Source organism: Campylobacter concisus (assembly GCF_015229955.1).
Lineage (GTDB): Bacteria > Campylobacterota > Campylobacteria > Campylobacterales > Campylobacteraceae > Campylobacter_A > Campylobacter_A concisus_AT.
In genome coordinates this window covers 1-56,888 of record NZ_JAAKYZ010000005.1, presented here as the reverse complement: position 1 = coordinate 56,888, position 56,888 = coordinate 1, and the positions used below count along the sequence as shown (strand labels likewise).

The window sequence follows — 56,888 nt, the reverse complement described above, 5'->3', positions numbered from 1 at the left end:
ATTATCACTTACTTTTATGCCGTCAAAAAGCTTTCTCATATAAAGCTCAACTGCGATACCTTCTTGCGCTGCTTTTACAGCTTTGATGTACTCTACATCTTTTTCGATACCGCTTGACTTAGCATCTTTTAAAAGAAGTTTTCTATTTATTAGATCGTCGATTATACGTTTTTTCTCATTTGGTTGAAGCTTACTAGCGTCAAATCCTGGCATAGCTGCTGATAAAAGGCTTGAAATATCGCTATCGCTTATAGCATCACCATCAACTGTTGCAACTACTGCTGCATTTAGAGTAACAGCCGCTGCTAAACTTAAAACTGCTGGAAACAAAAATTTTTTCATATAAATCCTTTAAAAAATTGATTTTATGGGCAAGATTATATCAAATAAAGCGATAACTTTTCATTTAACTTAAGAAAATAAGGTAAAATACGAAAATGAGAACAAAAAAAGATATTTTAGAGATAAAAAGAAGACTTCTAGAAGAGTTTAAAGACGCTAAAAGCGAGCTTAAATTTAGAAATTTGTATGAGCTACTTGTCTGTGTCATGCTCTCAGCCCAGTGCACTGATAAAAGAGTAAATTTAATAACTCCGGCTTTATTTGAAGCGTATAAAGATGTCTATGAGCTAGCTAGTGCAAATTTAGCCAGCTTAAAACTTATGATAAACTCATGCAGCTTTTTTAACAACAAAGCAGTAAATTTGATCAAAATGGCAAACAGCGTGGTTGAGCTCTATAACGGAGAAATTCCACTTGATGAAGAGAAGCTAAAAGCCCTTGCTGGAGTTGGGCAAAAGACCGCTCACGTAGTGCTTTTAGAGGCTACAAATGCAAATGTAATGGCCGTTGATACGCACGTTTTTAGAGTGGCGCACAGACTTGATCTTAGCCATGCAAAAACGCCAGAAGCTACTGAAGCTGATCTTAGCCATGCCTTTAAAACAGATCTTGGCAAGCTTCATCAAGCCATGGTGCTCTTTGGACGTTACACCTGTAAAGCCAAAAAGCCGCTTTGCCATGAGTGTATCTTAAATGATCTTTGTAACAGCAAGGACAAGATTATTTAATTTTTTCAAGCTTTGCTAGAAAATTTTTAGCATCTATAAAACCGATAGTTCTAAGAAATTTTAGCTCATCGCCACCATTAAATAACAAAAGCGCAGGCGGATCAATAAGCCCAAAATTTCTTAGCATCTCATCATTTTGTGATCCACCATTTGTTACATCGATACGAATAAGTGCAAAATTTGCCAAAGCATCTATAACATCACTATCTTTAAAAGTGATCTTTTCTATCTCTTTGCAGCTTGCACACCAATCAGCATAAAAATCTACTAGAACGGGTTTGGTTGAGTTTTTTATTATCTCATTTAGTTCATCTAAATTTTTAACGGAATTAAATTTTAACGCACTATCACTTTTTGCCAAATTTAGTCCAGAAAGCGGAGAAAAAGCCTCCTTTGAGCCCAAAAATGAACCAACTATTAGCATAACTGAATATATAAAAACTAGGATAAAAAACGCTTTTTTAAACTTAGTCCAGCTTTGCTCTGCTACTTCAAATGCCCCAAAATAAACTGCCATAAAAACGCCTATAATGCCATATCCTAATAGCTCAAAAAATTCTCCGAGCACACGCGCAAGGATCCAAACTGCCATGATGAGCATCAAAAAACCAAAGAATTTTTTCACTTCATCCATCCAACTACCAGGTTTTGGCAAGAGCTTTCCAGAGCTTAGCCCGATAATAAGTAGTGGCACGCCCATGCCAAGCCCCATGGCAAAAAGCATAATGCCACCATAAAAGACATTTCCACTTTGGGCAATATAAAGAAGTGCGCCCGCTAATGGTGCTGCTACGCAAGGTGATATGATGAGAGCTGAGGCAAAACCCATAATAAAAATTCCAACATAGCCTGAACTATTTTGCGATTTTTTACTTATCAAATTTTCAAATTTTGCTGGCAATTTTATATCATAAAATCCAAACATGCTAAAGCTTAGAATGACAAAAATGGCTGCAAAAGCGCCAAGCACATAGATATTTTGCAAAGCTCCTGCGATGCCAAAGCCAAGCAGGCTAGCTGCAACTCCAGCTAGTGCATAAGCTAGGCTCATCGCGACAACATAGATAAATGATAGTAAAAAGCCTTTTTTTGCATTTAAATTAGCACCTTTTGAGACGATTATGCTTGAAAGTATCGGTATCATCGGAAAGACGCAAGGTGTTAGTGAAAGCAAGAGACCATAACCAAAAAAAGTAAGAAGTGAGATAAAGAAATTTTTATCTCCAAGCCCATTTGCAATATCTTGCTCGCTAGAAAATTCTTCAGCAAAGCTGTCGGCATCGTTTTTTTGCTCTTTTTTAAAAGTGGCGATGCTAAATTTTCCAGCTTGGTCAGTTATCTCATAAATTTTACTTTGCGGACGGTAGCAAATGCCGTTTTTAGCACAGCCTTGATAGTTAATGTCAAGTATTGCTTTGCCATTTGAAAGATTTTCTTTTACCAAATTTAATGGGATAAAAATCGAAAAATCTTTTGGATAAATTTCATATTCTCCCGTATTTTCACTACTTGGCAAATTTAATAGCTCATTTATCTTTTTGCCAGCTAGTTTAATCTCGAAACTCTCTTTATAAAGATAGATATTTTCACCAAAGTTAAACTTCACTTCAACATTTTGACTATCAACGCTTGGAGTTAAAACAAAGGCTTTGCTAACATCTAAAACCTCAGCAAAAAGTGAGCCCACAAATAAAATAAGCGAAAAAAGAAATTTTAAAAACATACTAATCCTTGCTAAATTAAAAAAGATGATTTTAGTCTAAATTCTTAAATTTATTCTATTTTATTGTAAAATTGTGAAAATATGTGAAATTTTAAAGGAGCAAAGATGTCAAAAGACAAAAAACACCAAAAAAGTGAGAAACTTGGCTACGAGGAAGAGCTTAGACTACTTCAAATTGAACTTTTAAAATTTCAAAATTACGTAAAAGAAAAAGGCCTTAGAGTACTCATGCTAATGGAAGGGCGCGACGCAGCCGGCAAAGGCGGAACGATAAAACGCCTAACTGAGCATCTAAATCCAAGAGGTTGCCGTATAGTAGCGCTTGCTAAGCCAAGTGATGTCGAAAAAACGCAGTGGTATTTTCAAAGATATGTGACTCATCTGCCAAGTGCTGGAGAGATCGTGATCTTTGATAGAAGCTGGTACAATAGAGCTGGCGTTGAGCCGGTAATGGGCTTTTGCACGCAAGAAGAGCATAAGGAATTTTTACGTGAAGTGCCAAAATTTGAAGAGATGATCATAAACTCTGGCATAATTTTCTTTAAAATTTATCTATCAATCACAAAAGATGAGCAGAAAAAACGCTTCAAAGAGAGGCAAAATGATCCATTAAAGCAGTTTAAAATTTCACCCGTTGATCAAAAAGCACAAGAGCTTTGGGATCAATACTCTATCGCTAAATATTCGATGCTTCTTGCTTCTCACAATAGCATTTCACCATGGGTCATTGTCTCAAGTGATAACAAAAAAGAAGCTAGGCTAAATGTCTTTAAATTTATCCTAAGTCACGTTGAATATCCAAAAAAGATAAATGACTACTTGGAATTTGACAAAAACGTCGTAAGAGATGGAAGTGAAGAGATAAAGCGCATAGAAGAAGGGCTAAATAAAGATAAGTTAAAGAGTATCGATTAGAACACTTTTAACTTCTAGCTGGCGATTTGCTTAGATTTGCTAGCTAAATTTTTAAGCCCACCACATTACTTTTGCTAAAATGACCATTATCAGGCAAAGCACTAGAGCTATTAAATGTGAAAATTTACCAAATGGATCAGGCTTTTTTAAAATAACGACATTAAAAACAGAGATAAAAGTTACAAGGCACATTACGAGTAAAACAAAAATTTTTACAAGCAGTAGCTTTTGAAAGTTGCTTTGCCACCAGCCAAGCTCACCTCCAAAATAGTCTTTTGCCATATAAGCGCCACTTATTAAAAGCAATAAAAATGCTGTGCCAAATACCTTTGCGCTGCCTTTTGTGTAGGCTTTTTTAACTATTTCAAGGGTTTTAGCATCAACCGTTTTTTTAGCAAACGGATATATGCAAACATCGAAAAATACATATCCTATAAATACAATGGCACAAATTAAATGAGTAATCAAAAAAAATAAGTACATTTTTTAGCCTTTTTGTTTGGCATTATATAAATTTTAACTATTTAAACTGCTTATTTTAAATCAATTTTAAGAATTTATGAAGATAAATTTATAAAAGAGCAAGGCAAGCGCCCTGCTCTAGGAGTTTTACTCGACTTCAGCGTCTATAACGTCGTCGTCTTTTTTATTATTTCCGCCGTTTGCTCCAGCGTTTTCATCTTTTTTATACATAGCTTCTGCTAATTTGTGGCTGGCCTTGCTTAGAGCTTCTACTTTAGCATCAATTTGCTCTTTTGAAGAATTTTCATCTTTTAAGACCTCTTTTAGATCGTTTAGTGCAGCTTCGATGTTGCTTCTATCCTCAGCTGGGACTTTCTCGCCAAGCTCGCTCATGCTCTTTTCAGTTTGATGAACTAGTGCGTCAGCTTGATTTCTAGCCTCAACTGCGTCTTTGCGTTTTTTGTCCTCTTCTTTATGAAGCTCAGCATCTTTTACCATATTGTTTATCTCTTCTTCGCTTAAGCCGCTTGATCCAGAGATAGTGATGTTTTGAGCTTTGCCAGTTGCTTTATCTTTTGCTGAAACAGTTAAAATTCCGTTTGCGTCAATGTCAAACTCAACTTCGATTTGAGGAACACCTCTTGGAGCTGCTGGGATGCCTTCGAGGTTAAAATTTCCAAGTGATTTATTATCCCTTGCAAACTCACGCTCGCCTTGTAAAACCATGATAGTAACGGCACTTTGGTTATCTTCAGCAGTTGAGAAAACTTGGCTTTTTTTAGTTGGTATGGTTGTACCTTTTTCGATGATCTTAGTCATTACGCCACCAAGTGTCTCGATACCAAGGCTAAGTGGAGTTACGTCAAGAAGTAGCACATCTTTAACGTCGCCTTTTATAACAGCGCCTTGGATAGCAGCACCGATAGCTACGACCTCATCTGGATTTACGCTCTTATTTAGCTCTTTGCCAAATGCCTTTTTAACCTCTTCTTGAACGAGTGGCACACGAGTTGAACCACCGACCATTACGACCTCTTTGATGTCACTCTTGCTTAGACCTGCATCTTTGATGACTTCATTTATCTTAGTGATAGTCTCGCCTACAAGTGAGTCGATCATACCTTCAAATTTAGCACGAGTTAGCTTTTTGACAAGGTGTTTTGGACCAGTCGCATCAGCTGTGATAAATGGTAAATTTATCTCAGTCTCTTGAGCTGAGCTTAGCTCTTTTTTAGCATTTTCAGCAGCTTCTTTTAAGCGTTGAAGCGCCATGATATCGCCTTTTAGATCGATACCATTTTCGTTTTTAAACTCGCTTACTAGCCAGTCAATTATCTTGTTATCAAAGTCATCGCCGCCCAAGAATGCGTTACCGCCAGTTGCCAAAACTTCAACGATATTATCACCAGTCTCTAGCACTGTAACGTCAAATGTACCACCACCTAGGTCGTAAACTAAAATTTTCTCAGCCTCTTTTTTATCAAGACCATAAGCAAGTGCTGCAGCTGTTGGCTCGTTGATGATACGAAGTACGTTTAGCCCTGCGATCGTTCCAGCCTCTTTTGTAGCTTTTCTTTGGCTATCGTTAAAGTATGCTGGCACTGTAATAACCGCATCTGTTACCTTTTCACCAAGGTATGCTTCAGCATCTTCTTTTAGTTTGATAAGAATTTTTGCTGAAATTTCTTGTGGAGTATAAACCTTGCCAGCGATCTCAACTGCGCATGCGCCATTTCTATCTACGACGTGATATGGCAAGCGGCTTTTTGCCTCTTCAGCATTTTTTTCATTGCTCATCAAGCCCATGATACGTTTGATAGAATATATCGTTTTTTCAGGGTTTGTAACTGCTTGACGTTTTGCAACGTCACCTACTAGAATTTCACCCTTGTCTGTGAAAGCAACAACTGATGGAGTTGTGTTTTTGCCCTCTTTGTTTGGGATAACCTTGCTCTCGCCACGCTCAAAAACGCTCACACAAGAGTTTGTTGTACCTAAGTCTATACCTATAACTTTTGACATATTTTTCCTTTTTATTAGATTTTATTTTTATAAATTTAGTTTGCTACACTGACCATAGCTGGGCGCAAAACCCTACCATTTATCATATAGCCTTTTTGCAAAGCTTGCACGATTTGACCACTCTGCTTCTCTTCGCTATCGACCCTTAAAACAGCATTATGCACGCTCGGATCAAACTCAGTGTCAGTTGGTATCTCGCTTACGCCATGCTTTTCAAAGCATTTTTTAAACTGATTTATAGTTATCAAAATACCCTCTTTGATCTTTTTGGCAAATTCATCATCCTCTGGATCAAAATTTGCAGCGATCTCAAGAGCATCTATGACTGGTAGCAAGTCCCTAGCAAATTTCTCATTTGCATAGTTTGCAACGTCCGTCTTTTCTTTTTCATAACGCTTTTTGATATTTTCAAACTCAGCATTTGCTCTATAATATTTATCAGTTATCTCCCCGAGCTCTTTTTCAAGTTTCTCAACCTTTGAAATATCGCCAAGTGCGTCCAAATTTACACTATCATTAGCTAGTTCTTGCACAGGCTCAACCTCAGGTAGGTTTTGCTCTTTTATCTCTTCGCTCACGCAGCCTCCTTTATTAGATTTATAAATTTCACATAGTCAGTATAAATACTGCCAGCACAGATCATCTCTGCTTCGTTGCCAAGATAGTTTGTACTAAATTTGAGCCCCATAAAATTTTCATCAAACATAGGAGAAAATGTAAGTTTCTCATCCATTTGTAAGCTAAAACTCGGGTCAAAAACCATCTTAAAACGTCTATCCTTAAACATATCAAAGGCTAAAATTTCATTTTCTTGGAAGTAAATTTTAGTCCTTTTAAGCTCTCTTATTTTACTTTTTAGTTCGCTTAAGCCAACTTGAGAGCAGATAAGCTCAAGCTTGTTTAAACTAACTCCAGCAAGATTACTTAAAAATTTATACATCCTAGCATCAAATTTAATAACGATCTCATCTTCGCCAAAATTTAAGATCATATACCTATTATTTAAATTTAAAATTTCTAGCAATTCATTATCGATTGTGCCAAAAATCATACAGTAAAGCTCAAATTCATAACATAACTTTTTCAGTTCTTCGGCATCATTTATCTCTAAATTTATATCACTTATAGCAAAAATTTCACTCCAATATCTTCTCATCGCAGCAATTGTTGGGATCCTACCACCACTAATGTGAAGCTTTGTGATCTCACCCTCATCTGAAAGCTTTTTGAAATAAACGCGTATCGTAGAAGCCGGAATAGCCGCGCTCATACGAGAACCAAGCTCATTTGAGCCAATAGGCATATTGTCTTGCAAATAAGCCTCGATGATAGAATTTAGTATCAAATCACGTTTATTTGTTTTACTCACTCTTAGCACTCTTTCTTTTTAATTGCTAAGCGGATTATACAACTTTAGTTTGTCAATGTCAAGTATTTAAGTTAAAATAATTTATTTATGTATTTTTAGTCTATATAACTAAGCTTTTCTAATATTAATTGCATAAGCCTTTCCGAAAATAAAATTACAAAAAAATAATTAAACAAACTTAAAAGTCTTTTATATTATCTCTACATTCTAATATTTTTATACGTTTTTACGTACTAATATAATGTTTTATAGTATAATATATAATATATTTTAATTTATTTATACGTATTACTATTATTTATATATTATTTTATGTATATTTAATAAAATAATCCGTATAATACTTTAATGATTGAAACAAGTGATATATTTAATTTGCTTCACAATGCAGTTGAGGCAAAAAATATCGGTAAGAAAATTTCACAAGCAAAAATGGCAGAAGAGCTTGGTGTACCAATGAGAACATATCAAGATTGGAGGCTTGGCAACTCAAAGCCACAAGCTGCTGCTGCAGTTTGCAAACTTCTTTGTGAGCTTGACGACGATGAAATATTATTTGTTATCAATAAGATGAGAAAGTTATTAGGAAAATAGATGGAAAATTTGACACAAAAAGAGAGAATAGACCTTGAAAGCGTGTTTGCAGCTATCTGCACTAAGAAAGAGCCTAAATTTTTAGGTTTCTATAAAGACTTTTACTCGAGTGCAATTTTAAAATTTTACGTAGTTAAAGACAGAATTAAAAAAATAAAAATCAAGAAAAATTAGTTTTATATTATTTGAGTAGAAAAATATTTTTTGCTGCATTTAAAGATTAATAATTTAGATAAATTCTCCTTAAATATTGACTTTATTTAAAGAGAATTTGCCAACTTATTTCTTACCAAATTTAGCTAGCGCTCTTTGGTAGTCCTCTTCGCTATCGATACCGATACTTTGGCTCTCAACCTCTAGCATCGCTATCTTTTTACCATTTTCTAAAGCACGAAGCTGCTCGAGCTTTTCGGTATTTTCAAGGCTTGAAGGCATAAGAGCACAAAACTCTTTTAGGCTCTTTACGCTGTATCCGTAAATGCCAAGGTGAGCCTTATAACTTTTACACTCGCTTCTGTTAAATGGTATCCTAGATCTTGAAAAATAAAGTGCATATCCCTCAAAATCAGTCACCACTTTAACTAAATTTTTATCATCCGCAAACTCATCGTCCATCTTTTTATAGCAAGAAAACATAAAGGCTTTTTCTTTATTCTGCTCGCAAAAAGCCCTAAATTTAGCGATATTTTCAGGCTCGATAAATGGCTCATCAGCCTGAACATTTATGATAATCTCACTCTCGCTTAACCCCAAAATTTGTGCTGCTTCGTTTATCCTATCAGTCCCACTTTGATGATCTTTGCAAGTTAGCACCGCTTTTATACCGTGAGCTTTGGCAATATCCAGCACACTTTGCTCATCCACAGCAACTACCACATCATCCACGCCACTTACTCTAAGAGCCGTTGCCACAAACATTGGCACGCCATTTATCTCTTTTAAAATTTTATTACTAAACCTTGTTGAAGCAAGGCGAGCTGGTATAATTATCATCGCTCGATCCATTCTAGGACGCACTTTTCGATTTCGTCCTCTTTTATGATATTTTTATGCAAAATTTTCGCACTAAATAGCGAGTTTATCGAGCTTGGCACGATGTCATTTAAGATTTTAGCAGTCTTTGCCAAAGCATCTTTTTCATCTTTTGTATCTTTGATCTGGCACGCTTTGATCATGCTTGGCGTAAATTTCACCCAGTGCGCGGTCGATGTGATGACGTTTATGCGGCCAGCATCCACCATTTTAAAGCAAGTAGCCGTATGTGGATCGATCGCGTAGCCGTCCTTTGCGAGCTTTGCGATGTATGCCTCGCATTCTTTATCGTCGCACCAGCTAGCCTCAAAGTCCTCTTTTAGCGCTTCAAGCTCTTGCTTGCTAATCTTATAAAATTTATTTTTGGCTAAGCTTTGCATGAGTTCATTTGCTCTAACGCTGCCAAATTTATCAAATAGCAAGCGCTCGACGTTTGAGCTTATTAAAATGTCCATGGCTGGGCTTATCGTCTTAACCAGCTTTTTGTCTCTTAGGTCGTAAATGCCGGTGGTAAAAAACTGCGTCAAGATGTTGTTTGCGTTTGAGGCGATCTTGATCTTGCCGATCTTTGCGCCCATTTTTTTAGCGTAATACGCCCCAAGAGCGTTGCCGAAATTTCCGCTTGGCACGATGATATCAAAGCTTTCGTTTGCCTTAAGCGCCTTTTGTTTTAGCAAATTTGCGTAAGCGTAAGCGTGGTAGATGATCTGAAAGAGAATTCTGCCAAAATTTACCGAGTTTGCCGCGCTTAGTTTAAGGCGTTTTTTCTTAAGCTCGGCCTTAAATTTATCATTTGCAAGCAGCGTTTTTAGCGCTCTTTGAGCGTCATCAAAGTCGCCTTTTATGCCAAAAACCTTTAAATTTTCACCCTGCATGGTCTGCATCTGAAGCTTTTGCACCTCGCTCGTGCCGCCATCTGGATAGAGGCAGACGACCTTGATATTTTCGTCATTAGCAAAGGTTTGAAGTGTCGCAGGGCCAGTGTCGCCGCTAGTTGCACACATGATAAGGTATTTTTCGCCTCTTCCTTTTGCTAGCTGGCTAAGCAGCGAGCCAAAAGGCTGAAGCGCCATATCCTTAAATGCCCTTGTTGGGCCGTGATATAGCTCATTTACGTATAAATTTTTATCTATTTTCTTAAAAATGACTGGGTGCTTTGGATCGTCAAAACTCGCGTATCTCTTAACCGCCTTTTTGAAAAACGCCTCTGGCACATCAAATTTAAATAGTGATATGATATAAAGTGCGAGTTTCTCGTAGCTTAATTGTGAGAGCTCTTGCCACTTTGATTTTGTTATCTTTGGAAGCTTTTTTGGCGCATAAAGTCCGCCATGAGCGGAGCTTGGGCTAAGCATGGCTGTGCTTAAATTTACATTTTTTATCTTTTCATCTTTTGCACTTCTTGTCGGTGTTAGTCTCATTTTTTACCTTTTTTGGTTGATTTTTTTATCCATTTTTCATATTTTTTAAAGACCTCTTTTGGCTTAAGTGCCAAAATTTCTGGGGTTTCGTAGCTGTGGTGCTTTCTTATAAATTTAGCTACTTTTTTAAATTTCACGTCCGTTTTTATGAGTAAAATTTGCTCTTTTTCACCAAAAAGCTTCTCTCGCCAAAGATAAATGCTTTTTGCGCTAAAGCTACTCACACAAGCTGCAAGGCTCTTTTTTACGAGCTTTTTACTTAGTTTTTTTGCCTCTTTTTTCTTTGCGACTGAGGTGATTAAAATTCTCATTTTGATCCAAATTTTCCTTTTAAAAAGTGGCTCATTATAACAAAATGGGCTTAAATTTGTCGCCCTAAAACCTTTTTAAAATCCTCGCTTAGCGTAACTTCAAGCGTTATAAGCGATACTGGTAAACCAAAATCTTTTGCCTTTACATAGTCCTTTTGCGTCATCAAAAGCGAGGTCGCACCGTAACTTTGCAAAATTTCACTCAGCTCTTCTTTTGAAAAATCGTAGTGATCAGGGAAAAAGACGCGAGCTATGCACTCATCAAAAAATGGCTTGAGGCGCTCTGGGTTTGCTATGGCCGTTACTAGAACCATTTTTTCGCTTTTATTTAAAATTTCACTCTTTCTAAAATGAGTTTGTCCTTCACTAGCGATAAAATCAGCAAATTTATAAAAGCTAAATGGATATCTATAAGCCCCGCTTGGTAAGCAAAATTTTAGTCTTGGCTCTGGATTTGGGCGCACCAAGATATCAAATTTAGCTATGTCAAATTTAGAAAATCCATCATCTAGCAAAATATACTTTGCGCCATGGGTTTTGGCATACTCTATGGCTACTTTTCTATCTTCGCTTACTATCACATTTGCGTTTTTAAGACTTGTGGCATATATCATCGCCTCATCGCCACTTGCTGCTACGTCAAGTAAAATTTCGCCATTTCGAGCGACAACTTGCATGCCCTTGCTTTTTCTTTTATAGCCTCTAAGAACGATAAAAGCACCCTCGTAATTTTTAGCAATTGCCACGCAAAGTGGAGTCTTTCCACTTCCTCCAAGGGTCAAATTTCCAACGCTTATTATCTTTATGCCAAAGTCTATTTTTCTAGCAGTAAATTTCTTAAGAACAACAATAAGAAAATAGATAAAACTTAGTGGCAAAAGTAAAAATGCTAGTAAAATTTGAAAGAAATTTGGGCGAAAGAAGTAGTCATTCGCCCAAGTATGCAAGAAAATATTTAATTTCTTAAACACGAGTTTTAGAAATTTCTTTTACTTTGTTGCAGACGTATTGCACCTCTTCATCGCTTAGACTATGATAAATAGGCAGTGACAATACTTGCTGATAATTTTTTAAAGCATTTGGAAAATCATTTACTTTAAGTGAGTATTTGTTTTTGTAATAACTTAGTAAATGTATCGGTATGTAGTGCAATGATGTGTGAATGCCGTGCTCCAAAAGTTCTCTAGCAAAGCCATCACGATTTTTATTTATCTTAATAATATACTGAGTATAAATGTGCTCGCGTTTTTTGACAGGGATTGTTATATTGTGGCACTCACCAAGCTCTTTATCATAAATTTTTGCGATCTCTTGCCTTCTTTGTATGAGTTTGTCTGTTCTTTCTAGCTGCGCAATAGAAAATGCTGCATTTATCGAGTTTATATCATACTTTAAGCCAATATCTACGACATCATAAATATAACTCAAGCTACCGAATTTATCAATGCCATTTACAAGGGCATAGTTGCGAAGTAGTTTTGCTCTTTTATAAATTTCCTCATCATTTGTCGTAAAAAATCCAACCGTTGATATAGGATTTTGTACACGCGAATGTGTTTGAAAGCACGATAAAAAGGAGTCTGAGCCAACTTTTTTGCCATTGTATGTTAGTCCCATACCGCGATTTGCATCATCTAAAATTTTTACACCGTATTTCTCACAAACCGCCGTTATCTCGTCCATCCTGGCACTTTGACCTGCGATATGAGAGATAAAAGCACATTTTAATTTTTTATGATTTTGCTCTTTTAGCACTTTCTCAAGGGCGTCTGGGCAGATGTTAAAATCTTCTTCATCAACATCCACAAAAATAGGTTCAGCATCAAAATGTCTAACAGCTTGTGCAATGCTAGGAAAAGCATTTATGGAGCAAATGACCTTGTCTCCGCGTTTAGTATCAAGCGCGCTTAGTGCTAAGTGGTGTGCGGATGCGATATTATTTGTGGTAACTACAAATTTTGCACCAAAATACTCTTTTAACTTCTCTTCAAATCTAGCAACGATATTAGTAGTATTTTCAGAGTGCAAAGCCTCCTCAATAAGCTCACTTTCACGCTCAGTGATAGTTGGTCTATAAAACGGAATCTCTCTCATCTTTAATCCTTTAAATTTTCACTATCAACGGCATTTGTCGTTTAAACCTGTTTGAAACAACTCTATTTTCTATATCCGATACTGCTTTTAATCCGAACTTTTTGATGACTTGCTCCTTGTTATTTTCTAAATTTTCTAAAATCTCATCAATAACAGCATAACTGTAACCTATGTCGCCTTCGTCACTTTGTCCATCCCACAAATCAGCCGAAGGTGCTTTGTTGATAAAATTTTTATCAACCCCAAGATGTTTTGCAAATTCAAAAATTTCACTTTTGTAAAGCTCTCCGATAGGATTTATCGCACATGCTAAATCCCCAAATATCGTACCGTATCCAAGCATAAGCTCACTTTTGTTGCTTGTTCCGATAACTAGAGCGTTTATACTAGATGAATAATCATAAAGCAAGCTCATTCTAACTCTAGCTGCTAAATTCCCTTTTCTTAAATTGCTTAAATTTACATCTATCGTTTCGTAAAAGGCATTTAAAATGCCCTCTATGGATAAAACCTTATATTTTATGTTTAGTTTTTCGCATAAATTTAAGGCATCGTCCATATTTTGTCTGTTTGATGATGCTGTTGGCATGATGAGTGCATGAGTTTCATTTGGTTTTACTCTTGCACACAAAGTCGCTACCACAGCAGAATCAATACCTCCACTAACACCCAACAACAAATTTTTATCTTTAGTTTTATCTTTTAAGCTTAAAACTAAAGTTTCTTCGATTTTTTGATACTCCTTCATTCTTCCTTTGCCTAGATTTGCTTCCTTTTGCAAAAATTATACTAAGTAAATTTAAAATTTTTCTTTAAGTTTAAGTAAAAAGATGTAAAATTTTAAGAAATAATAAATTTAAGGTAAAAAATGAGAGTAATACACAAAAGTTTTGGAGATTTTGGCACTAATTGTTACATCGTTACAAAAAATGATTCATCTTTAGTGATAGATCCAGGAGATGGGGCAAAAGAATGGGTTTTACAAAATGCCAAAAATTTAAAAGCCATCCTTTGTACTCATGGGCATTTTGATCATATTTTTGATGCTGGTAAGTTAAAAGATGAGCTAGAAATTCCAGTTTATATTAACAAATTTGATGCTTTCATGTGTGAGAGTGATATTTTTGGTTATATGAAAAATACTTTTACTCCAGATGTTTTGGTTGATAATGATGAAAATTTTAACGTTGATGATTTTTGTATTAAATTTCATCATTTTCCAGGACATACACCAGGCTGCTCGATGATAGAGATAGATGACACGATGTTTAGTGGGGATTTTTTATTTAGAGGGAGCATAGGACGCTGGGATTTTCCTTTTTCAGATAAAAATGAAATGTTAAAAAGTCTAGGAAAATGTAAAAATTTAAAAGGTAACTTCACGCTTTATCCAGGGCACGGAGAAAGTAGTACACTAAAGGCAGAGCAAAACAATATTGGTTATTGGATAGGTATAGTAAAAAATAGCTAAAAATTTCGGTGGTATTAATTTCAATTTTCAAACTTTTAAAATACACTTAATCACTATTAAAAATTTATATTTTTTATAAAGCTAAGAGTCAATCAAAAAGGGTAGAGAAATTTTATATGGGATCTATTTTAAATTTTGAAAAGATCCGAGCGAAAACTCGCTCGGATAAAGGTTTTAGAAGCTATATTTTGCTTCAAATCTTATACGATTTTGTTTAAAGCTTTCACCATCTTTTTTGTCTTTAGCAGCTGCGTACCAAGTTAGGAAATTAAGTTTTTTGCTATATTTGTAGCTAGCTTGTGTATACCACTCATTCCTTTTTGCCCTCTCTTTACCAAGCGCATAACTTGTGCCTTTACCTTGAGTATAACCAGCACCAAGACCAAATTTATCTATATCATATCCAGCATTAACAAACCAGTAATCATTGTCACCTTTGATATTATTGTAGTATTGTGATCCACCAGACATTACACCATTTAATATTTTAGCTGGGTTGATTAGCTGACCATTTGCATCGATTGATGTAAATGCGATTTTACCGCTATTTCTAGCATCATTATCTTTATTTTTAGCGTCAAATTCTAGGTAACCAGCATTAAATTTAGCACCAAATAGTTTTGTTCCAGCTTGAACAGCCCAAAAGTCAGCATCAGCTACTTTTTTGTGATCTGAATCGCTATAAACATATTGACCTTTTAGGTTTAGGTTTATATCGTCAGTTACATTAAAGCTAAATGCTGCTTCAGCACCATAAAGTGTTGCTATTTCTTGTAGATTTGCAATAGCTACTTTAAATGATACTGGATCATAGCTACCAACTGCACCTAAATAATAAAGGTTAGCAGGAGCATCATGAAATTTTGTACCATCCGTTACTTCTTTTAGGAAAGGTCCATCTACTTCATCACTATTGTTTTCTATGGCATCATAAGCAGCAGCTGTTAAAGTAAGACCAGATACATCTGTACTTATAGCTTTTAGACCAGTAGCTGCTATATCACCATCATCATAGAAAGTTTTGATAAGTTGTTTACCAGCTGTAATAGTAGTGTTAGATACTTTGTATCCTAGATACATTTCATATACACCAAAAGAATTTGTTGTATTTGTTTTATCTGTACCATCAATTATTCCTCCATTGACGTCTCTTTTTTCATTGTTGTCACCAGAACCATCTGTAGCAGCATATCTTAGTGTTAAAACGCCAAAGAAGTTATCATCAATTGCAGCTTTAAATGATGTTTGCATTCTAAACGCATGCCCAGCAGTATCATTTGTGCCAGCTTTTGTATCAGCTTTTCTATCACGGTTATCATTTGTATAACGATATCTTGCAAATCCTGAAAGATCTACATTTTTTATAGCTTCTTCAAGTGGAGTTGCACTTGCAACGCTTGAAAATGCACCTAAAGCAACCAAAGCAGCTAAGCTAACTTTTGTAATTTTCATCTAAATCTCCTTTTGATAAAAAGTTTTGAAAGGATATTATCATAGAAAATTAATTTTATTGCTTAATTTTTCTTAAAAATTTAAAAAATGTTACCAATTATTTACCAAAATAGGATAATGAGATAAAGATTGTCTTTTTAAAATTTCGTTTTATTTGGGATTAAAAATCAAAAATTTTTACTTACTTTTAGCTATTAGCCTTAGCTTCTTCTCGCTCTTTTTTCTGCCTTATAGCAGCTTCTTTTTGGATATTTTTTTGTTGAGTCAAGAAGATATGCTCTTCAAGTGTGACAAGTTGAAATACTCCTTCAAAAATTTTTATATCTTTAACATATCCAAGCACTTTTACTTCTCTTTTTCTGCTCTCTTCAAATCTTGCTTGAGCGTCAAATTCCACCACGTCACCAAGCTTTAGTGGCCCAAAGAAATTTATTCTAGCCCCGATACTAACGCAAAATTCTTCATTAATGGCTAAAAGAGCGGCATGATTTGCGCCCATAAAAATAAATCCGCTATGAATAAGCCCCTCAGTATCGCACACCATATCATCCGTAGTAAAAAATCTAGTCTTTGCGTGATTTTTTTCAAGTAAAAATGCCGTTCCACTAAAATTTAGCTTTGTTAAAGGAGCTGTTTTTATCTCATTTCTTAGCGGATTTTCATCTTCTGGTAAGATTATTTGCGATTCGTCTTTTACATCATAGATATTTTCTTCTGCCATTTTTATCCTTAAATTTTAACTCTAACATATGCTCTTTTTGGCGCTGGGTAGCCCTCGATGGTCTTTGTAATGTCTTCTGGGTCTAAGAAATTTCCAAGACTCTCTCCATCTATCCACTGCGTTTTTCGCTGCTCATTTAGATCAGTCGCCTTTGTTTCAAGTAAGGTAAAATCCCTAAATTTAGCTCTCTCGCACCAGTTTTGAAGTGCCGAGAGTGTCGGTACAAAGTAGATATTTGGAATTTTTGAGTATCTATCCTTTGGACTTAGCGCAAAGTCACCCTCCATATCAATATACATAGTATCTAAAAATAGCTCTCCTCCAGGATTTAGTGCGGTTTTTAGCTCTTTTAGCATCTTGATAGGATCGCTTCTGTGATAGATGACACCAAGGCAAAAAATGGTGTCAAATTTCGCTCCAAATTCTGGCAAACTCTCTACTCCAAGAAGCTCGTAAGCAATATTTGAGCGGATAAATTTATTTAAAAAAGTAAACTGCAAATATGTATGCACGCTAGGATCAAAGCCAGTTATGCTTTTTGGACTGTATTCAAGCATCTTAAACATATAATATCCATTGTTACAACCCACATCAGCCACACTTTTGCCAGCTAAATTTAGGTGTGAGGCGAGGATATTAAATTTAATAAAACTTTGCCACTCGCTATCTATATATATATCATCAAGTAAAAATGGCCCTTTTCGCCAAGGCTTTAGGCTAAGGGCGAGGTCATAAATTTCATCTTTTTTGGCTTGGTCTAAATTTTTAAATTTCACATTTACACTATCTTTTAGCTCAAGCTCGCAGTCAAAATTTGCTAAATTTTCTATCCTATTATAAATTTGTTTTTGCTGCTCGTTAAATTTGCTAAGATCCACGCTATTTCCAGTCGACAATGTTGTGCGGACACTCTTTTTGGTAGGTGCCAGTCGCGTCATAATACTCTTTACAATCATTATAGTATTGAGTCGAAACTCCGCGCTCGTTCATATAAAGACAACCATTGCAAAATAGCGCTATAAAGCCTAAAAATATAATCTTTTTCATGTGGCGGATTTTATCATAAATAAAAATTTTATGCTAGAATAGCAGGCAGTTTTAGAGCCAAGTTTGGCTAATATTAAGCAAAAAAGGCATTTTATGCAAAGAAGAGATTTTTTTAAATTCAGTAGTTTTTTAGGTGCAGCGAGTCTGCTTCCAAGTGTCACTTTAGCTAGCGATGAGCCGGCAAGTCCAGTTGTTAGAAATTTCGATGTAAATTTCAAACACCAGCTGCTTGAAAAGGGCAAAAGCTCAAGAATTTGGTTGCCACTTCCACTAAGCACCACTTATCAGCAACTAACTCAAGACTACGTCATAAACACAACCGCTAAAAACGTCTATATTTCAGATACGCTAATACCTACAATGTATGCTGATTTTGAAGAAAACGAGCCAAGACCTATCTTAAATGTTCAGTTTAAAATTCAAACAACAGAGCGCAACACTGACTTTAGCAAGGTAAATTACGATCCAAACGAGAAGGTCGATCCTGCTGTTTTAGAATTTTTAAAACCAACCTCGCACATCCCAACTGACGGGGTCGTAAGAGCAAAAGCGCTAGAGATTATCGGCAATACTAAAGGCGACTTGGAGCGCGCAAAAGCGATCTATACGTGGGTTGCAAACACTATGCAGCGCGATAACAGCATCCTTGGATGTGGCACGGGCGACGTTAAAGCCATCCTAGAAAGTGGCAAACTAGTTGGCAAATGCACCGACATAAACTCAGTTTTCGTGGGACTTTGCAGATCAGTTGGCATCCCTGCAAGAGAAATTTTTGGTATCAGGGTTGGTCAGTCTAGATTTTCAGATCAAATGGGTAGCGCAAAAGATGGTGTGGCTAAAATTTCAGGCGGACAACACTGCAGGGCTGAGTTTTACCTAAAAGGCTATGGTTGGATACCGGTTGATCCAGCGGATGTCACAAAGGTGAGACTAGGCGAGAAATTAACAAATGACGACGCTAAGATCGTAGCTGTGAGAGATTATTGCTTTGGTAACTGGGAGATGTGCTGGATAGGCTTTAACTACGGCCGCGACTTTATCTTAAAGCCAACTCCAGAGCAAACTCCGCTAAATAACTTTGGATATCCATACGCTGAAGTTGATGGCAACACACAAAACTACTATTCGCCAAAAGAATTTAGCTACGACTACGTCTCAACAGAGCTAAAATGAGAGCCTTTTGGCTGATACTAACATCCATAGGTAGTGCCATCGGCGCTACCTTGTGCTGTTTACCAGCACTTCTTTTTCTGCTTTTTGGTACATCTTTTTCTTTTCTATCTTGGACACAAAATTTATACGAATACCGCGTTCCTTTAAGCGTTATGGCCGTCATTTGCTTTGTGATTTCAGGCATTACTTTATTTTACAAGCCAAAAAGCTGCAACCTGAGCTATAAAAAGAAAAAATGGATACTTATATATATACTTTTTGGAGTGATTTTGCTTTTACTCCTTACATACCCAGAGCTTTTAGGAGAAATTTATGCGTAAAATTTTAATTTTAACCCTTCTTGCACTTAGTTGCTATGCTGATAAAAAGATAGAAATTTCAGTGCCTAGCATGCACTGTCCGCTTTGCACGGCGATTGTTAGAAAGGCTGCTCTTAGCGTTGAGGGCGTAAAAAAGGCAGATGTATCGCTAAAAGAGCGAAAAGCTGTCGTTATAGCAGATGATAAGCTCGATGAAAAAGAGCTTTTAAAGGCAGTCGATGCGACTGGCTATAAGGGCGAGATAAAATAAATTTACGGAGGCAGATATGTCAAATAGTGAAATTTTAAAGAAATTTGAGACACTTACTACGATACCGCACTGCAGTTATGAGACCGATAAGATGCGTGATTTTCTAGCTAGCTATGCAAAAGATAAGGGCTGTGAGGTTACAGTCGATAACTTTGGCAACATTCATGCGTTTAAAGGCAAACCAAAAATTTGCTTGCAAAGCCACTACGATATGGTCTGCATGGGCGATGCTCCAAAGATCGAGATAGTTTACGGCGATGATGGCTACATGAGGGCTAAAAACTCATCTTTAGGTGCCGATAACGGCATCGGCGTGGCTATCATGATGCAGATGATAAGCGAATTTGACGACATAGAGTGCCTCTTTACAAACAACGAAGAAGTCGGCATGATCGGAGCCACTGGCTTTAGTGGCGATCTCAAAGCCGATAAGCTTTTAAATTTAGATAGTGAAGAGGACGATAGAGTCACTATCGGCTGCGCTGGTGGTGTAAATTTATTTGCCACTATCTCGCTTAATAGCAAAAAAACAAAAGAGAGCACGCTTTATGAAGTAAAAGTAAGTGGGCTTCCTGGCGGACACTCTGGCAATGAGATACATAAAAATATCCCAAATGCGATCAAGGTTTTGGCAGCATTTGTGACTAAAAATAGCTGCAAGCTTGTTAAATTTGAAGGTGGCGAGCGAAGCAACTCTATCCCAAGCGGCGCAACCGCACTGGTTCTAAGCGATAAAGAGCTAAAAAGTGAGTGTGAAAATTTAAGCGTGAAAAAGCTTGGCATGGGAGATGAAATTTTAGAAAATGGCGAGAAAATTTTAGCACTTATTAACTCATTTTCACAAGGCGTAAGAGCCTATAACTGTGAGCTGGGCATACCACAAGATAGCGTCAATCTATCGCTTGCAAAGATTAAAGACGACGACTCACTTGAAGTGGAGTTTTTCGCAAGGTCAATGAGTAAAGATGGGCTAAACAGTATGGAATTTGAAATTTCTGAGCTTGCAAAAGCGCTTGGCTTTGAGGTCATCGCAAAAGATAGAAACCCTGCTTGGAAGCCTATAAATGATAAATTTGCAAACGATATCCTAGAAGAGCTTAAAATTTATAAGCCAAATGCAAGGATAACAGCTGTGCACGCTGGACTTGAATGTGGAGTGCTTTTAGAGAAAAAGACAGGTCTTAGTGCATGTTCTATTGGGCCAAATATCTACTCACCTCACTCAACAAGAGAATGCTGCGAGGTTGAATCTGCACTTTTTATAGAAAAAGTCGTTCGCAGTATCGTTAAAAAATATAACTCATAAAAAATAAAATTTGCTAGAAATTTCTAGCAAATTTTGGATTTTGAAGATTCAAAATCACCCGCAAGTACGAGCAAATTTATATTATTTTCCAAACTCATAAACGATCTTGCCACTTTTTATCGTGGTAGTCGCTGCACCTTTTAGCTTTTTGCCAAAAAGCGGAGAATTTATCGATTTTGAGCGGTTTATCTTCTCATCATAAACATACTCGATCTCAGGATCTATCACTGCAATATCAGCTAGCATGCCCTCGGCAAGTCTGCCTTTATCTTTTAAATTTAGCATCTTAGCTGCATTTGTAGAAGTTAGCTCCACCATGCGCTCTAAGCTTATAACGCCCTCATTTACGAGCTTTAAAGTAAGCGGCACAAGGGTTTGAAGTCCGATGATGCCAAATGGCGCCTTGTCAAATTCCACTATCTTTTCATCTGTGTGGTGCGGCGCATGATCAGTCGCTATAACGTCTATAAGGCCGCTTTTTAGTGCTTCTCTCACTGCTTTTACGTCGCTTATCTCACGAAGTGGTGGTGACATTTTAAAATTTGTATCGTAGGCATTTTTCAAAATTTCATCGTCGCTAAAGCTAAAGTGATGCGGTGTCGCCTCACAAGTGATATTTATGCCCTCTTTTTTACCCATTTCGATGATCTTTAGCGAGTACTCCGAGCTTACGTGAGCGATGTGGATGTGCGCTTTAGTGAGCTTTGCAAGCAGCATATCACGGCTAACTGCGATCTCCTCTTTCTCTCTTGCCATGCCACGAAGTCCAAGTATGGCTGAGACCTTACCCTCGTGCATGACGCCCTGCCTGCAAAGCGAGCAGTCCTCTGAGTGGCTTATGCAAAAGCTACCAAACATGCTTGAATACTCAAGTGCCGCTCTCATAACGCTTGAGCTAGTCACTGGTAAGCCATCGTCACTAAATGCAACTGCGCCAGCCTCTATAAGATCGCCCATTTCAATGATCTCATTGCCGCCAAGTCCTTTGCTGATGGCTGCTATTGGCAAAAGATCGATTAGCCCGCAGTTTTTAGCTTTTTCTATCATCGCTCTTGTGATCGAGGCGTTGTCGTTTACTGGGTTTGTGTTAGCCATGCAAAGGCAGGTAGTCACTCCCCCAGCCACCGCTGCCTGCGAGCCTGAGATGATGTCATCTTTATACTCTTGGCCAGGATCGCGAAAGTGCACATGCATGTCGATAAGTCCTGGCATGACGAGCTTGTTTGTGGCATCGATGACCTTATCAGCCTCAAATTTCTCACTTCCGATTTTGGCTATTTTGCCGTTTTCTATTAGGATATTTGCCTTAAATTTCTCGTCGCTATTTACGATAGTGCCGTTAATTATTGCTATTTTCATCGTTAGCCCCTATTTTTTGCAAGCGTATTTAGTATCGCCATTCTTATAGCAACGCCGTTTTCAACTTGATTTAGTATGACTGAGTGTGTACCATTAGCCACGTCTGAGTTTAGTTCCACGCCCCTATTTATCGGTCCTGGATGCAGTACGATTGCATCAGGTTTGGCTAGCTTTATCCTATTTTTATTTAGTCCAAAGAATTTTGAGTACTCCCTCGAGCTCGGAAATGCCACGTCTGCACCGCCGCGCTCTAGCTGGATGCGAAGCATGATGATGACATCACTGCCCTCGCAGGCTTCTTCCATATTTTTGCAAATTTGAGACTCAAAGACCTCAGCATCTTTTGGCATCATCATCCTTGGCGCAAAGAGCTTTAAATTTATGCCAAATTTCTTCATCGCCCAGATGTCTGACCTTGCCACACGGCTTCTAGCGATGTCACCTATGATCGCCACGTTTAGGTTTTTATCTAAAATTTTACCATGCTCTCTTAGTGTGAAAAGATCAAGCAGAGCTTGGCTTGGGTGCTCATTTGTGCCATCCCCTGCATTTACGACGCTAGCCTCTGTCCTGTCAGCTGCAAATTTTGCCGCACCAGAGCTTGGATGACGAAGCACGATGATATCAGTTCTCATAGCAGCCATGTTATTCATCGTGTCATTTAGGCTCTCGCCCTTTGTCACGCTAGAGCTTGATGAGCTGAAATTTATCGTATCAGCCCCAAGCCTCTTTGCTGCGATTTCAAAGGATGTCCTAGTTCTTGTCGAGTTTTCATAAAATGCGTTGATCGTGGTCTTTCCGCGAAGATAGTCATTTTTTTTCACTTGGCTTAAATTTAGCTCCTTAAACTCTTTCGCCGCCTCTAAAAAATATAAAATTTCTTCCTTGCTAAGCTCTCTAGTTCCTATCAAATCTTTATGTTTGTAGCCCATTTTAAGCCTCTTAAATTTATTTTGCTACGAAGTCACAAGCTGGTTGGTAGCCGTTATCACAAGCTTTTTTAAATAAAGCCTTTGCCTTCTCTTCGCTTTTTGCTTCGTTTGCGTCTTTATCTTTTACAAGGCCATAAGCGATCATTTCGCCTAGTTTTTCGCAAGCCATGCCCTCATTTTCGTCACACATTTTTGTAAAAATTTTCTCAGCCTGAGCTCTATCTTTTGCTACGCCGTCTCCGTTAAATAGCATGATCGCATTCATCGTGCAAGCTTTTTTCTCGCCCTCTCCACAAGCCTTATTAAAATAAGGATAAGCTTCATTAAAATTTTTCTTTGCATAAAGCTCGTTTGCCTTGTCTAAATTTTCATTTGCCATAGCATTTAACGCAAAAACTGCTACCACTAAAACTAAAATTTTCTTCATTTTCTTTCCTTATTTAAATAATTTCGAATGATGTTTTTTCATATACTCAACTATCTCTATGACCTCGTCGCTACCGCTAGCATCAGAATTTTCTAACGCATCATCGATGCACTCAACATAAAGATTTGCCGCCTCTTCAAGTTTGTCTTTTTTTACTCCAGCATAGTAGAACATCGCCTCAAGTACCATACTAAGCTCATAGCTAAGTTCTTCTACGCTCACCTCTTCTTCTTTCATATTTCCTCCTGTGTTTTTTTAGTTATTAGATCAATTATCTGTGCTTTGATCGGATCAAAGCTAAAGCCATCTTTGAAATTTGCAAATAATCCGCCGCTTGCGTTCACGTGTCCGCCGCCACCAACTAGGTGTTTTGCCATGGCACTAACGTCAAGCTTGCCATTTGCACGAAAACTTAGCGTTTTTTTATTTGTCACATCGATAAAGAAGTCAAATTCAGGATTTACCACTAAAAAGTCGTTACCGATAACCGAAACATTGCCGATATTGTAAGTTAAAATTCCTTTATGATCTTTATAGTTTATGCTAAATTTCTCTTTATTTTCACTAAGTTTTTTTACGACGTAGTTTGAGATTAGATTACTTAGCGTATCGTCTTTATCCTCTTTGAAAAATGACTTCTTAATAGCATGCACCTGCATATCAAGGCCGATATAGTCGTTTTTCTCGTTAAAAAATTTGCTAGCTTCTTTTAAGAGATGATCCATATAGAGGTTATTTTCAGCTTCAAACATCACTTTATTTATCTCTTTAGCATTTGCAACAAGTCCCAAGCAAACTTTGCCCATTTCGAAATTTTTATCATCTTTTAGCCAGATATCCACGGCATTTACGACGTCACTAAAAATTTCAAGCTCTTTGTTTTTGCCAAAAATGCCCGCAAAAAAGTCGTAAGTGATCTTTGTGGCGCACCTTGAACTATCCAAAAAATACCATGAGTAAGCGCTCGCGCACTCGGCACCGCTTTGGTGATGATCTAGCAAAAATAGCTTTATATTTTTACCCCTTATCATATCTTCAAAGCTCTCGCACTGAGCTAGGCTTAAATTTAGATCAGTGATCAAGATGATGTTTTTATCGTCATTTGAGGCATCTATCTCAGTTAAAATTTGAGCAAATTTATCATCTATCTCTCTGCCGTAGTTTGAGTTTAGAAATTTCACATCTTTGAAGTAAAAATTTGTTATGTATTGCGCGCCGTATCCGTCAAGATCGGTGTGCGAGAGGTGATAAATTTTCATCGTTTTCCTTTATAAATTTTCTATTTCTATGACGCCAACCGTTTCAAATGGCGTATTTGCCGAGATCTCAGCAAAGCTTAGCACCACTATATCGATGGCAAAATTTGCGCAGATATTTGCTATAAATTTTCTTAGGCTTGGCTCCACGCAAAGCACCATTTCGCCGTGCTGACTCATCGGACGTTTCTCTTTTTCATGTCTTAGAGCCTGAACGATCGATGAAGTTTGAGCCACATTTATCATAAGATGATACGCGCCATCTTTATACTGCACCGCGTCCATAAGCTTTTGCTGCGCAGCACTATCTAAAATGTAAAAATTTAGCTGACCTTTCTCATCGACATAAAGCGAAGTGATGACGCGTGAAAGCGCTGCGCGCACGTGCTCGATGATCATGTCTAGGTTTTTGCTAACCTCAGCGATATCGCTAATTGATTCAAGTATGCTAAGCAGGTCTTTGATCGGGATATTGTCTTTAAGCAGTGCTTTTAAAACCTTTTGGATCAAATTTATAGGTGCGATCCTTAGCGTATCCTCGACCACAACTGGATAGTCGATCTTTAGCTTGTCTAATAAATTTTGCGTCTCTTGGCGAGTTAGAAGCTCGGCTGCGTTTTGCTTGATAAGCTCACTCATGTGCGTTGAGATGACGCTTGCAGGATCAACTATCGTGTAGCCACTAAGAATGGCATCCTCTTTGACGCTAGCATCGATCCAGAGTGCATCTAGCCCAAAAGCTGGCTCTTTTGTCGGAATCCCCTCGATATCTTCGCTAACTAGGCCACTATCCATCGCTAGAAATTTATCCGCATAAATTTCACCCTGACCGATCACGATACCTTTTAGCTTAAAGCGGTACTCGTTTGGCGGTAGTTGAAGGTTGTCGCGGATCCTTATCTTTGGCATCAAAAAGCCAAGGCTTGAAGCGATGTTTCGCCTCATAGCGCGAATCCTCTCAATGAGATCCACATCAGCTAGCTTTAACAAGCCATATCCTAGGTCAAGCTCTAAAATTTCAAGCTTTAAGATGTCGTTTATCTTTGTCTCTTCTTCTCTTGCGATCTCTTCGTCGCTCTTCTTTGGTACCTTAGTAGTGGCACCACTAGCAGCTGCTCCTGCCCCACTTTGCGTAGCACCTCCAGCTTTTTTAGAAACTGTTTTGTCTTTTGAAGCAAGGCCTAAATTTAGCCCGCCATCTTTGGTCTGCTTGATGATGTAGCCAAGCCCCAAAAATAGCAGTGCGATAAAGCCAAGAGAAAGAGTCGGAAGCCCTGGGACAAGAGCAAACATAAATAGTATGAAGCCCACTATTAGCAAGGTTTTATAATCCCCTAATAGCTGATTTAACGTGCCTTCTGCAAAGTCCTCGTCGTCCTTGCTAGCCCTTGTAATGATGATGGCAGTTGCTGTTGAAGTGATAAGTCCTGGGATCTGGCTCACAAGGCCATCACCTATGGTTAGGATCGTATAGTACTGAGCCGATGTCGCCATATCAAGGCCGTGCTGAAACGAGCCGATAGCAAAGCCACCGATGATATTAATGATAGTGATGATTATGCCAGCGACGGCGTCACCTTTTATAAATTTAGACGAACCATCCATCGCGCCATAGAAATTTGCCTCGCCGATGATGGCTTGACGTCTTTCGCGCGCCGTTTTTTCATCAATCAAACCTGCGTTTAGATCCGCATCTATCGCCATTTGCTTACCAGGCATCGCATCAAGTGTAAAACGCGCTTGCACCTCGCTCACACGGGTTGAGCCCTTTGTTACGACCATGAAATTTATGAGAACCAAGATACAAAAGACGATGGTGCCGATGACAAAGTTGCCGCCAACTACGAAATTTCCAAAACTTGAGATGATCTCGCTGACCGCTTCTGGGCCATTGTGACCTTCGCTTAAGATCATACGCGTGGTTGCGATGTTTAGCGAGAGGCGAAAAAGCGTAACGATAAGGATCAGTGTCGGAAATGTGCTAAGATCGGTTGGTTTTGGCACATAAATCGAAATTAAGATTATAAGCACAGAAATAGAAATAGAAAGTGCCAGAAAAAAGTCAAGCACCGCGCTTGGAAGCGGTACGATAATGATAGCAAGAATGGCAACAATGATACCAACGATACTAAGACTTTTAAACTTAACAATTGGCACAAGAAACGGCGCAACAAGAGTTAAGATGTTATTTTTTTGCTTTGCCAATTCTACTTCTTAACGATGTCACTTAGTTTTATCGCATCAAGCATCTCGTCGATCTTGCTTTGAAGACCACTAAACATCGACCAAATTTGACAGCTCGAGGCTTTGTTTGACGGGCAGCCATCTGCAGAAGATGAGCACTCAAAGACGTTAAGTTCACGTTTTTCAGCGCACTCTATTATCTTTTTTATGCTTAAATTTTCAGGTTCGTTATTTAGCGCGAAACCGCCATTTGCCCCTTTAAACGACTTTAAAATTCCATCTTTTGCAAGATTTTGTAAAATTTTGGCTAAAAAGCTTTTTGAAATTTTAAGTTCATTTGAGATCGTATCAACATCAACTGGAGATGATTTTTGAGATATTAAAATAAGTGAAAGTAGAGCGTATTCGCTTGCCTTTGTAAAAAGCATTTATCTTCCTTAAGTCTTTAAATAGCCCTAATTTTATTAAATTTTTACTGCATTTTTCATTAATTTTTAAAAAGCATAATTTTATCTAACTTTATGTTTTAAATGCTATAATCGCTCTTCCAAAATTCACCAATCAGGAGGTCATCATGGCTTTGGATTCGGCTAAAAAAGCTCAAATAGTTGCGAAATTCGCTAGAAAAGAGGGAGATACAGGCTCTCCAGAAGTTCAAATAGCTCTTTTAACAGCTAGAATAACTGAACTTACAGAACACCTTAAAATTTTCAAAAAAGACTTTTCATCACGTTTAGGTCTTTTAAAACTAGTTGGTCAAAGAAAAAGACTTTTAAAATATCTTAAAAATAAAGACTACACTACATATTCAAAACTAATCTCTGAGCTTGGCTTAAGAGATAAATAGTTCATTGGAGAGCGATCTGCTCTCCTTATTAAATTTCCTTCATCCATATTTTTATTCAAAAATTTACAGTCTATTTTAAAATTTTTCCATCTTTAGTATTAATTTATCTGCTTACAATATGACTAACCTTTTTAAAAAAAGTAAAATTAAAATTAATTTCTTCATTTTATATAAAAAGCTAAATCTCTATATATTTATTTTTTATAATAAATTTATCAATTTTAAACAAATTTTAAAATCCCTAAATAATTGACTTTAGTAGAATTAAATTAATCTTAACTTAAATTAAAAATTTATTTTTAATAATAAAGAATTTTTATTAAAGATTAAGAATTTGGCTAGTAATATTACCCATATAGAAATATGCAAATATTGCATAGTAAAGGAGAAAATGATGAAAGAAGGCAAAGTCATCTGTCCTTATTGTGGGACGGGCTGTCAGGTTACCTTGCATGTGGAAAATAACGTCGTTCGTGCTGCAACTGGCGTTGAAGACAATCCAGTTAATCAAGGAAATTTATGCTTAAAAGGCTTTTACGGCTGGGACTATGTAGCAAGCCCGGATAGACTTACAAAACCACTTATCAGAAAGAAAAACGGCGTTTTTTCAAAAGATGGCGAATTTGAAGAGGCCAGCTGGGACGAGGCACTTGACCTTGTCGTAGAAAAGATGAAAGAAACCAAAACAAAATATGGTCCAGACGCATTAGCTGGAAATTTCTCAGCACGCTGTACGCTTGAAGATAACTACGTCGCTCAAAAGCTAATGCGTGCTGTAATTGGCACAAACAACGTCGATCACTGTGCTAGAATTTGACACGCTCCGACAGTAGCAGGACTTGCTAAAACAATCGGAAACGGAGCTGCCACAAATAGCTTTACAGAGATTGGCGCTTATAGTAACTGTATATTAATGATAGGCTCAAACCCAGAAAATGGTCACCCAATCGCAGCTATGCACATCCAAAGAGCGCTAAACCGCGGTGCGAAACTGATCGTTATTGATCCTATTAAGACCGAGTTTGCAAGCAGAGCTGATATTCACTTACAACTAGAGCCAGAGCACAACATCCCTGTTATAAACGCACTTCTTTACACTATCATCGAAGAAGGCCTTGTAAATGAGGAGTTTGTAAGAGACCACACAATCGGCATTGAGTATGTCAAAGAAGCTGTAAAAGACTATGCTCCAGAGGTCGTGGCTAAATATACAAGGCTAAATCCAGAGGATATCAGAGCGGCTGCTAGAATGTACGCTACCACAAAGCCAGCAGTCATCACTCACGGTATGGGCGTAACTCACTTCAACCACGGCGTTGGCGGAGTTTGCGATGTATCAAATTTATTCTTGATCACTGGTAACATCTGTGAACTTGGTTCAGGCGACTTACCACTAAGAGGCCAAGAGAATGTTCAAGGCTGCTGTGATATGGGCGTTTTGCCAAACATCTTCCCAAATCTTGGCTCAGTCACTGATCCAGAGCAAAGAGCTTGGTTTGAAAAAATGTGGCACCTAGAACCTGGATTCTTGAGCTCAAAAATAGGCGTTCACAAAACCGAAGTGCCTGATGCGATCCTTGATGGCAAAGTGCATTTCTTTTGGACTATCGGCGAAAATCCAGTCATCTCTGAGCCAAATACAAACCACTTCTTAAAAGGTATCGCTCATGTTGATTTCTACGTCGTGCAAGATCTATTTTTAACCGAGACTTCACTAAAAGCTGACGTCATACTTCCAGGCGTTGCAAGTAGCGAGAAAGAAGGACTTTATACAAACGCAGAGCGCCGCGTACAGCACAATGAAGCAGTCATCACACCTCCAGGAGATGCTAGACAAGACTGGTGGATCGTTTGTGAGATCGCACGTCGTTTAGGTGCAACAGAGGGATTTAACTTCAACTCACCAGAAGAAATTTGGGAAGAAGTTAGAAAATGCGACCCAAGACGATATGGCGGTATGAGTTATTACCGTATCAAAAAGTATCACGGACTTCACTGGCCATGTCCAAATGAAGATGACATGGGCGGTCAAAGCCTCTATCTTGATAAGAAATTTTTCACACCTGATGGCAAAGGTCGTTTTGTGCCATGCCTCTTTGTGGATAAAGCCGATAAGATCGAAAGTGCAAAACTTGAATTTGCTAAGAAGATGAATATGTCGCCTGAGTACCCTATCATGGCTGGCTCAGTCGATGAAAAGACTGATGATGAATATCCAATACAACTTCTAACCACTAGGAAGGTTTATCAATACACCGTTGGCACTATGACAAGACGCTCACGAGCGATCGAAGAAGGCGGAGATAGCATCGGACCTATCGCAGAGATGAATCCAACACTTGCAGCAAGATATGGCTTAAAACAAGGCGACTTCATCAAAGCATGGAGTAGATACGGCTACATCGTCGTAAAAGCTGAAGTAACAGACATCGTGCCTGATGGCATCATCCAGATGACTTTCCACTACTGGGAGAGCTCTTGCAATGAGCTAACAAGCAGCGGTTGGGACTACATCAGTAAGACTCCGACATTTAAAGCAGCTATTCAGATCAAAAAGATCGATGAAGAAGAATTTTTACGAGTTCGCGAACTAAAACGCATAAAATTCCAAACTTCAAAGATCATCTACGATGACTTCCACCACCACGGAAATGCAGCGATAAATGAGTAAATTTAGCGGGGTAACTCCCGCTAAATTTCTTTACTACCAAATTTCATAATCCAAAAATTTTGATATTGCGAAGCCAAAAAATCTAAATTTTAAATTCACTGTCTATGGTTAAGTTTTATATTAAATACAAAAGCAGATATTTTTAAATTTATTTAAACGCCAAAAAACTCATAAAATTTCCCCATTTAAATGTGCTCTCGACTCGCTTAAAGCCAGCATTTATGGCTAAGTTTCTATTTTCTTCTTCGGTGTATGGCACCAGCACATTTTCAAGCGCCTCTCTTTTTTGGGCGATCTCATAGCGTGAGTAGCCTTGTGCCTGCTTGTAGTCTTCATAAATTTCTATGACGCTTTTAGTAAGTTTTTTATCTTCAAAGATGATCTTTTCACTAAATAAAAAAACTCCATTTTCATTTAGTCCGTTATAAATTTTTTGCACTAGATCGGCCCTTTTTGGTGGTCTTATAAACTGCAAAGTATAGTTTGCCAAAACTGCGTCAAAGCCCACTAACTCACACTTTAAAATATCATCAAGCAAAAATTTTATCTTTGCTCCATAAGCTTTTGCCTTATTTTTGGCATTTGCTAGCATCGCCTCAGAGTTATCCACGCCACTTAGCACGAGATCGTTTCTAAGATTATTTAGTAAAAGTAAGCTATTTGCCGTCGAGCAGCCAAGGTCGCATACGCTTGCATCTTTTGGCAAAATTTTAGCAAGTAGTTTTGCATTTAGATTTGAGCTCACATCGTAAAACGGCACCGAGCGCGAGATCATATCATCAAAAACACTCGCCACAAAGTCATCAAACTCAAACTGCTTGCTTATAGGCTCTTTAAAAATTTCATCTCTCATATGCCAGCTCCGTATCCATCAAAGTATCTCATTGTCTCGTTACCAAAAAGATCGCACACTCCAACGCAAGCTCTAGCTGCGTTTATATCGTATTTGATCTGTTCTTTTAGCTCTTCAAGTGTGTTAAATTTTTTATTATCTCTTAGACGTTTTATAAAACAAACCGCGACATGCCTCGTCACTTTTGGCGCGACCTCGTCTAATATGTGCGTCTCAACGCTAAAATTTCCGTCCGTGCTAAGCCTATTGCCTATAAATGTGACCGAGCCATAGGTGTATGAGCCCATCCTCGTTCTTGTCGCATAGACGCCCTCACGTGGCAAGAGATAGCTTTTTATATCTAAATTTAGCGTAGCGACAAGCTCTTTTGCGCCGATGCCCTGCCCTTTTATCACGTTGCCCTCGATCGAGTACTCCCTGCCTATTAGCCTGTTTGCCTCATCGATGTTACCTTGACGTATCAACTCTCTAATGGAGGAGCTATGCACGCCCATGCCGTCATAACAAACCTCATCAACGACGACCACCTCACCATCAAAAATTCTTTTTAGATCGTGCTTGTCCCACGCTCTGTTTCTGCCAAATCTAAAATCAAACCCAACAACGATCTTTTTTAAATTTTTAAAATCTCGCTTTAAAAGCTCGATAAATTCCTCGCCGCTAAGCCCCTTTATACTCTCAAAATCATACAAGAAGCAAGGATAGTTTGAGTACTCAGCTCGCTTTAGCTTCGGCGTGATGTTGGCTTTGTTTTTGTCGATGACAACAAGTCCGCCAAACTCGCCTAGCTGCTTTAAAAGCTGCTTGTGCCCCCTGTGTACGCCGTCAAAGTGCCCTATCGCAACGGCAGTAATGTTATCTTTTGTTAAAAGCGTAGAAAAACTCGGCATTTCCTTCCTTTCCCTTGACCTCGCACTCTTTGCAAGCTATCAGTTCAAATTTCAAACCACTTGCTAGCACTTCAAAGCGCTTCATAGCTAAATTTACAGCCTTAGCGTCGGCGACAACGCCTTTTTTATTGCGTTTTACGCCAACACCCACTTCAAACTGTGGCTTAAAAAGCGTGATAATGAGCGAATCCCTGCTTACTAGCTCACAAATAGCTGGTAAAATTTCAGCCAAAGAGATAAAGCTCACGTCACAGGTTATGAGATCAAATTTACTTTGATTTTGCTTCGCAAACTCCCTGACGTCAGTTTTTTCATAAATTTTCACTCGTTCGTCGTTTCTTAGGCTGGCGTCTAGCTGATCAGTGCCAACATCGACGCCAGTCACACTTTTTACACCACGCTCAAGTAAAATTTGCATAAAGCCGCCAGTTGAGCTACCGATATCAAGTGCGTTTTTGCCAGCTAGATCAAATTTCATTGCTTCCAAAAAGCTTTTTAGCTTAAGCGCGCCTCGCCCAACGTAAATTTCATCAAGCAGTGAAATTTTAGCCTCGCTAACTTCGCTTGAAACCTTGGTGCAAATTTCGCCATTTGTTAGCACCTTGCCAGATTTAATGAGCTCGCTCGCCTTGTTTCTACTGATATTTAAAACGCTTGCGACGTAGTTATCAAACCTCAAGTTTTAGCCTCTCATATTCGCTCTCGTCGATCACTCGCACGCCTAGCTCATTTGCCTTTTCTAGCTTGCTGCCAGCCTCCTCGCCAGCTAGCACGAAGTCCGTTTTTTTAGAGACTGAGCCAGAAACCTTTGCGCCAAAACTCTCAAGCTCTGCCTTTATCTCGTCCCTTGGGCGACTTAGCGTGCCAGTTAGCACCACCGTTTTGCCACTTAGCGCGTTTGAGATGCTTTGTACCTGCGTCATGCTTGGCTGCACGATCTGGCTTAGGGCTAAAATTTCCGCTCTATTTACCTCGGCAAAGTCGATTAAACTATTTGCCATCTCCGCACCAAAGCCCTCAAGTGAGATTAGCTCTTCAAAGCTAGCATCAAGCCAGCCTAACCCAAAGCTACTTGTAAGCTTCTTTGCCGCCACCTCGCCGATATGCTCGCAGCCAAGGCCCGTGATAAAGCGAGATAGCTCCGCACCTTTGCTAGCCTCAATGGCATTTAAAAGGTTATTTACCTTTTTCTCTTTAAAGCCCTCAAGCGAGATTAGATCATCAAATTTAAGGCCGTAGATGTCCTTTATGCAAGCAATCAGCCCCTTATCAAATAGCAAATTTACGATCGCATCGCCAAGTCCGTCTATGTTTAGGCATTTTTTCGATGCGTAGTGGATAATAGAGCCCACCACTCTTGCTCTGCAGCTTAAATTTTGACACTTTACAAAGACCCCCTCATCAAGCAGGTGCGAGCCACAAACTGGGCAAAATTTAGGCCTATCAATCGCTTGCTCACTGCCATCTCGCCTATCTTTATAGACCTTTGTGATCTTTGGTATGACATCTCCTGAGCGGATGATGCCGATATAGTCGTTTTTCATAACGCCAAGGCGCTCGATCTCGTCGAAGTTATGAAGGGTGGCTGATTTTACATTTGCGCCGTCTATATTTACCTCATCAAGCACGCCAACAGGTGTCACCACGCCGCTTCTGCCAACTTGAAGTGCTACGTCTCTTAGCCTTGTGACCTTCTCAATGGCTGGAAATTTAAACGCCACCATAAATTTTGGAAATTTAACCGTGTAGCCTAGCTCTTCACAGCGTGCAAGGTCATTTACTCGTATCACCATGCCATCCATCATCACGCTCTTTGCCTCACGGCTGGCTAGTAGCTCGTTATACGCAGCCTCAAGCTCATCTTTTTTTAAAATTTTAAAAAATTCGTCCCTCTCAAAGCCAAGATCTCGCACAAATTTCATCACCTCGCTGTGATCTTTTAGCCCAAGACTCTGCTCGCCCACGCCCCAAGGTATGAAAAGCAGCTTTCTTTTTGCAGTAACCGCGCTATCAAGCTGTCTAAGGCTTCCAGCGGCTGCGTTTCTAGGGTTTGAAAGTGGCGCCTCGCCCTCTTTTGCGCGCTCTGCGTTTAGTAGCTCAAAGTCATCTTTTCTTATGACGACTTCGCCACGAATTTCAATGAGCCCTTTGTAGTTAATGCTCTTTAAAACAGAATTTATCGTCCTTGCATTTTGCGTCACGTCCTCGCCTATAACGCCGTCGCCTCTTGTGATCGCCCTAACTAAAACGCCATTTTCATAGAGTAAATTTAGGCTCGCTCCGTCAAATTTTGGCTCAGCGACAAAAGTCAAATTCTCTTTATCGCCACGCTTTAGCCACGCATCAAGCTCGCCAAGGCTAAAGATATCCTCCATGCTCCACATGCGCTTTATGTGGCTTGCCTTGCTAAAGCCCTCTTTTACGCCTCCGCCCACTCGTTTTGTCGGCGAAAATAGCGAAATTTCACTTGGGTTTGTCTGTTCATAATCAAGCACCGCATGATATAGCGCGTCATACTCCTCGTCGCTTGCAAGTGGCTCGTCCTCGTCGTAGTAGGCCTTTGCCCACGCATTTAGCGTATCTACTGCTTTTTTATACTCTTGTTTTGTCATTTTTGCTCCAAATTTACACCGCATTTTATCTTAAACATACTTTATAAATGATCCAAATTTAGCTCTCTCGCGTCACATAAATGGACATTTTTATAGACCTTTGCTATCTCGTCCCTCGCCCTCATCAGCGCAAAGCCAAGTAAATTTTGCCCTCGCCACTTCATAGGATTTTGCGCACTTTCATCGCTTGCACTCATACCTATGCCCCAAATTTTATCAACTGGGCTTGCCTCGACTAAAATTTTGCTCCCAGTTTGGAGCAGAAAGTCTCGCAAAGGGGCATTTTGGCTAAATTTTAGATAGCTAGCATTTAGCACGACGCCAAATTTGATCTCATCCCAGACCTTAGCGTCAAAGCCTCGCACCTGCCTGCCAAGTGCCTTCATCTGCGCTGGATCTTTGGCGGATAAAATTTCCTCCAAAGCCTCTTTATCACCAAAGCATTCAGCCTTTTTAGCCTTACACTCTACCAAAGCGTGGCTTGCTTCATCGCCTCATGCATATCAAAAAGCTGTTTGTGCTCGGCCACATCGTGCGTCCTAATAATCTGAGCGCCGTTTTCGAAGGCCTTTAGATGCAGGTAAAGTGAGCCTGGTAAGCGCTCTTTGACATCGCTTTTGTAGTAGTGATTTATGACTGATTTGCGGCTAGCACCAACTAGCAACGGGCAGTCAAATTTTAAAAAATGCTCCAAATGCTTAATAAGCAATAAATTTTGCTCAGCCGTCTTGCCAAAGCCAATACCCACATCAAGCACTATTTTTTTGGCGCCAAGCTCCTTTGCTAGGACTATCTTTTGCTCAAAAAAGTCTGCTATCTCGCCGATTAAGTCGTTATATTTTGGTGCGACTTGCATAGTCGCAGGATCGCCTTGCATATGCATCATGCAAAACTCAGCGTCATATCGCGCCGCAAGCGTGGCAAGTGAGGCGTTTGCCGTGATGTCATTTATCATTTTAAAGCCGTAATTTAGAGCAAATTCAAGGCAATAAGGATCAAAGCTATCAAGGCTAAATTTTGCCTTTTCATGTAAATTTAGCTTGTAAATTTCCTCCACGATATCTTTTATGCGCCTAAATTCCTCTTCGCGACCGCAGTACTCGCTCCCAGGCCTTGAACTAACGCCACCAAGGTCGATATAGTCTGCACCTGCTTCGATCATGTATTCTATTTTTGAGATACCATTTTGCGTATTTATGCGGCTTTGTTCGTTGAAGCTATCTGTGTTTATATTTGCAACGCCCATTATAAGAGGCTTTGTTGGCTTTATAAATTTTGTCTCTAAAAAGGCTGCTAAATTTTTAAGTCCAAAGTCTTGCAACTTCTCCTTTTTAGCTAGCTGCCTAAGCTGCGCATTTGTCGCCATTAGTAAGGCTTTATTTAGACTCTGCTTGCCCAAAATCGTATCTTTATGCGTCACAAGCTCAGCTCCAACGCTTAGAGCATCTTGCTTTAGAATATTTGCCGCTGGGGTTTTTATCTCATCTATAAATATAAAATTTATCTCACTCTTTTCATGCATGAGCTTCGCACCAGCAGGACTTGGCGAGATAGCTTTGCAAATTTCATCAAAGTCGCTTTTGTTATCTATCTTATAAAATTTCAACGTCGTCCTTTTTGAAATATAGTAAGCAGTAGTGGCGTTAGCACGGCGTGAGACTTGGCATTTAGATCTGCTAGCTTTATAAGCGAGAAAAAATAATCCATCTCATCGCCGCTAAATTTATACCCGCTATCAACCGCTTTTGTCACGATAACGCCAACAAGCTCTTTTAACTCGTTTTTGCCAAATTTCTGAGCTTGCTCATCTGCGATCTTTTGATCGATAAAACTTGTTAGCTCTTTTAGACTAAGTGTTTTTAAATTTAGATCAAGGGTTATTTTTGGTTTTTTTGTGAGATTATTTTCTATGAGCATTCTTGATCTAATCGTTGGTAGAAGTAAATTTTTACTCTGCGTTGCTATTATAAATTTGATATTTCTTGGAGGCTCTTCGATGATCTTTAAAAGTGCATTTTGAGCCTCTGTCCTAAAAGAATTAGCATTTATTACTAAAATTTTTTCATCTTTTTCAGCAATGTAAGCTTCTGCGATGACCTCCTTTGCACTTTCTAGCAAAAAATCATCGCTTATAAAAAATCTTAAATTATTTATGCCAAACTCGCTTTCAAGCTTGGCTTTTAAATTTTCAAAATCGCTTGTAACGACGATTTTATTAAGCATTTAGAGTATCACCTTAGCAAAAAGCGCTGCATCAATGCTTTTATCAAAAATTTTGCAAAGGCTTATTAGTTTAACATCTAAATTTTCATCGCTCGAGCTAAGAGTAAAGCTGTTTTGCGCCTGCTCGTCAAATAGCCACATATAACTATCCTCATCACTTTTGGCTAAATTCGCATATTTATCAAGGCTCTTTCCGATATAAAAAAACAAGTAACCGTTTGGAAAAGCAAGACTTAGCATATCTTTTAGAAGTTGCTTTTGCTCATTTGTCTCTATCTCATCAAGTGATGGATAAAGCGATCTCAGGCTAAAAAATGGCAAAAATGGCCTTATGCTTTTTGAATGGTTCATCTTTTTTAAAAGATAAGTTTCAAACCATCTTCGTTCTTCATCGCTTATAGTTATAAAAGCCCTTCCTTCAAGTAAAAATTTAAGCCTAGATGCGAGCAAAGGCGTCCATTCAACACGCCTTTCCTCCATCCAGCTCATCAAAGGACCTTCGTCCCTAATAGCTTTTAACGTCCACTGAATAAAATCTTGCATTATTTATCTAGCTTATAGGCATCATGAAGTACGCGAACCGCTAGCTCACCATATTTTTGATCAACGATCATTGAAATTTTTATCTCGCTTGTTGAGATCATTTGGATATTTATGCCCTCTTTTGCAAGCGTTTCAAATGCCAAACATGCTACGCCACTATGGCTCTTCATGCCGACGCCAATAACTGAAACTTTCACGATCGCATCATCAAATTCTATATGTTTTGCAGCTGAGAGCTTTTGCATAGTCTCTTTTGCTAGTTCAAGCTCATTTTGTGGCACTGTAAAGCCTAAATTTGTAGTGCCGTCATGTCCTACGTTTTGGATTATCATATCTACGTTTATATTTTCATGAGCTAAAGCTGTAAAAATTTCTGCTGCAATGCCAGGCTTATCAACTACGCCCCTTAGTGTTACTCTTGCTTGATTTTTATCTAGTGCTATTCCGCTTACTAAAACTGCTTCCATATTGTCATCTTCCTTTGCTATTAATGTGCCTTCGTTGTGATTAAAGCTACTTCTTGTAATGAGTTTTACATTTAGTTTTTTTGCTAGCTCGACTGAGCGATTTTGTAGTACCTTTGCACCAGCAGAAGCGAGCTCTAGCATCTCATCATAGCTTATTTGCTCTAGTTTTTTTGCCTTTTTTTCTATCCTTGGATCAGTCGTATAAACGCCATCAACATCGGTAAAAATTTCGCATAGATCAGCATCAAGTGCCCCTGCTAATGCAACTGCACTAAGATCACTGCCGCCTCTACCAAGGGTTGTGATATTACCTTTTTCATCTATACCTTGAAAGCCAGCTACAACTACGATTTTGCCAGCTTTTAGCTCGGCTTTTAGCCTAGCAGTCTCTATCCTTTCGATCCTTGCTTTTGTATGAATATCATCAGTAATAATGCCTGCCATCGCACCTGTCATACCTACACACGCATAGCCTTTTGCATTAAGTGCGATCGTTAAAAGCGCGGTCGTTACTTGCTCTCCAGAGCTTAAAAGCATATCAGTGGCGACGCCATCTGGGTGTTTTGAAAAATACTCACTATATTCAACCAATTGATTTGTAACTCCGCTCATCGCAGAAACTACCACAACTACGTCTGCACCGCTATTTTTTGTCTCAATGACTCTATTTGCCACAGCTTCGATGCGTTCAAGTGTTCCTACGCTAGTTCCGCCAAATTTTTGAACGATCAACATCAAAAATATCCTTTCTCTTTAAAATAACTCAAAACCTTTTCATAAATAGGCTTTTTAAAGTGATTTATTCCCTCTAAACTTCTACCAAAATCTACAAATTTATACTCGCTAAACTCGGGATGCTCTGTCTTTAAATTTATGCTGGCTCCATTTTTAAGTCTAACCAAAAAATATTTTTGTGTCTGTCCATCAAATGGATAAAATTTCTTTGCCGCGTTTGCTGGAAAGTCGTAGCTTAGCCACTGCGGATACTCATCTAAGATATCGATTTTATCAGTTCCGATCTCTTCTTTAAGCTCCCTTTTTAAAGCCTGCTTTGGACTCTCACCTTCGTCTATTCCGCCTTGAGGAAACTGCCAAATATCATCCATATCCACCCTTTTTGCGACTAAAATTTCACATTTAAATGGATACAAGCTAGACAAAATAACAGCTGCCACATTTGGTCTGTATTTTTTTTGCATGATTTTTCCAAAAATTTTATTTGGGATAATAACTAAAAAGAGTTAAGAGATAGATAAATAAGACTACTTTTTACGCCGTTTGTAGTAAATCACACAGCCGCTAAAAAGTAGCACGCCAACTCCACAAGAAGCCATAAAAAAGATAAATTTTCCGGCCTCTCCGAATGTATATCCAGCGTGCAAATCAAGCATAAATTTATAAATTTCAAAAGATTTTGGCATGGTGTTTTTTAAAATTTCTCCACTTGCCGTATCGACTACAAGCCTAACGCCGTCACTCTCACTAGCACCTTTTGGCAAGTAAAAGATCATAAATTTTACGCCATCTTTATTGAGAATAAAATTTAAAGCGTCAAACTCATTTCCAAATTTTAAAGTAAAAATTTCATAAGCTTTTTGAAGATTTTCTACCTTTTGCTCATCACTTAAGCTAAAGCCATTTTTGCTAGTAAAATTTGGCTTTTTAAAGACCTTTTGCTCGCCATAAATTTGATTTACAAAAAGAGCAAATTTCTCATAAGAAAAGTATAGACCGCTAACACAGATAATAAGCAAAATGGCTCCCAAATAAAGCCCTAAAAATCCATGCAGCGAATATAAAAATGCAAATTTCTTTGCCTTTAGATTTAGCTTAAAGGCGCTAATAAATTTACTTCTAAATCTCCAAAATTGTATAAAGGCTCCAGTTAATAAAATCACAAGTAACGCAAGCGTCGAAATCGCCACTATCTCGCTTGCGAATTTAGATAAATTTTCATTTTTAAATAGAGCTAGTCCTAGATTTTTATGTAAATTTAAAGCTAGTCCTATAAATTTTTCCACGCTATTTTCAGAGACTACTTCGCCCGTATATGGATCTATAAAGAACGACTTAAACTCGCCATTCTCGCTTGTGCCACTTACTACATAAGCTCTATTTGCCTCGCCTTTTATCTTTATATAACTAAGGTTAAAATTTGGCATGGTCTTGCTAAAGACCTTTAAAATTTCATCTATTTTTAAAGCACTTTTATTAGTTGCTATGTCTATCTCATCTTTGCTAAAAGCTTCAATTATCTCATCGTGATACGAAATAATCGCTCCACTAATTGAAATTATCAAAAGTGGCAAAGCAAAGATAAGAGCTAAAATTAAGTGAAATTTCCGCCAAATTTTAAACATTTTAAAACTTCAAATTAAAGCCAAGCTCGATCTTTTGTCCATCGACTATCAAAACATCATATCTGCCTGATCTTGTCGTAAAAAACTCGTTAAAGAGATTATAAACGCTTAAGTTTAGGCTGAAATTTTTAGTTATATTGTAGTTTATGCCAAGGTCTGCGATAACGTAAGCTCTCATATCATCAGCATAACTAAATGAGTTTTTAGTTCTACCATAATAATTTATCTGTGACCAGAAATTTAGCCATCTATTTAGCTCGTAGTTCGCTCCAAATTTAAATGTATGAAGCGGATAGTTGTTTAAGCTTTTGCCAACTTCTGATCCATCTTTTTGTTTTGATTTTGTATAAACATAGCTTTGATTTAGTCTAAGAGCATTTGTTACCTGCCACTCATTTGTTAACTCAACTCCGTAAATTTCAGCTTTACCGATATTTATACTCTCCCAAATACCATTTGGATAAATTTTGCCTTTATGCCTGCAAACACTGCCTCTTGAGCAGATAGGCCTGTAACTTAACATATCTTTAAAACTTGTGTAAAAGCCAGTTAAAGACGTTTCAAAACCTTCATTATTATTATAAACGCCACCAAATTCATAACTTACGCTTGTCTCTGGCTTAAGAGCACTTCTTCCAAGCTGCGCTCCACGTCCTCCAGCAAATGTCAAAGCAAGATCTTGCGTGCGTTGCTTGATATCAGGTGTCGCATAACCTGTGCTAACTCCGCCTTTTAGGGCAAAAAAGTCATTTAAGTTATAGATGCCATAAATTCTTGGTGAAACGTGCGATCCATAGTTTTCATCGTAGTTATAACGAATACCAGTACTTAAGATAAAGTCTTTTATAAGGCGATAATCATCTTCAGCATAGACCGAATAATCATACCTTTTTACATTTGCCGCATCTGCTGTAGTAGCCTTTTCATCTAGCTTTTCTTTTTTAGCATTTAGTCCTAATGTAAAGGCGTTATTATCAGTAAAATATGAGCCTTTTGTATCAAAATTTAGAGTCTTTAGTGTCAAATTTTGTTGTGCTATCTCTTTTATCTTGCCATAAGATAAATAGCTTTGAAGCAAGATATTATCAAGCCTTGCTTCGTGGCTTAAATTTATCACATCGCCCTTTATCCTCTCACTAGCAACTGAGTTGGTACCAGTTGATAGTGTTTTGCCTTTAGTTCTTTTATATTTCACATCGCTTCTTGCAAGCTCAAGCGTAAGATCATTATTTTCATTTGGCTTTAAAAAGAGCTTCGCACCAAAATTTCTATCCTTTTGCTCTCTATTTGCGTAAGAAATTTTATCTTCTGATTTATTTAAATTTTTACCATAAACAGAAACACTTAAAACATCGTCAATTAGTCCAGAGTGCAAATAAAGGCTATTGTAAAACTCACCGCTTATATTTTTATTTCTAGCAAATTTATAGCTTGAGCCAAGATTTGCGCCAAATTCATTACTAAACTCATCTGTAATGATATTTATAACTCCGCCTAACGCGTCACTTCCATAAAGCGAGCTCATAGGTCCACGTATCACTTCGATACGGCTTATCGCACTTGCTGGCGGAATGAAACTATATGAGCCTCCAACGCTTCTAAGCCCTTTATAGGCGTTATCGCCTGGCACTGGCATGCCATTTACTAAAATTTTAGTAAATCTTGGAGAGAATCCACGTATAGAAATTCCTCGTCTATTTGCCGCTTCGGGAGTCGTTCCAAAAAGACTTGGGATATCTTTGGTCATACTCTCGATATCTTTATGATTTTTCTTTTCTAATGCCTCTTTGGTTATAACGCTAAGCGTTGCTGGTGCGTCTTTGATATTTTGCTCAAATCCTGTCGCACTAACTACTTTAACTTCTGGCAGAACCTTATCTTCATTTGCAAAAAGCGGTAAATTTATAAAAATTGCCGCACAAATAGAAATTTTTAATGCACTTTTCACAAAAACTCCTTATAAAAATTTAATGCGCATTTTACTAAAATTAAATAATCGTTATCAATATCATACGTAACGCTAAAGGGATTAAATTTAACGCTTGAGGGATAAAATGATAAATTTAGACAAAAAATATGGAACGAGCAAAATATCTCAAAAGGAAAAACAAGCAAGCGTAGAGTTTTTCAAACAAAGCAGTGGCATCAGCTATCTAAAAAGTGAAATTTTATGTAATGGCAGGATAAAAAGAGATCGTCACAAGTCTAAAAAATACCTATTTTTAATGTTTAATGAGGATAAAAACGATCTTTGCTTTAAGCTTGATAAAAAAGAGTATATCTTAAACAAAGATGAATTTTGCATTGGGCTTGTTAATGACGATTTTAAAGGTGTCTTTGAGTATCAAAATAAATTTTATAAGACTAAAACACTACTTTTTGACGAAAGTTACGCAAATAAGCTTGAGATATTTGCTGGACTTAGATTTAATGATAAATTTGAGCTTTTGAAATATAAAAAAGATTTAGCTCAAATTTGCGTTTTAAATGAGCTTGAAACGACAAATTTATATGAAGGCGCGATGAGAGAAATTTTTACCGAATCAAAAATTTTAGAGCTTATTTACAAAAGTAAAATACGAAAAGAGAGCGAATTTTCACTTAGCAGTGACGAAGAAAAGACTCTTTTAAAGGCTAAAACGATCTTATTAAGTCGCATGCAAAATCCTCCAAGCATCAAGGAGCTATCCCATCTTTGTGGCACAAATGACTTTTGGCTAAAGAAAAATTTTAAGCTATTTTTCAAAGATACGATCTACCAACTCTTAGCAAAAGAGCGCCTAAAGCTAGCTTTTACTCTTTTAGAGCAAAACGATATTAGCATAAAAGAAGCCGCAAATATCGTAGGTTATACAAATACTGCACATTTTGCAAAAATTTTTAAGATAAATTTTGGCTTTTTGCCAAGCAAACTCTTAAAGACCAAAAGCTACTTTTAAACTGCTATAAATGCCAAATTTCTTATAATCGCCAAAATTTAAAAAGAGAGAAATTTGCAAGTTTATATCCACGTACCATTTTGCGAAAGCAAATGTCCTTACTGTGCTTTTGGCTCAAGCGATGACGAATTTAACAAGGTTAGCGACTATTTTAAGGCGCTTTGCCTTGATCTAAATTTTCAGCTAAAAAGCCAAAATGTAAAAGAAATCTCAACCATCTTTTTTGGTGGCGGCACACCAAGTGCAGTAAATGCTAAATTTTATGATGAAATTTTTAGCATTTTAGCTCCTCTTTGCACACCAGAAGCCGAGATCACACTTGAAGCAAATCCAAATTCTGCAAATTTAGTCTGGCTAAAGCATGTTAAAAATTTAGGTGCAAATCGCATAAGCTTTGGTGCTCAAAGTTTTTTTGAAGATAAGCTTAAATTTCTTGGTCGCATTCACAGCAGAGAGCAAATTTTTAAAGCAGATGAAAATGCCAGGACAGCTGGCTTTAGCAATATAAATTTAGACCTCATCTATGACACCAAATTTGACACTAAAAAGCGTCTTTTGGCTGAGGTTGAAAATTTAAAAAGCCTTGCTATCACGCACCTAAGTGCTTACTCGCTCACTCTTGAAGAAAGCACCCCTTTTGCTGGTAAAAAAAGTTATAAAAAAGATAGCGACAGCCTGGCTAAATTTATGATAGAGCAAATTGAGCTTGCTGGCTTTAAGCAGTATGAAATTTCAAATTTCGGGCAAATTTGTAAGCACAATCTTGGCTACTGGCAGGGCAAAAACTACCTTGGCGTGGGTGCTTTTAGCGTAGGATTCGTGGACGGCACTAGATACTACGCCAAAAATAGCATAGATGCCTACATCTCACAGCCAACTTACAGAGAAAAAGAAATTTTAAACGAGAGCGAGCTAGTAAGAGAGCATATATTTTTAGGGCTTAGAAGCATAGTTGGCGTGGAGGCTGGACGCTTAAGTGAGGCTCAGAAAAAAAGGGCAAATTTTCTTGTAGAAAATGAAAAACTGCTCTTTAAAAATGGTAAATTTTACAATCCAAATTTCTTACTAAGCGACGAAATCGCACTCTTTATCGAGGGCTAAATTTATAAAATTTTGAGCAAAGTCAAGATAAAATACAAAGCTTAAATAAAATTTAATAGAGGCAAAAATGTTTGGAATGAGTTTTTCTGAAATCTTAGTTATCGCCATTATTGCAGTGTTAGTTTTAGGTCCTGACAAGCTGCCAAGCGCGATGGTTCAGATTGCAAAATTTCTAAAAATGTTTAAAAAAGGCATAAACGACGCAAAATCAACATTTGATCAAGAAATGAAGATAGCTGAGCTAAAAGAAGATGCCCAAAAATATAAAGAAAGCATAACTAAAAGTACGCAGAATGTGCGCAAAAAGCTTACTTTTGAAGAGCTTGACGAGATCAAGAAAAGCGCAAGCGACGTCACTGAAAGCATACAAAACGTCGTAAGCGACACCAAAAAAACGGTAGAAAATATACAAAATCCAACAAATTTAGTTAAAGATGCGATCTTAAACGATAAAAAAGAGGCGTAATGTTTGAAGAGCTAAGACCCCATTTAATCGAACTTAGAAAGAGACTTTTTATAAGCATAGTAAGCGTTTTTGTCTGTTTTGGCATCTGCTTTACGTTTTGGAACCCACTGCTTGCATGGATGAGCGAACCGCTAAAACAAGTCTTGCCAGCTGGCTCAAATATCATATTTACTCAAATTCAAGAGCCATTTTTTACAGCGATGAAAGTTGCATTTTTTGCTGGTGTCGTGATCGCGCTACCTATCATTTTTTGGCAGTTTTGGCTATTTGTCGCCCCTGGGCTTTATGACAATGAAAAAAAATATGTGATCCCATTTGTCATCTCAGCTTCATTTATGTTTGCGTGCGGGGCGGCGTTTTGTTACTACGTGGTGATTCCACTTGGCTTTGCATTTTTGGTAAATTTTGGTGGCCAACTCTTTACGGCTTTACCAAGCATTGGCGAGTATGTTGGCTTTTTTGCAAAACTACTAATTGGCTTTGGAATTTCATTTGAGCTACCAGTAATTACATTTTTCTTAGCAAAGATCGGACTTGTCGATGACAAGATGCTAAAAGATTACTTCAGATACGCTGTTGTTATTATCTTTATCTTTGCAGCCATAGTGACACCTCCTGATGTGATAAGTCAAGTCTTAATGGCGCTACCACTCATCGGACTTTATGGAATTTCAATAATCGTCGCCAAAAGAGCTAACAAGAGCGACGATGAAGACGAAAAAGAAGAACAAGACAGCGACGTAGCAAGCGATGAATAATATAAACGACGTCTCAAGTTATGATTATTTTTTGCCAGAAGAGCTCATCGCAAAAGAGCCAGTTTTGCCAAAAGAAGAGGCAAGATTGCTCGTCTATTTTAAAAATACAAAAGAGATAAAACACTACAAATTTAAAGATCTCTCTAGTCTTATTCCAGACGATGCTGCAGTTATTTTTAATAATACAAAAGTTATTAAAGCTCGCATTTTAGGACAAAAAGAGAGCGGCGGGGCTTGCGAAGTGATGCTAAACCAGCCCATAGGCGAAAATAAATTTAGCGTCTATATAAGAGGCAAAGTAAGTGCTGGTAGCGTTTTAAATTTTCCTGATAACCTAAAAGTAAATGTGCTTGAGCTAAATGATGATGGCACAAGAGTGGTAAATTTTACGCAAAATGGCGTTTTGCTTGATAATGTTCACCTTTTTAGTGAGCTTGAAAAGATTGGTCACGTCCCGCTTCCACCATACATTAAAAGAGCTGATACAAAGGATGACGAGAGCTGGTATCAGAGCATATTTGCCAAAAACATTGGTGCAGTAGCTGCCCCTACTGCAAGCTTGCACTTTAGCGAGCAGATGCTAGAGCAGATAAAAGCAAAGCACGAAGTCGCCTACATTACACTTCATGTTGGCGCTGGGACATTTAAAGGTGTGGAGTGCCAAAATATAAATGACCACAAAATGCACTCAGAATTTTACGAGCTAAGCGAGCAAGCTCAAGAGATTATAAATTCTAATAAACCAATCCTTGGCGTTGGTACGACAGTTACTAGATGTGTTGAAGAATTTGCAAGGAGCAAGCAAGTAAGCGGCTTTTGTAAGCTATTTTTAAACCTAAATAATAAACCAATTAGACAAAACTACCTTCTTACAAATTTTCATCTACCAAAATCAACTCTAATAATGCTAGTTACCAGCTTCATAGGACTTGAAGAGACGATGAGAATTTATAAAACGGCAGTTGATGAAAAGTATAGATTTTACTCATACGGCGACGGGATGTTGATAATATGAAAGATAAACCTATCGATATCATAAATAGAATGGAAATTTTTCTTAGCGCCATATACCAAGACGCACAGGACACTAAAAATTCCATCATTTTTAGCTACGATCCAAGCTATCCAAGGTTTTTAAAATTTGATGCTACAAATCTCATAAAAACACTTGAAAATATTTGCAAATTTTTCCTTTATTCTACCGAATATGCAGACATTTACATTCTCTTTCAACTTAAAAATTATAGTCCCAAATCTGTACATTTTGACATTAAGATAAAATCTAGCCATAGCGTAATGAGACCAAGTCATTACTATCTCAGCAAGATAAATGACTATCTAAAAAAAGCAAATGAATCTATGATCTCTCATAATGATGGAGAATTTTTAATATCTTTTAGCGCGGCACTAACAGGCGATAGAGCTATCCAAAGACAAATAAATATCAAAAATCAAACAAATACAAATATCTTAGTCGCTTGCGATGACGATGCTTTGTTTGACACTATTAGTGCTCAGATAAATTTTTTAGGTCTAAAAGTTATCGGTAAAAACGACCTTAGCAATCTAATGAGACATATAAAAGATTCTATTTTTACCCCGTTTGTTATTTTTATCGATAGTAAAATTTTAAAAAATGAAGCGATGCTAGAAGATATACTTGAGTTTAAAAATATTAAAAATTTTCGTATTGTAGCCATTTGCAAAAACGATGAGTCAGCTAACGATCTGCCAAATCATGTCACAGTATTAAAGCAGCCTTTTAGCACAGATAGCTTTCAGCTAGCTTTTAAAAATTCGCTTGAGAAATAGACCGATTTTTACTTTTTAATTTATCCTAAGATATCTTTTTAAAATAATAGTGGCCGAAATGCTATCCAGTCTACCATCTCGTCTTGTATTGGTGTAAATTTCACTAGCTTCGCTGCTGCTAAAGGCTTCATCTTGATAGACAATATTTGCCTTTACATCAAGAAGTGAGACAAAATGCTCGATGCGTCTTCTCATCTCATCTTCGCTACTACCACCGATTGGTACGCCCACTACCAGCGTATCTGGGGCATATTCATTTACCTTTTGACTCACATCTCTTGCGGCTTGGTTTCTATTTTTTCTAAGCACTGGCTCAAGCGGCGTCACGATCTCGCCAAAACCAAAGGCAAGTCCTATTCGCTTTAGCCCAACATCGATCGCCATAAATTTCTCTCTCATAGCAAGCTCTTTACTCTTAGATTTGAAATTTCAACCAACCCTTCAAGCTCGTACTCATAGATGATATCGCCAAATTTTGCCAAAACTTCATCAAGACTTACGCCATTTTCACAAAATTCTAAAATCTCGTCACTAGTCTTTTCTTGCTCTTTTATCTCGCCAAAAAGTGAAGCAAATTTATGATAGTCATCAATAAGCTCGGCTTTTTTATTTGCAAGCAAAAAATTTGTCCCATCGCTTTCACCCATGCGCTGTGGCAGTACATAAACTGGAATTTTAAGCTCATTTGCAAGCCTTGCACTTTGCATAGAGCCACTTTTAAGATCAGCTTGCGCGACGACTAGAGCTTCACAAAGCCCCACAACTATGCGGTTTCGCTCCAAAAATCTATAAGCAAGTGGTGGCTCGCCTTCGTCATACTCACTAAGAGCCAAGGCTTTGGTGTAAATTTCATTTATCGCCGCTTTATTTTGGCTTGGATAGATGGTGTCAAGTCCGCTCGCAAAGATGCCAATCGTTCGTGGCATAGCAGCTTTATGAGCTGCGATATCAACGCCGATTGCTCCACCACTTACCACACAGACATTTGCACTTTTTAGTGCTGCGCAAAGTGCTGTGACGCACTCTTTTGTATAAACACTTGCCTTTCTTGAGCCAACAACTGCGATCTTTGGCAAAGATAAAAGTGAAGTATCTCCGATAAAATTTAGCTGTTTTGGTGGATTTTTTAGTCTATTTAACGGCTCTGGGATAAAGTCAAGTCTCATAAAACATCTTTTAAATAAACCACATCAACATCTTTTAAAAGATTATTTTTGCTCTCTTTTATCACTGAGATTGTATTTTTCTTTGGATGCCCAATGGCGATCGCGTAGCCTCTTTTTTTAGCCAAATTTACAGCAGCCACAAGCTCACGCCTAACAGCACTAGCCGATGGATCGTCGTCTAAAAATATATCCCTTGAAATGTATGGCTGATTATGTTTTTTTGCAGCTCTTGCTACTGCGGTTTGAGCGATAGTTTTACTATCAACAAAGACAAAACCCTGCTCTATCAGCGCCCTATAAGCCTTATCCATAGCGTCAAAATCGCTTGTGAAGCGCGATCCTGTGTGGTTGTTTGTGTATTTTGCACGTGGGAAGTCTTTGCGTATCTTTTTTATCTTTTCATGCATGCTCTCAAAACTCTCGTTGATCGTGAGAGTGCCTATCTCTGGACTATCAAAGTGTTTTGCTTGCATCGGAAGATGTATCATGTAAAACTCAAATGTTCTTGCGATATTTGGCGTATCTGGATGAGTCTTTGTCGCTGGAAAAATAGACGGCGTGATTTTTAAGCCAAGCGACTTTATCATACTTGCATGTTCAAATGTCGCCACATCGTCTATTATGATGACGAGCTTTGCGCGTCCTTTTATGCTGGCATTTGGCGTAAAAGGTACCGCTTCAAAGCTATCTTTTTTTATATTTTTTTCTTCGTATTTTGTTTTTTCTATCTTTTTGGTAGTTAAATTTTCAGCTTTTTTAGCTGGCTCGACTTTTGTGTTCTCGCTTTTAAATTTCTCTTTTTTTTCTATTTCAGCGCTTTTATTTTGATCGACTTTTGCTTCAAAATTTTGAGGTTTTAACTCGGTTTTTTGTTCGGTTTTTGAGCTATAAAATGGCTCTATCTTTTGTTCATTTTCTATTACACTAGGCTCTGTGTTTTTATAACTTGCAAGTAAATTTTTAGTATCGTTTTGCTCTTTTTTTATCTCTTCTTTTTTGGCTTCACTCTTTACTTCAGCTATCTTTTTTTGCTCTTTTGGCTCAACTTTTGAATTTAAAGCAAGCTCACTTTTATGCTTAGGATCAGTAAAAATTTTACTTAAATTTTCATCTTCATCAAATTTTAGAGGGTATTTTCTCTTTTCGTACTCTTGTTTTTTCTCTTTACTGGCAACCTTTGGCTCAGCTTTTTTAGAAATTTGCTTCTCTATCTTTGGCTCATTTGCTTTGCTTATCTGTTCTGCACCATTATTTTTTATACTAATGGCTACGCTAAGTGCTATTATCAAAATAGCTGCGATAATGCCGATACCAAGATAGGTTTTATTGTGAGAGCGACCTGCACTATTTTTTGTGGGTCGCTTCTTTGCAGTCTTTTTTTCGCTCAAGGCTTAGTTTTTATTTTGATCTATAAGTTTGCCGTTAGTTATCCAAGGCATCATCGCGCGAAGTTTTTTGCCAGTTTGATTTAGCAAACTTCTCTCAGCTATACCGCGCTCAGCGTTCATTCTAACATATCCTGCTTTTCTCTCTAGGATGAAGTCTTTTGCAAATTTGCCATTTTGAATCTCTTTTAAAACTTCTTTCATAGCTTTTCTGCTCTCTTCGCCAACCACTCTTACACCGCTTACGTAATCACCGTATTCAGCGGTATTTGAGATAGAATAACGCATATCGGCCATACCACCTTGATACATCAAATCAACGATTAGTTTTAGCTCATGCAAGCATTCAAAATACGCCATCTCAGGCTCATAACCAGCCTCTACAAGCGTATCAAAACCAGCATTTACTAGCGCGCAAAGACCGCCACAAAGAACAGCTTGCTCACCAAATAAATCTGTTTCAGTTTCATCTTTAAATGTTGTCTCAATGATGCCAGTTCTACCGCCACCTATGCCGCAAGCATAGCTTAGAGCGATCTCTTTTGCCTTTCCACTTGCATTTTGCTCAACAGCGATAAGATCAGGTATGCCACCACCTCTTACAAATTCGCTTCTAACTGTGTGACCTGGAGCTTTTGGAGCGATCATAATGACATCTATATTTGCTGGAGCTTTTATCTGGCCAAAATGAACATTAAAACCATGTCCAAACGCGATAGCAGCGTGATCTTTTAAATTTGGCTCGATCTCATTTTTATAAATTTCTGCTTGAAGCTCATCTGGAGTTAAAATCATAACCACATCAGCGCCTTTTGTAGCTTCACTTACGGTTTTTACCTCAAAGCCTTTTGCTTCAGCTTTTGCCCAGCTTTTGCCACCTTTTGAAAGGCCAATTACAACGCTTACACCGTTATCTCTTAAATTTTCAGCATGTGCATGACCTTGTGAACCAAAGCCGATGATTGCTACTTTTTTACTTTGAATAAGGCTTAAATCGCAGTCTTTATCATAATAAACATTTATAGCCATTGTTACTCCTATTATTAAAATTTGGCAAAATTATAACTTTAGCCAGCAAAAATTCGGCTGAAATATACAGAAACTCTTTTTAAGTTTTATGATAATTTATTTTGATAAAATACGCTGAAATTTCAAAAAAAGAGATAACTCAATGAATGAATCAGTTTTTAAAAAAATCAAAGCACTTCCACCATTAGATGACACAGTTATACAAATTCAACGCTTACATGCGGACGAAAATAGCTCAATAAGTGATCTTACAAAAGTGGTCGAAAAGGATCCGATGCTAACAGCAAATATCTTGCGTTCAGCAAACTCTCCACTTTATGGGTTTTCTCAAGAGATCACAACTATAGCAAGAGCTATTTCTCTTTTTGGTATGGCTACTATTCGAGGTTTTGCGCTTTCAAGTACGATTAAAAAGAGCTTTTCTATAAATTTAGAGCCTTATGGCATTACTACACAAGATTTTTTAAATATCTCGATAATACAAAATGCACTGATGTACAATTGGCATTCTAAAGTTAATCCTAAAAGTCTAGAAATTCTCTCTCCAGCTTCATTTATGCTTGAGATTGGCAAGATAGTTCTTGCTCACGAATTAGCCGAAAATAAGCAAGATGTCGAATTTAGAGAAAAACTTAAAAATATATCTAGTCCAATTGATCTTGCCCTATTTGAAACAGAAATTTTAGATATGTCAAATGAAGAAGTTACGGCTAAAATTTTTGAACAATGGAACCTTGAGACAGAGCTTAGCAGCTCGATACTCTATTCAAATAATCCAGAAGAGGCACCAGATCATATAAAAGATTACGCAAAAGCCCTAAAAGTGATAAAAACAGCTGTAAATATCTTTAATCAACTTGATGATATAAGCATACAAAATACTCTACCTCTTCTTGACGAATACGGCTTTGGACATGATACGTTTTTAATGGCTGTTGCTAAAGTCAAAGATAATTTGTGAAAGAATTTCTAACCTCACTACTAGTTGGCATCAAGGAAAAAGAAGTTTCAAACGAAGATAAAGAGATTTTACGAAATCTCTTAAATCTTGGTGCCGTAAGCTCTCATAAAGATAAATTTTACCTAAACAATGGCTACGTCTGTGGCAAGCTAGACATCAGCCAAAACGCAACTGGCTTTATCATGCCGTTTGATAAACGCTTCAAGCAAGACATCATCGTAGAAAATAAAAATTTAAACAACTCTCACCTTGGCGACATTGTGTTAGCAAAGCTTTTGCCACTTAAGAAAAAACGCCAAAGTGCTAAGATAGTAATGAGCCTAAAGCTTGCAAATGAGACAAGCGTGGTCTATACAAAACGCTTTGGAGCGGCCATTTTAGGTGTAAATTTAAAAACTGGACTAAGCACGACCTTAAAAGCGACTCAAAAAAGCCTAAAGATGCTCCCACTTGGGACGCTGCTTAAGGTAAACAACCTAAATAACGAAATAGTCGAGGTTTTAGGAAATTTAGAAGATCCGCTAAGTGATGAGAAAATTTCGCTTGCTATTTATAATAAAAACGATAAATTTAGCGAGGCTTGTGAGCTTGAGGCAAAGGCTTTTGGCGACGAAGTCGATGCTAGCATGTATCTAAATAGAGTTGATCTAAGAAATTTAGAGTTTTGTACGATCGATCCAGTCGATGCCAAAGACTTTGACGATGCCATATATTTCGATGAGAAAAAGCGTGAAATTTACGTCGCAATCGCTGATGTAAGCGAGTATGTAACTGCTTACAGTGCCATTGATAGCGAAGCTAAAAAAAGAGGCTTTTCAATCTACTTTCCGCACATTTCAGTACCGATGTTGCCGCGCGCACTCAGTGAAAATATTTGCTCGCTAAAGCCAAATGTACCGCGTCTTGCATTTTGTTTTAAAATTTCACTTGATGCGAATAATGAGGTAAAAAAAGAGGAGCTTTTTGAAGCGATCATCCTTTCAAAAAGGCGCTTTAACTACGACGAGATCGATGAAATTTTAGAAGGCAAAAGAGAGTGTGAAATTTCATGGATCAAGCCGCTTTTTAAACTCACCACAAAGCTTCGCAAAAAAAGGCTTTTGCACGCATTTGACTTTAGGACAAAAGAGCTTAGAATGAGCCTTGACGATGAGGGTCAAATTTCACAAACTAGGTTTGAAAGTGACTCCGACTCGCATAGATTAGTCGAGGACTGCATGCTTTTAGCAAACAAGGCTGCTGCTAAGCTCATCACAAAGGGTGTTTTTAGAAACCACGCATCGCCTGATTTTAAAAAGATAGATACCTTGCTTGAAGATTTACAACTTTTGGGGCTTGACTTTACCTACGAGAGCGACCTTGCAAATTTGATAAGAAAGATCCAAATAAAAGCCGATGAACTGGGCAACCGCGAGGAGATAGATAAACTCATCATCAAGTCTCAAAAAAAAGCTGAGTACTCAAGTGAAAATTTAGGTCACTTTGGGCTTGGATTTGATAGATACACGCACTTTACAAGCCCTATTAGACGCTACTCTGACCTTATTTTACATAGGCTCTTAAAGGCTAAAATTTCAAAAGATGACAAGCTTTACAACTTCTTGCTTTTAAACATCCAAAGCACATGTGCAACCTTAAGCGAGCTTGAAAGAGAGGCGGACAAGGTGGCCTACGACTTTATGGATAGGAAATTTGCACGCTGGGCAGCTGCAAATATCGGCAAAGAGGTGCGTTGCTACGTGAGCGAAAACCAAAATGTCTTGGTTGCCAAGCTTGATGATCATTTTGTTGGAGCTAGGATTTTCATCACTGGATACAGCGCAAATTTACTTCAAAAGCTTGTCGTAAAGATCACAGAGGCCGACATAGCGAGTGCTAAAATTTTTGCAAAAGTGGTAAGAAAGATCGATGTATAGAAAAGATTTGGAGCTAAATTTAGCAAATGCAAATTTAAGCAACTACTTCTTGCTTTTTGGAGCGGATGAGTTTCAGATCGAGCTCTTTGGCAAAGAAATTTTGAGCTTTTACTCTAGCGAAGATGCAAATTTACTAAGCCTTTATTTTGACGAGTACAACTACGCGCAAGCAAGCTCTCACCTAAGCGAGCAGTCGCTTTTTGGTGGTAAAAATATCCTATATATAAAAAGCGAAAAAAAGATCCCAGCAAAAGAGCTAAAAGAGCTCATCTCGCTTTGCGCAAAAAGCCAGGACAACTACTTTTTATTTGAGCTTTATGAGGCCGATATGAAACTAGTTTTTGATACGCAAAAGGCTTTTGGGACAAATTTTGCTAGATTTTTCAAGCCCTCAACTCCAGATGAAGCGATAAATTTACTAGCCAAAAACTCAGCCAAAATAGGACTAAACATAACTAAAAACGCACTTTATGAACTTTACTTTACGCATAATGAAAATTTATACCTTGCAGCAAGCGAGCTAACAAAGCTAAAGAGCCTAAACACACACATCGAACAAGATGATGTAAAAAGGCTAGTTTTTGGACTTGGCGGGATAAATTTTGATGATTTTTTTAATAAATTTATGGCTCTAAAAGATATAAAAAACGACTTTTTTACCTATCTAGAAGATCCAAATTTTAATGAAATTTTACTTCTAAACTCGCTTTACAAAGCATTTTTTAGGCTATTTAAAATTTACTCTTATATAAAGATAAATGGTCGATTGAATTTAGATGAGGCAATCGGTTATCAACCGCCTGTAAATGTCGCAAATTTATTAAAAGCAAATAGCTTAAAACTAAATTTAAATATCTATTTGGAGATATTTAAAACGCTAAATTTAGCCGAGTTAGAGCTAAAAACAAACACAAAAATGGATAAAGAAATTTTTGTATTATCAACCATTTTAAATTTACAACATCTCATATCAACAGCAAATATTAAGTAACTTTAAGCTAGAATCCACCCTTGCTTAAAGCAAAATCCTTGCTCACAAAGTGAGCTAAATATCCATAAGGAGAAGAAATGAAACATTACGAGCTTTTATTTATTCTTAAGCCGACACTAACGGAAGAGGAAGTTAAAGCTAAAGTTGACTTCGTAAAAGAAGTTATAACAAAAAATGGCGGCGAAATCGCTACTGTCGTTGAGATGGGCACTAGAAAACTAGCCTACACCATCAAAAAATACGAGCGTGGAACATACTTTGTTATCTATTACAAAGCCCCACCAGCACTTCTTGCAGAGCTTACGAGAAATGTAAGGATCACTGAAGATATCATAAGATTTTTAAGCGTTAAATATGAAAATAAACGCGAAATCGCAGCTTGGGAAAGACTTTGCAAAGGTATCAAGCAAACTATAAAAAAAGAGCCTCGTGAGCCAAGAGCGCCGCGTGAGCCAAGAGTTGAAAAAGTAGACGAGCAAACTTTTACAGAAGAATAATCAAGGATAAAAAATGTTCAATAAAGTAGTACTAGTTGGGAATTTAACAAGAGATATCGAACTAAGATACACTACTAGTGGATCTGCTATAGGAAATTCCGGTATTGCTGTTACTAGAAAATTTAATACTAATGGCGAGAAACGTGAAGAAACATGCTTTATTGACATATCGTTCTTTGGCAAATCAGCTGAGATAGCAAATCAATATTTAAGCAAAGGCTCCAAACTTTTGGTTGAAGGAAGATTAAAATTTGATCAATGGACCGACAACAATGGACAAAACCGTTCAAAGCACTCAATCGTAGTTGAAAATATGGAGATGCTTGGCGGAAATAGCGGAGCTAATGGACAAAGTCAAGGTGGATTTAATCAAAATAGTTCGTACTCACAACAACGAAATAATGGTTCAACTAATAGCTATGGCAATGGTGGATATCAAAATTCAGCACCACAAAGACAGCAAATGCAACCACAAAATAAAAAAGTACAAGAAGAGTACTATGAGGAAAAAATCCCTGATATAAACATTGACGCCGATAATTTTGATGGCGACAACGAAATACCGTTTTAATTTAAAGGATAGAAAATGGCAGAAAAAAGAAAATATTCACGTAAATATTGCAAATTTACAGAAGCAAAAATTGATTTTATAGATTATAAAGATACTTCTCTTTTAAAGTATTGTTTATCAGAGAGATTTAAAATAATGCCAAGACGTTTAACTGGCACATCAAAAAGACACCAAGAGATGGTAGAAAAAGCGATCAAAAGAGCTCGTCATGCAGCTATTATACCTTACATAGTAGATCGCAAAGATGTAGTTTCAAATCCTTTTGATGGACTATAATTATTAAACTATTAAGCCCCTATTAACGGGGTTTAATCCTAATCTTAAATATCTTAGATTCATGTTCTTATAGATTTTTATTTATTGACTGTAGTTTAAAATATTTTTCAAGTACTATCTATAATTTTGGTTTAACTTACACGAGACAATTAGAATTTATTCAGGTGGATATCTCAAATATATGCTGTCTTTAAATAACTCTATAGCATCAATTTATCAGTTCAAAATAATTTATTTAGCCATATATATACAATCAATATCGTTGATCCATATTATTCACAATTTTTACCACGAATCACGCATCATCTATCGTATAGCAATAGCTGCTCACATGAGGCTAAAAGACAAGATACTTAAATTTAAATAAATTTTATTAAATAAATCCAATATTCATCCATTTGGTGTCTGCATATCTTGCAAGTGGGCTTTATAATATATTTTATTTTGAAAACTTATTGATGCCAAACCAACCTAACCATGCAACCATGTTAGCTAAAAACAAATTTTAAACATCCTTTTCTTGACATGTAATAATGTTTTTTGTATAATCTCAATTCTTTTTTAAGCAAATGTCTTGCTAGCTCAGTCGGTAGAGCATCTCACTTTTAATGAGGGGGCCGTTGGTTCGAATCCAACGCAGGAC

Annotated in this window: 62 protein-coding genes (1 of these 62 running past the window's edge); 23 read left to right on the top strand and 39 right to left on the bottom strand. The window is 37.6% G+C overall.

Features of this window, described 5'->3' with window-relative positions:
* On the bottom strand, positions 1–342 hold the beginning of the coding sequence (locus G6W45_RS07735; protein ID WP_194168095.1) for a peptidylprolyl isomerase. 477 nt of this gene lie to the left of the window's left edge; 342 of the gene's 819 nt are visible here — the first part of the coding sequence; the start codon lies at positions 340–342; its stop codon lies beyond the left edge, outside the window.
* 95 nt (positions 343–437) lie between these two features.
* On the opposite strand from G6W45_RS07735, the gene nth reads away from it, so the two are divergent.
* Positions 438–1,070: an endonuclease III gene (nth, locus tag G6W45_RS07730; RefSeq protein ID WP_021091542.1), complete on the top strand. Its 633-nt coding sequence runs from the start codon at positions 438–440 to the stop codon at positions 1,068–1,070.
* Here nth and G6W45_RS07725 read toward each other — a convergent pair.
* On the bottom strand, positions 1,063–2,793 hold the full coding sequence (locus G6W45_RS07725) for a protein-disulfide reductase DsbD (RefSeq protein WP_194168094.1): 1,731 nt from the start codon (positions 2,791–2,793) through the stop codon (positions 1,063–1,065). The two genes, nth and G6W45_RS07725, sit on opposite strands and share 8 nt — an antisense overlap.
* Before the next feature lie 105 nt (positions 2,794–2,898).
* Between G6W45_RS07725 and ppk2 the strand changes: the two genes are divergently transcribed.
* Positions 2,899–3,708, top strand: coding sequence for a polyphosphate kinase 2 (gene ppk2 / locus G6W45_RS07720; protein ID WP_021091543.1), 810 nt, complete (start codon positions 2,899–2,901; stop codon positions 3,706–3,708).
* Between the two features lie 51 nt (positions 3,709–3,759).
* On the opposite strand, the gene G6W45_RS07715 is transcribed toward ppk2, so the two are convergent.
* From G6W45_RS07715 to G6W45_RS07700, 4 genes are all read right to left on the bottom strand, one after another.
* On the bottom strand, positions 3,760–4,191 hold the full coding sequence (locus G6W45_RS07715) for a trehalose-6-phosphate synthase (RefSeq protein WP_194168093.1): 432 nt from the start codon (positions 4,189–4,191) through the stop codon (positions 3,760–3,762).
* 126 nt (positions 4,192–4,317) lie between these two features.
* On the bottom strand, positions 4,318–6,192 hold the full coding sequence (gene dnaK / locus G6W45_RS07710) for a molecular chaperone DnaK (RefSeq protein WP_103579493.1): 1,875 nt from the start codon (positions 6,190–6,192) through the stop codon (positions 4,318–4,320).
* A gap of 35 nt (positions 6,193–6,227) precedes the next feature.
* Entirely contained in the window at positions 6,228–6,770 is a 543-nt protein-coding gene (gene grpE / locus G6W45_RS07705) for a nucleotide exchange factor GrpE (protein WP_107953211.1), read from the bottom strand.
* Positions 6,767–7,561, bottom strand: a complete 795-nt coding sequence (locus G6W45_RS07700) for an HrcA family transcriptional regulator (protein ID WP_107953277.1) — start codon at positions 7,559–7,561, stop codon at positions 6,767–6,769. The genes grpE and G6W45_RS07700 overlap by 4 nt, the downstream gene beginning before the upstream one ends.
* A gap of 348 nt (positions 7,562–7,909) precedes the next feature.
* Between G6W45_RS07700 and G6W45_RS07695 the strand changes: the two genes are divergently transcribed.
* Entirely contained in the window at positions 7,910–8,155 is a 246-nt protein-coding gene (locus G6W45_RS07695; RefSeq protein WP_072594609.1) for a helix-turn-helix domain-containing protein, read from the top strand.
* The gene (locus tag G6W45_RS07690; protein ID WP_021091517.1) at positions 8,156–8,329 is read left to right on the top strand and encodes a hypothetical protein; all 174 of its coding nucleotides are present in this window, start codon (positions 8,156–8,158) and stop codon (positions 8,327–8,329) included.
* A 105-nt stretch (positions 8,330–8,434) separates the two neighbouring features.
* Here the strand turns inward: G6W45_RS07690 and kdsB are convergent, their stop codons facing one another.
* Genes kdsB through G6W45_RS07660 form a run of 6 tightly spaced genes read right to left on the bottom strand, consistent with a single transcriptional unit; the run spans position 8,435 to position 13,761 of the window.
* On the bottom strand, positions 8,435–9,148 hold the full coding sequence (gene kdsB / locus G6W45_RS07685; RefSeq protein WP_194168092.1) for a 3-deoxy-manno-octulosonate cytidylyltransferase: 714 nt from the start codon (positions 9,146–9,148) through the stop codon (positions 8,435–8,437).
* Positions 9,145–10,608 carry a threonine synthase gene (gene thrC / locus G6W45_RS07680; protein ID WP_194168091.1) on the bottom strand — a complete coding sequence of 488 codons (1,464 nt, stop codon included), beginning with the start codon at positions 10,606–10,608 and terminating at the stop codon, positions 9,145–9,147. Before thrC ends, kdsB begins: the two co-directional genes overlap by 4 nt.
* Positions 10,605–10,919 carry a divalent cation tolerance protein CutA gene (cutA, locus tag G6W45_RS10110; protein ID WP_194168090.1) on the bottom strand — a complete coding sequence of 105 codons (315 nt, stop codon included), beginning with the start codon at positions 10,917–10,919 and terminating at the stop codon, positions 10,605–10,607. The genes thrC and cutA overlap by 4 nt, the downstream gene beginning before the upstream one ends.
* 50 nt (positions 10,920–10,969) lie before the next feature.
* Positions 10,970–11,890 carry a tetraacyldisaccharide 4'-kinase gene (locus G6W45_RS07670; protein WP_194168089.1) on the bottom strand — a complete coding sequence of 307 codons (921 nt, stop codon included), beginning with the start codon at positions 11,888–11,890 and terminating at the stop codon, positions 10,970–10,972.
* Positions 11,883–13,013 carry a DegT/DnrJ/EryC1/StrS family aminotransferase gene (locus G6W45_RS07665; RefSeq protein WP_194168088.1) on the bottom strand — a complete coding sequence of 377 codons (1,131 nt, stop codon included), beginning with the start codon at positions 13,011–13,013 and terminating at the stop codon, positions 11,883–11,885. Before G6W45_RS07665 ends, G6W45_RS07670 begins: the two co-directional genes overlap by 8 nt.
* Positions 13,014–13,023: 10 nt before the next feature.
* Entirely contained in the window at positions 13,024–13,761 is a 738-nt protein-coding gene (locus tag G6W45_RS07660) for an NAD+ synthase (protein ID WP_194168087.1), read from the bottom strand.
* 120 nt (positions 13,762–13,881) lie between these two features.
* Here G6W45_RS07660 and G6W45_RS07655 point away from each other — a divergent pair, with 120 nt between their 5' ends.
* The gene (locus tag G6W45_RS07655) at positions 13,882–14,484 is read left to right on the top strand and encodes an MBL fold metallo-hydrolase (RefSeq protein WP_194168086.1); all 603 of its coding nucleotides are present in this window, start codon (positions 13,882–13,884) and stop codon (positions 14,482–14,484) included.
* A 174-nt stretch (positions 14,485–14,658) separates the two neighbouring features.
* On the opposite strand, the gene G6W45_RS07650 is transcribed toward G6W45_RS07655, so the two are convergent.
* From G6W45_RS07650 to G6W45_RS07635, 4 genes are all read right to left on the bottom strand, one after another.
* Positions 14,659–15,936: a major outer membrane protein gene (locus tag G6W45_RS07650; protein WP_194168085.1), complete on the bottom strand. Its 1,278-nt coding sequence runs from the start codon at positions 15,934–15,936 to the stop codon at positions 14,659–14,661.
* Positions 15,937–16,123: 187 nt separating this feature from the next.
* Positions 16,124–16,657: a PaaI family thioesterase gene (locus G6W45_RS07645; RefSeq protein ID WP_194168084.1), complete on the bottom strand. Its 534-nt coding sequence runs from the start codon at positions 16,655–16,657 to the stop codon at positions 16,124–16,126.
* A gap of 8 nt (positions 16,658–16,665) precedes the next feature.
* Entirely contained in the window at positions 16,666–17,535 is an 870-nt protein-coding gene (gene cmoB / locus G6W45_RS07640) for a tRNA 5-methoxyuridine(34)/uridine 5-oxyacetic acid(34) synthase CmoB (RefSeq protein ID WP_346265369.1), read from the bottom strand.
* Position 17,536: 1 nt separating this feature from the next.
* Positions 17,537–17,704, bottom strand: a complete 168-nt coding sequence (locus tag G6W45_RS07635) for a hypothetical protein (protein ID WP_002942642.1) — start codon at positions 17,702–17,704, stop codon at positions 17,537–17,539.
* Between the two features lie 93 nt (positions 17,705–17,797).
* On the opposite strand from G6W45_RS07635, the gene G6W45_RS07630 reads away from it, so the two are divergent.
* Genes G6W45_RS07630 through G6W45_RS07615 form a run of 4 tightly spaced genes read left to right on the top strand, consistent with a single transcriptional unit; the run spans position 17,798 to position 20,753 of the window.
* The gene (locus G6W45_RS07630) at positions 17,798–18,877 is read left to right on the top strand and encodes a transglutaminase-like domain-containing protein (RefSeq protein ID WP_085658264.1); all 1,080 of its coding nucleotides are present in this window, start codon (positions 17,798–17,800) and stop codon (positions 18,875–18,877) included.
* On the top strand, positions 18,874–19,197 hold the full coding sequence (locus G6W45_RS07625; protein ID WP_085658263.1) for an aryl sulfotransferase: 324 nt from the start codon (positions 18,874–18,876) through the stop codon (positions 19,195–19,197). Before G6W45_RS07630 ends, G6W45_RS07625 begins: the two co-directional genes overlap by 4 nt.
* Positions 19,190–19,447: a heavy-metal-associated domain-containing protein gene (locus G6W45_RS07620; protein ID WP_194168082.1), complete on the top strand. Its 258-nt coding sequence runs from the start codon at positions 19,190–19,192 to the stop codon at positions 19,445–19,447. The genes G6W45_RS07625 and G6W45_RS07620 overlap by 8 nt, the downstream gene beginning before the upstream one ends.
* A 16-nt stretch (positions 19,448–19,463) precedes the next feature.
* Positions 19,464–20,753, top strand: coding sequence for a M28 family peptidase (locus G6W45_RS07615; protein ID WP_085658261.1), 1,290 nt, complete (start codon positions 19,464–19,466; stop codon positions 20,751–20,753).
* 81 nt (positions 20,754–20,834) lie between these two features.
* Here G6W45_RS07615 and G6W45_RS07610 read toward each other — a convergent pair whose 3' ends face one another.
* From G6W45_RS07610 to G6W45_RS07580, 7 genes are read right to left on the bottom strand one after another with little or no spacing between them, the layout of a single operon-like run.
* Complete coding sequence (locus G6W45_RS07610; RefSeq protein ID WP_085658260.1) at positions 20,835–22,112, bottom strand: dihydroorotase; 1,278 nt, start codon at positions 22,110–22,112, stop codon at positions 20,835–20,837.
* Between the two features lie 2 nt (positions 22,113–22,114).
* The gene (locus G6W45_RS07605) at positions 22,115–23,044 is read right to left on the bottom strand and encodes an aspartate carbamoyltransferase catalytic subunit (protein WP_085658259.1); all 930 of its coding nucleotides are present in this window, start codon (positions 23,042–23,044) and stop codon (positions 22,115–22,117) included.
* A gap of 16 nt (positions 23,045–23,060) precedes the next feature.
* Complete coding sequence (locus G6W45_RS07600; RefSeq protein ID WP_194168081.1) at positions 23,061–23,471, bottom strand: tetratricopeptide repeat protein; 411 nt, start codon at positions 23,469–23,471, stop codon at positions 23,061–23,063.
* A gap of 9 nt (positions 23,472–23,480) precedes the next feature.
* A complete protein-coding gene (locus tag G6W45_RS07595) occupies positions 23,481–23,708 on the bottom strand; it encodes a hypothetical protein (RefSeq protein ID WP_021089755.1) in 228 nt (75 codons plus the stop codon).
* Positions 23,705–24,730 carry a DHH family phosphoesterase gene (locus tag G6W45_RS07590; RefSeq protein WP_194168080.1) on the bottom strand — a complete coding sequence of 342 codons (1,026 nt, stop codon included), beginning with the start codon at positions 24,728–24,730 and terminating at the stop codon, positions 23,705–23,707. Before G6W45_RS07590 ends, G6W45_RS07595 begins: the two co-directional genes overlap by 4 nt.
* A gap of 9 nt (positions 24,731–24,739) precedes the next feature.
* Complete coding sequence (gene flhA, locus G6W45_RS07585) at positions 24,740–26,932, bottom strand: flagellar biosynthesis protein FlhA (protein WP_194168079.1); 2,193 nt, start codon at positions 26,930–26,932, stop codon at positions 24,740–24,742.
* 2 nt (positions 26,933–26,934) lie between these two features.
* Entirely contained in the window at positions 26,935–27,339 is a 405-nt protein-coding gene (locus G6W45_RS07580) for an RrF2 family transcriptional regulator (RefSeq protein ID WP_054196916.1), read from the bottom strand.
* A gap of 146 nt (positions 27,340–27,485) precedes the next feature.
* On the opposite strand from G6W45_RS07580, the gene rpsO reads away from it, so the two are divergent.
* Together rpsO and G6W45_RS07570 are read left to right on the top strand one after the other, a co-directional pair.
* On the top strand, positions 27,486–27,758 hold the full coding sequence (gene rpsO / locus G6W45_RS07575) for a 30S ribosomal protein S15 (protein WP_004317763.1): 273 nt from the start codon (positions 27,486–27,488) through the stop codon (positions 27,756–27,758).
* 391 nt (positions 27,759–28,149) lie between these two features.
* Entirely contained in the window at positions 28,150–30,429 is a 2,280-nt protein-coding gene (locus tag G6W45_RS07570) for a molybdopterin oxidoreductase family protein (RefSeq protein WP_346265368.1), read from the top strand.
* Positions 30,430–30,577: 148 nt separating this feature from the next.
* On the opposite strand, the gene cmoA is transcribed toward G6W45_RS07570, so the two are convergent.
* The 12 genes from cmoA to G6W45_RS07510 all read right to left on the bottom strand — a co-directional run bounded on the left by cmoA (position 30,578) and on the right by G6W45_RS07510 (position 42,325).
* A complete protein-coding gene (cmoA, locus tag G6W45_RS07565) occupies positions 30,578–31,282 on the bottom strand; it encodes a carboxy-S-adenosyl-L-methionine synthase CmoA (RefSeq protein WP_194168077.1) in 705 nt (234 codons plus the stop codon).
* Positions 31,279–32,172 carry a bifunctional riboflavin kinase/FAD synthetase gene (locus tag G6W45_RS07560; protein WP_194168076.1) on the bottom strand — a complete coding sequence of 298 codons (894 nt, stop codon included), beginning with the start codon at positions 32,170–32,172 and terminating at the stop codon, positions 31,279–31,281. The genes cmoA and G6W45_RS07560 overlap by 4 nt, the downstream gene beginning before the upstream one ends.
* Complete coding sequence (tlyA, locus tag G6W45_RS07555) at positions 32,138–32,851, bottom strand: 23S rRNA (cytidine-2'-O)-methyltransferase TlyA (protein WP_194168075.1); 714 nt, start codon at positions 32,849–32,851, stop codon at positions 32,138–32,140. The genes G6W45_RS07560 and tlyA overlap by 35 nt, the downstream gene beginning before the upstream one ends.
* Positions 32,841–34,784 (bottom strand): NAD-dependent DNA ligase LigA, encoded by a 1,944-nt coding sequence (gene ligA, locus G6W45_RS07550; RefSeq protein ID WP_194168074.1) that lies wholly within the window; start codon positions 34,782–34,784, stop codon positions 32,841–32,843. Before ligA ends, tlyA begins: the two co-directional genes overlap by 11 nt.
* 41 nt (positions 34,785–34,825) lie before the next feature.
* On the bottom strand, positions 34,826–35,257 hold the full coding sequence (gene ybiA / locus G6W45_RS07545) for a riboflavin biosynthesis intermediates N-glycosidase (protein ID WP_242039083.1): 432 nt from the start codon (positions 35,255–35,257) through the stop codon (positions 34,826–34,828).
* Positions 35,251–36,390, bottom strand: a complete 1,140-nt coding sequence (gene folP / locus G6W45_RS07540; RefSeq protein WP_194168073.1) for a dihydropteroate synthase — start codon at positions 36,388–36,390, stop codon at positions 35,251–35,253. The genes ybiA and folP overlap by 7 nt, the downstream gene beginning before the upstream one ends.
* The gene (locus G6W45_RS07535) at positions 36,387–37,007 is read right to left on the bottom strand and encodes a DNA polymerase III subunit delta' (RefSeq protein ID WP_194168072.1); all 621 of its coding nucleotides are present in this window, start codon (positions 37,005–37,007) and stop codon (positions 36,387–36,389) included. Before G6W45_RS07535 ends, folP begins: the two co-directional genes overlap by 4 nt.
* Positions 37,008–37,550, bottom strand: a complete 543-nt coding sequence (locus G6W45_RS07530) for a HobA family DNA replication regulator (protein WP_103603962.1) — start codon at positions 37,548–37,550, stop codon at positions 37,008–37,010.
* On the bottom strand, positions 37,550–38,752 hold the full coding sequence (locus G6W45_RS07525) for an aspartate kinase (RefSeq protein ID WP_054196925.1): 1,203 nt from the start codon (positions 38,750–38,752) through the stop codon (positions 37,550–37,552). The genes G6W45_RS07530 and G6W45_RS07525 overlap by 1 nt, the downstream gene beginning before the upstream one ends.
* Positions 38,752–39,216, bottom strand: a complete 465-nt coding sequence (locus G6W45_RS07520) for an RNA pyrophosphohydrolase (RefSeq protein WP_021091471.1) — start codon at positions 39,214–39,216, stop codon at positions 38,752–38,754. Before G6W45_RS07520 ends, G6W45_RS07525 begins: the two co-directional genes overlap by 1 nt.
* Positions 39,217–39,279: 63 nt before the next feature.
* A complete protein-coding gene (locus G6W45_RS07515; protein ID WP_194168071.1) occupies positions 39,280–40,377 on the bottom strand; it encodes a PepSY-associated TM helix domain-containing protein in 1,098 nt (365 codons plus the stop codon).
* A 1-nt stretch (position 40,378) separates the two neighbouring features.
* Positions 40,379–42,325: a TonB-dependent receptor domain-containing protein gene (locus tag G6W45_RS07510; protein WP_194168070.1), complete on the bottom strand. Its 1,947-nt coding sequence runs from the start codon at positions 42,323–42,325 to the stop codon at positions 40,379–40,381.
* 106 nt (positions 42,326–42,431) lie between these two features.
* Here G6W45_RS07510 and G6W45_RS07505 point away from each other — a divergent pair, with 106 nt between their 5' ends.
* The 6 genes from G6W45_RS07505 (at position 42,432) to G6W45_RS07480 (ending at position 47,453) form a co-directional block, all read left to right on the top strand.
* Positions 42,432–43,316: an AraC family transcriptional regulator gene (locus G6W45_RS07505; RefSeq protein ID WP_194168069.1), complete on the top strand. Its 885-nt coding sequence runs from the start codon at positions 42,432–42,434 to the stop codon at positions 43,314–43,316.
* A 54-nt stretch (positions 43,317–43,370) separates the two neighbouring features.
* Positions 43,371–44,417 carry a radical SAM family heme chaperone HemW gene (gene hemW, locus G6W45_RS07500; protein ID WP_194168068.1) on the top strand — a complete coding sequence of 349 codons (1,047 nt, stop codon included), beginning with the start codon at positions 43,371–43,373 and terminating at the stop codon, positions 44,415–44,417.
* Between the two features lie 67 nt (positions 44,418–44,484).
* On the top strand, positions 44,485–44,883 hold the full coding sequence (tatB, locus tag G6W45_RS07495; protein WP_084042117.1) for a Sec-independent protein translocase protein TatB: 399 nt from the start codon (positions 44,485–44,487) through the stop codon (positions 44,881–44,883).
* Positions 44,883–45,641 (top strand): twin-arginine translocase subunit TatC, encoded by a 759-nt coding sequence (gene tatC, locus G6W45_RS07490; protein ID WP_021091515.1) that lies wholly within the window; start codon positions 44,883–44,885, stop codon positions 45,639–45,641. The genes tatB and tatC overlap by 1 nt, the downstream gene beginning before the upstream one ends.
* Positions 45,634–46,656 carry a tRNA preQ1(34) S-adenosylmethionine ribosyltransferase-isomerase QueA gene (queA, locus tag G6W45_RS07485; protein WP_194168067.1) on the top strand — a complete coding sequence of 341 codons (1,023 nt, stop codon included), beginning with the start codon at positions 45,634–45,636 and terminating at the stop codon, positions 46,654–46,656. The genes tatC and queA overlap by 8 nt, the downstream gene beginning before the upstream one ends.
* Complete coding sequence (locus tag G6W45_RS07480) at positions 46,653–47,453, top strand: hypothetical protein (RefSeq protein ID WP_194168066.1); 801 nt, start codon at positions 46,653–46,655, stop codon at positions 47,451–47,453. Before queA ends, G6W45_RS07480 begins: the two co-directional genes overlap by 4 nt.
* Positions 47,454–47,468: 15 nt before the next feature.
* On the opposite strand, the gene ruvX is transcribed toward G6W45_RS07480, so the two are convergent.
* The 4 genes from ruvX to ilvC are packed head-to-tail and all read right to left on the bottom strand — an operon-like array spanning position 47,469 to position 51,033.
* Positions 47,469–47,852, bottom strand: coding sequence for a Holliday junction resolvase RuvX (gene ruvX / locus G6W45_RS07475; protein WP_084109382.1), 384 nt, complete (start codon positions 47,850–47,852; stop codon positions 47,469–47,471).
* Complete coding sequence (locus G6W45_RS07470) at positions 47,849–48,619, bottom strand: DNA-processing protein DprA (RefSeq protein ID WP_194168065.1); 771 nt, start codon at positions 48,617–48,619, stop codon at positions 47,849–47,851. The genes ruvX and G6W45_RS07470 overlap by 4 nt, the downstream gene beginning before the upstream one ends.
* Positions 48,616–50,007, bottom strand: coding sequence for a divergent polysaccharide deacetylase family protein (locus G6W45_RS07465; RefSeq protein ID WP_194168064.1), 1,392 nt, complete (start codon positions 50,005–50,007; stop codon positions 48,616–48,618). The genes G6W45_RS07470 and G6W45_RS07465 overlap by 4 nt, the downstream gene beginning before the upstream one ends.
* 3 nt (positions 50,008–50,010) lie before the next feature.
* A complete protein-coding gene (gene ilvC / locus G6W45_RS07460; RefSeq protein WP_054196937.1) occupies positions 50,011–51,033 on the bottom strand; it encodes a ketol-acid reductoisomerase in 1,023 nt (340 codons plus the stop codon).
* A gap of 142 nt (positions 51,034–51,175) precedes the next feature.
* On the opposite strand from ilvC, the gene G6W45_RS07455 reads away from it, so the two are divergent.
* The 6 genes from G6W45_RS07455 (at position 51,176) to rpsR (ending at position 56,245) form a co-directional block, all read left to right on the top strand.
* Positions 51,176–51,994: an HDOD domain-containing protein gene (locus G6W45_RS07455; protein WP_021091523.1), complete on the top strand. Its 819-nt coding sequence runs from the start codon at positions 51,176–51,178 to the stop codon at positions 51,992–51,994.
* Positions 51,991–53,910: an RNB domain-containing ribonuclease gene (locus G6W45_RS07450; protein ID WP_194168063.1), complete on the top strand. Its 1,920-nt coding sequence runs from the start codon at positions 51,991–51,993 to the stop codon at positions 53,908–53,910. The genes G6W45_RS07455 and G6W45_RS07450 overlap by 4 nt, the downstream gene beginning before the upstream one ends.
* A complete protein-coding gene (holA, locus tag G6W45_RS07445) occupies positions 53,903–54,901 on the top strand; it encodes a DNA polymerase III subunit delta (protein ID WP_194168062.1) in 999 nt (332 codons plus the stop codon). The genes G6W45_RS07450 and holA overlap by 8 nt, the downstream gene beginning before the upstream one ends.
* A gap of 77 nt (positions 54,902–54,978) precedes the next feature.
* On the top strand, positions 54,979–55,398 hold the full coding sequence (gene rpsF / locus G6W45_RS07440; protein ID WP_021091458.1) for a 30S ribosomal protein S6: 420 nt from the start codon (positions 54,979–54,981) through the stop codon (positions 55,396–55,398).
* Positions 55,399–55,411: 13 nt separating this feature from the next.
* Entirely contained in the window at positions 55,412–55,969 is a 558-nt protein-coding gene (locus G6W45_RS07435) for a single-stranded DNA-binding protein (RefSeq protein ID WP_021091531.1), read from the top strand.
* Positions 55,970–55,984: 15 nt separating this feature from the next.
* Positions 55,985–56,245, top strand: a complete 261-nt coding sequence (gene rpsR / locus G6W45_RS07430) for a 30S ribosomal protein S18 (protein ID WP_021091467.1) — start codon at positions 55,985–55,987, stop codon at positions 56,243–56,245.
* The last annotated feature ends 643 nt before the right edge of the window (positions 56,246–56,888 follow it).

Bases quoted from the DNA above. Each gene is read 5' to 3' on its own strand.
- nth (WP_021091542.1), top strand. From the start codon at position 438: ATGAGAACAAAAAAAGATATTTTAGAGATAAAAAGAAGACTTCTAGAA.
- G6W45_RS07725 (WP_194168094.1), bottom strand. From the start codon at position 2,793: ATGTTTTTAAAATTTCTTTTTTCGCTTATTTTATTTGTGGGCTCACTT.
- ppk2 (WP_021091543.1), top strand. From the start codon at position 2,899: ATGTCAAAAGACAAAAAACACCAAAAAAGTGAGAAACTTGGCTACGAG.
- G6W45_RS07715 (WP_194168093.1), bottom strand. From the start codon at position 4,191: ATGTACTTATTTTTTTTGATTACTCATTTAATTTGTGCCATTGTATTT.
- dnaK (WP_103579493.1), bottom strand. From the start codon at position 6,192: ATGTCAAAAGTTATAGGTATAGACTTAGGTACAACAAACTCTTGTGTG.
- G6W45_RS07695 (WP_072594609.1), top strand. From the start codon at position 7,910: ATGATTGAAACAAGTGATATATTTAATTTGCTTCACAATGCAGTTGAG.
- G6W45_RS07690 (WP_021091517.1), top strand. From the start codon at position 8,156: ATGGAAAATTTGACACAAAAAGAGAGAATAGACCTTGAAAGCGTGTTT.
- kdsB (WP_194168092.1), bottom strand. From the start codon at position 9,148: ATGATAATTATACCAGCTCGCCTTGCTTCAACAAGGTTTAGTAATAAA.
- thrC (WP_194168091.1), bottom strand. From the start codon at position 10,608: ATGAGACTAACACCGACAAGAAGTGCAAAAGATGAAAAGATAAAAAAT.
- cutA (WP_194168090.1), bottom strand. From the start codon at position 10,919: ATGAGAATTTTAATCACCTCAGTCGCAAAGAAAAAAGAGGCAAAAAAA.
- G6W45_RS07665 (WP_194168088.1), bottom strand. From the start codon at position 13,013: ATGAGAGAGATTCCGTTTTATAGACCAACTATCACTGAGCGTGAAAGT.
- G6W45_RS07660 (WP_194168087.1), bottom strand. From the start codon at position 13,761: ATGAAGGAGTATCAAAAAATCGAAGAAACTTTAGTTTTAAGCTTAAAA.
- G6W45_RS07655 (WP_194168086.1), top strand. From the start codon at position 13,882: ATGAGAGTAATACACAAAAGTTTTGGAGATTTTGGCACTAATTGTTAC.
- G6W45_RS07650 (WP_194168085.1), bottom strand. From the start codon at position 15,936: ATGAAAATTACAAAAGTTAGCTTAGCTGCTTTGGTTGCTTTAGGTGCA.
- G6W45_RS07645 (WP_194168084.1), bottom strand. From the start codon at position 16,657: ATGGCAGAAGAAAATATCTATGATGTAAAAGACGAATCGCAAATAATC.
- G6W45_RS07635 (WP_002942642.1), bottom strand. From the start codon at position 17,704: ATGAAAAAGATTATATTTTTAGGCTTTATAGCGCTATTTTGCAATGGT.
- G6W45_RS07630 (WP_085658264.1), top strand. From the start codon at position 17,798: ATGCAAAGAAGAGATTTTTTTAAATTCAGTAGTTTTTTAGGTGCAGCG.
- G6W45_RS07625 (WP_085658263.1), top strand. From the start codon at position 18,874: ATGAGAGCCTTTTGGCTGATACTAACATCCATAGGTAGTGCCATCGGC.
- G6W45_RS07620 (WP_194168082.1), top strand. From the start codon at position 19,190: ATGCGTAAAATTTTAATTTTAACCCTTCTTGCACTTAGTTGCTATGCT.
- G6W45_RS07615 (WP_085658261.1), top strand. From the start codon at position 19,464: ATGTCAAATAGTGAAATTTTAAAGAAATTTGAGACACTTACTACGATA.
- G6W45_RS07610 (WP_085658260.1), bottom strand. From the start codon at position 22,112: ATGAAAATAGCAATAATTAACGGCACTATCGTAAATAGCGACGAGAAA.
- G6W45_RS07605 (WP_085658259.1), bottom strand. From the start codon at position 23,044: ATGGGCTACAAACATAAAGATTTGATAGGAACTAGAGAGCTTAGCAAG.
- G6W45_RS07600 (WP_194168081.1), bottom strand. From the start codon at position 23,471: ATGAAGAAAATTTTAGTTTTAGTGGTAGCAGTTTTTGCGTTAAATGCT.
- G6W45_RS07595 (WP_021089755.1), bottom strand. From the start codon at position 23,708: ATGAAAGAAGAAGAGGTGAGCGTAGAAGAACTTAGCTATGAGCTTAGT.
- G6W45_RS07590 (WP_194168080.1), bottom strand. From the start codon at position 24,730: ATGAAAATTTATCACCTCTCGCACACCGATCTTGACGGATACGGCGCG.
- G6W45_RS07580 (WP_054196916.1), bottom strand. From the start codon at position 27,339: ATGCTTTTTACAAAGGCAAGCGAATACGCTCTACTTTCACTTATTTTA.
- rpsO (WP_004317763.1), top strand. From the start codon at position 27,486: ATGGCTTTGGATTCGGCTAAAAAAGCTCAAATAGTTGCGAAATTCGCT.
- cmoA (WP_194168077.1), bottom strand. From the start codon at position 31,282: ATGAGAGATGAAATTTTTAAAGAGCCTATAAGCAAGCAGTTTGAGTTT.
- G6W45_RS07560 (WP_194168076.1), bottom strand. From the start codon at position 32,172: ATGCCGAGTTTTTCTACGCTTTTAACAAAAGATAACATTACTGCCGTT.
- ligA (WP_194168074.1), bottom strand. From the start codon at position 34,784: ATGACAAAACAAGAGTATAAAAAAGCAGTAGATACGCTAAATGCGTGG.
- G6W45_RS07535 (WP_194168072.1), bottom strand. From the start codon at position 37,007: ATGCTTAATAAAATCGTCGTTACAAGCGATTTTGAAAATTTAAAAGCC.
- G6W45_RS07530 (WP_103603962.1), bottom strand. From the start codon at position 37,550: ATGCAAGATTTTATTCAGTGGACGTTAAAAGCTATTAGGGACGAAGGT.
- G6W45_RS07525 (WP_054196925.1), bottom strand. From the start codon at position 38,752: ATGTTGATCGTTCAAAAATTTGGCGGAACTAGCGTAGGAACACTTGAA.
- G6W45_RS07520 (WP_021091471.1), bottom strand. From the start codon at position 39,216: ATGCAAAAAAAATACAGACCAAATGTGGCAGCTGTTATTTTGTCTAGC.
- G6W45_RS07515 (WP_194168071.1), bottom strand. From the start codon at position 40,377: ATGTTTAAAATTTGGCGGAAATTTCACTTAATTTTAGCTCTTATCTTT.
- G6W45_RS07505 (WP_194168069.1), top strand. From the start codon at position 42,432: ATGATAAATTTAGACAAAAAATATGGAACGAGCAAAATATCTCAAAAG.
- tatB (WP_084042117.1), top strand. From the start codon at position 44,485: ATGTTTGGAATGAGTTTTTCTGAAATCTTAGTTATCGCCATTATTGCA.
- tatC (WP_021091515.1), top strand. From the start codon at position 44,883: ATGTTTGAAGAGCTAAGACCCCATTTAATCGAACTTAGAAAGAGACTT.
- queA (WP_194168067.1), top strand. From the start codon at position 45,634: ATGAATAATATAAACGACGTCTCAAGTTATGATTATTTTTTGCCAGAA.
- G6W45_RS07480 (WP_194168066.1), top strand. From the start codon at position 46,653: ATGAAAGATAAACCTATCGATATCATAAATAGAATGGAAATTTTTCTT.
- ruvX (WP_084109382.1), bottom strand. From the start codon at position 47,852: ATGAGAGAGAAATTTATGGCGATCGATGTTGGGCTAAAGCGAATAGGA.
- G6W45_RS07470 (WP_194168065.1), bottom strand. From the start codon at position 48,619: ATGAGACTTGACTTTATCCCAGAGCCGTTAAATAGACTAAAAAATCCA.
- ilvC (WP_054196937.1), bottom strand. From the start codon at position 51,033: ATGGCTATAAATGTTTATTATGATAAAGACTGCGATTTAAGCCTTATT.
- G6W45_RS07455 (WP_021091523.1), top strand. From the start codon at position 51,176: ATGAATGAATCAGTTTTTAAAAAAATCAAAGCACTTCCACCATTAGAT.
- holA (WP_194168062.1), top strand. From the start codon at position 53,903: ATGTATAGAAAAGATTTGGAGCTAAATTTAGCAAATGCAAATTTAAGC.
- rpsF (WP_021091458.1), top strand. From the start codon at position 54,979: ATGAAACATTACGAGCTTTTATTTATTCTTAAGCCGACACTAACGGAA.
- G6W45_RS07435 (WP_021091531.1), top strand. From the start codon at position 55,412: ATGTTCAATAAAGTAGTACTAGTTGGGAATTTAACAAGAGATATCGAA.
- rpsR (WP_021091467.1), top strand. From the start codon at position 55,985: ATGGCAGAAAAAAGAAAATATTCACGTAAATATTGCAAATTTACAGAA.